Consider the following 57671-nt stretch of genomic DNA (forward strand, 5'->3'; position numbering starts at 1 on the left):
ATGATTGTTGTTTTTATATGTGTCATCTTATTCAAAATCAAGCTTTACTAATTCAAAGTTCTTTGTAAAATGAACAAAGAATACCTTTTTGTTGATGAAACCTCCCCAGTTGTTCACCCGTTGAAATTTAAATCCGGTTTGTATAGGGGTCAGATCCATTTTAGGTAGATTCTTTTCCAGTTCGGAGCCATATCTGGATAATCCTTTCAGGAAGAAGAATCCCGTATCAAATCCTAACATTCCGTATTGAGGATAATTGATGGCCATATCTTTGCTATACCATTTGTGATAAGAGTTAATGAAGTTGATAGCTGCCGGAAGCATGTTGTTTGTATAAAACGAAGAGTAAAAATATGTATCCAGCTCAAAGAAACTGTCCAGGTGATCTTTTGTATAAGTCTGCCATTCCGGGTAACCAAAAAGGTGTACGTTAGCGTCTGGATTTTCTCTTACCAGTACAGTTAGCTGCGGAATGATTTTAATGAGTGTCACGTCACTACCAGACGTAGGGATAAAAATATTTTCTTTATCACTGCGTAGAGCTTCCTTCATCGCTTGTGCTGTGGCTGATTCGGGGAGTGTCTTTACCGGAATTCTTTTGTTTGTCAGTTCCTGTTTCAGTCCTTTGATAAATTCTGTTTTATCTTTATCTACCGTCGTAGCTTCCAATATGATTATATTGGCATTGGAGAACTGACGTATAAAGTGTTCATATACCTCTGAATACAGATAGGATTGTGGAGTATTAATCTGATAAATAAACGGATTGCTAAATACCTCTTCTTCTTTTGAAGAGAAAGGAATAACCATACGAATATCATGTTTCTTAGCAAAAGTTGCCAGTGCTTTTGTGTGCTTTGACTGTGACGGACCAAAGATAATATTCATCTTTTTCATTTCGTCTTTAGCAAGAATGCTATTTAGAGAAGCATTGTCGTCTCCACAATTATAAGCATAAAGATCAATAGAAGTGCCTGTACGTTTCAGGCTGTCTACAGCAAGAAGAAATCCTTCGTAATATTCAACCATGCGCTTATCTTGAAGGAAAGGCAATAATATGGCTGCTTTTATGGTGCTTATCTTTTCCGGTGCTTCTTTGCTGGCCAGGAATAGTTCCTTATCAGTAGGAGGAGTTATGTCTTTATTTTCCTGAGGTGCCACAGGTTTTGCCGAAGGGTAGGGGATGCAAAGGAACTGTCCTTTTTTCATCCCTTGTTTTAGTTCCGGATTAGCATCAATCAGTGCCTGTTCGCTGATTCCGTATTCGCGGCTGACGCTGAAAATGGTTTCACGTCGTTTTACCTTATGCATATCTTTGCATCTGGATTGAACAGGACCCTGAACGGTGGTAGTCGATGGAGAAGTTGTTGCAACGTCCTGAGTCAAAGGAGTGGCAGTGGCTTGGGCAACTTCTTCGGCAGAAGGAATGCGGATCACTTGCCCGATACGGAAATTTTCGGCACTAAGTCCGGGGTTGGCTTCACAGATTGCTTTAGCCGATACATTATATATTGTAGTTAGTTTATATAAGGTTTCTCCAGCTTCAATGGTGTGGAACTTTTCATCTTGTTTTGATGCTTTTTGTTTCTGAGGAATCCGGATTGTTTGTCCTGCATAGATTTTCTCTTCACATCCCGGGTTTAACTGTATGATATCTGATTGACTGACTCCATACATACTGGATATGGAATATAAACTTTGTCCCTTTTCAATGGTGTGAAGGAAGTAAGATTGATTCTCCTGAGCATGAAGGCTCATACAAGAGATGCTTATAAAAAACAGAAGAAAGAGTATTCGGCTTATTAAGGGTCTCATCAATTTTTAAACTATTAGTTCTTAAAATCAGGCAACAAAGGTACAAATTCTGATATATATCTGCCTAATAATTGAGTTAAGAAAATAATATTGTGTTTCTTTAAGACCATAATTCAAGTGGAAACATTAATTTTGCAGATGTTATGTCACTACACAGATTATCTTATATAATATTGTTCTGTCTTGCCTTTCCTTTTTCAGAGGGTTGGGCACAGATTAAGTTAAATCCTGTGGCTATATTGCTACTGGAGAATGGTACTGATCCTACAGAGCCTAAGACGCTTGAGGCCGGTGGAGAACCATATGTGGGGTCGGCTCCACTTAAATTTCGTTTTGTGGCCAATATTGAGTCTCCTTCTCCAACATTACGTTATGAATGGAATTTTGCATCTGATGAGGCATTTAATGATCCTATAAGCGGGTCACCACGTTATGAAGAAGAAACCATTTTTGATTTTGTTACTTCGGGGACATTCTATGTCAGGTTACAGGTGAGCGATACGGAAACAGAAGACGGACCAACTTCGGTATCAGATGTGTTTATCATTCAGGTACCTGAGTCGGAATTGAAAATACCTAATGCTTTTTCACCTAATGGAGACGGCATTAATGATATTTTTAAAGTGAAGTATAAATCACTTGTTAGTTTCGATGCTGTTGTGTTCAATCGCTGGGGACAGAAGTTATATCAGTGGGGATTGACGGACATTGATAAGGGATGGGATGGAACATCCCGTGGGCATCAGGTGCCTGTAGGCGTGTATTTTATCGTAGTAGAAGCACGTGGTGCAGATGGAGTCGTGTATAAACATAAAGGAGATATAAATATACTGAGGTAAAAAGGATATGCAGGAAACAGAATATATAAATGTATACGGTGCGCGTGTACATAATTTGAAAGATATTGATGCTGAAATTCCCCGTAACAGTCTGACAGTTATTACCGGATTGAGCGGAAGTGGTAAATCTTCTTTGGCATTCGATACGATATTTGCTGAGGGACAACGACGTTATATTGAAACCTTTTCAGCTTATGCCCGTAATTTTTTGGGTAATCTGGAGCGTCCTGATGTAGATAAAATAACCGGATTGAGTCCGGTGATTTCCATCGAACAGAAAACAACAAACAAGAATCCCCGCTCTACAGTGGGTACAACAACGGAGATCTATGATTATCTCCGTTTGCTCTATGCCCGTGCCGGAATAGCTTACTCTTATCTCTCAGGAGAGAAAATGGTGAAATATACCGAAGAGCAGATACTTGACCTTATTTTAGGAGATTATAAAGGCAAGAAAATCTATATGTTGGCACCGTTGGTGCGTGCCCGTAAAGGACACTATAAAGAACTGTTCGAACAAGTACGTAAGAAGGGGTATCTTTATGTACGTGTAGATGGTGAGGTACGTGAAGTGACGCATGGTATGAAGTTGGATCGCTACAAGAATCATGATATTGAAGTAGTGATTGATAAAATGATAGTGGGCGATAAGGACGATAAACGTCTGAAACAAAGTGTTGCCACAGCAATGCGTCAGGGTGACGGATTACTAATGATATTGGACGTCACTACCGGAGAACTCCGTCACTATAGTAAGCGTTTAATGTGCCCCGTAACCGGACTGTCCTACAGGGAACCGGCTCCGCATAATTTCTCTTTTAACTCTCCGCAAGGAGCCTGCCCAAAGTGTAAGGGACTTGGAGTAGTGAATCAGATTGATATCGATAAGGTGATTCCTGACCGGAACATGTCTATCTATGAAGGTGCTATTGCTCCGTTGGGCAAATATAAGAATGCAATGATATTCTGGCAAATCGGTGCATTGCTTGAAAAGTATGAAGCCACATTGAAAACTCCGGTTAAAGATTTGCCGGAGGATGCTATGGATGAAGTGCTGTATGGATCGGATGAACGAATTAAGATAAAGAGTTCACTCATTGGCACCTCTTCTGATTATTTCGTAACGTATGAGGGTGTAGTGAAGTATATCCAGATGTTGCAGGAGAAAGATGCTTCGGCTACAGCTCAGAAGTGGGCAGAACAGTTTGCCCGTACTACCGTCTGTCCTGAATGCAAGGGAGCGAAACTTAATAAAGAGGCATTGCATTTCCGCATTCATGATAAGAATATCAATGAACTCTCCAATATGGATATCAGCGAGCTTTATGACTGGTTGCAGAAGGTGGATGAGTTTCTGTCTGATAAACAAAAGAAGATTGCAGCCGAGATATTGAAAGAAATTCGTACACGCCTGAAATTCCTGTTGGATGTAGGGTTGGATTATCTATCTCTCAATCGTAGTTCGGTGAGTTTATCGGGTGGTGAGAGTCAGCGTATTCGATTGGCAACACAGATTGGTTCACAGTTAGTGAATGTGCTTTATATTCTGGACGAGCCGAGTATCGGACTTCATCAGCGGGATAATCTGCGTCTGATTAACTCATTGAAGGAATTGCGCGATATGGGTAATTCTGTGATTGTGGTAGAGCATGACAAAGATATGATGTTGGCTTCTGATTATGTGATTGATATGGGACCTAAAGCGGGCCGTCTGGGTGGTGAAGTGGTATTTGCCGGTAAGCCACAGGAGATGTTACAGACGTCTACATTAACCTCGCAGTACCTGAATGGTCAGCAGAAGATAGAAGTTCCTGCCAAACGCCGTCCCGGTAATGGTAAGTCATTATGGCTTCGCGGTGCAAAAGGAAATAATCTGAAGAATGTGGATGTGGAATTCCCATTGGGTAAATTGATTTGTGTGACCGGTGTATCGGGTAGTGGCAAATCTACGTTGATAAACGAAACATTGCAGCCTATTCTTTCGCAGAAGTTTTATCGCTCTCTTCAGGATCCGTTGGAATATGGTTCGATTGAAGGATTAGAGAATATTGATAAAGTGGTCAATGTAGATCAATCTCCGTTGGGACGTACACCACGTTCCAACCCGGCTACCTATACAGGTGTTTTTTCTGATATTCGCAATTTGTTTGTAGGATTACCGGAAGCAAAGATACGTGGTTATAAGCCGGGACGTTTCTCGTTCAATGTGTCTGGCGGACGTTGTGAAGCGTGTTCCGGGAATGGTTATAAGACAATTGAAATGAACTTTCTGCCGGATGTATATGTACCCTGCGAAGTGTGTCATGGCAAACGTTACAACCGCGAAACTTTGGAAGTACGTTTTAAAGGAAAATCCATAGCCGATGTGTTGGATATGACTATCAATCGTGCAGTTGAATTCTTTGAAAATGTGCCACAAATTCTGAATAAGATAAAAGTGATACAAGACGTTGGTTTGGGATATATTAAGTTAGGGCAGTCGTCAACTACTCTTTCCGGTGGTGAAAGTCAGCGTGTGAAGTTGGCTACCGAACTCTCAAAGCGTGATACCGGTAAGACACTTTATATCCTTGATGAACCTACCACCGGACTGCATTTTGAAGATATCCGTGTGCTGATGAATGTACTGAATAAGCTTGTAGATAAGGGAAATACGGTTATTGTGATAGAGCATAATCTGGATGTAATAAAGATGGCAGACTATATCATTGATATGGGCCCGGATGGTGGAAAGGGAGGAGGAAAACTTCTCAGTTTCGGTACGCCTGAAGAGGTTGCGAAGAGCAAGAAAGGATATACGCCGAAGTTTCTTCGCGAGGAACTTTCCCTTTAGCGAGGAATACCGTTTCCGGTAGCGGATTTTACCGGACTTGTACGCCTGCTGGTGGTAAAGAAAACTGAAAATATATACCTTAAGATGAAGAATCAATTGTTTATTTTATCGTTGTTATTTGTTTCTCGGTATCTGCCAATAGTGGTGCCATACTGGATAGCCTGTGAAAATGGTCAGACAAGATGGTGTGAAAACCTTTAAGTTTATGAAAAAATAAAAAGATACTTCGTTACTATACGCAGGAGATATGCGTTTGAAGTATTATAAAGGTGTATTTCCCCCGGTAAAAACGAATCAACGTTTTTGCCGGGGGATAATTTTTTCCTATTTTTGTTCTCCGAAATCTATAAACAGAAAGAAATAAGTCATGAAAATAAATAAAACCAATGCTGCCCGCTTGTTAGATAAGGCTAAAATATCTTATGAACTAATTCCTTACGAGGTAGATGAAGATGATTTGAGTGCTGTACATGTGGCAGCAAACTTAGGCGAGAATATCGATCAGGTATTTAAGACTCTTGTTTTGCATGGAGATAAGACCGGGCATTTTGTTTGTATTGTTCCCGGCGACAAAGAGGTGAATCTGAAACTTGCTGCTAAAGTATCCGGCAACAAGAGTTGTGATATGATTCCGATGAAGGAACTTCTTCCTACTACCGGATACATTCGTGGTGCCTGTTCACCTATCGGGATGAAAAAGCATTTTCCTACCTACATTCATGAGACCTGTCTTGAGTTTCCGTATATTTATGTAAGTGCCGGCCAGCGGGGGTTACAGATAAAAGTGGCTCCTAACGATTTAATTAAGGAAGCACGCGCTGAAGTTTGTGTCTTGTTCACTGAATAATTCAAAAAAAAGTATATATTTGCAGAAATTATACTTGAAATGACAATTCAAATTATTAATTAAATATTTATATCTTATGTTTAGTAAACACCCTAAAGGGTTAATCCCAGCCGCTTTGGCCAATCTTGGCGAACGTTTCGGCTTTTATACTATGATGGCAATCCTTGTTCTTTTCCTGCAAGCTAAGTTTGGGCTGGATGGAAAGACCGCAGGGATTATTTATTCAACGTTTTATTTCTCTATTTACATCCTTGCCTTGGTAGGGGGTATTATTGCCGATAAAACACGAAACTACAAAGGAACGATTATGGTAGGTATTGTTTTGATGGCCTTAGGTTATCTGATGCTTGCTATTCCTTCCAAAACTCCGGTTGACAATCAAACTTTATTTTTAACTATCACCTGTATCGGATTGTTTGTTATTGCTTTTGGTAACGGACTTTTTAAAGGTAACCTGCAAGCATTGGTCGGACAAATGTACGACAATCCTCAGTACTCTTCTATGCGTGACTCCGGTTTCTCATTGTTCTATATGTTCATCAATATAGGTGCTATTTTTGCTCCGATGGCAGCAATCGGTGTACGTAACTGGTGGTTGTCTACTTTCGGTTATGCCTATAATGCCGATCTGCCTGCTCTGTGCCATGGGCAGTTGGCTCAGACTTTAACTCCGGAAGCTATCGAAACTTATACCAGATTGGCCTCAGAGTCTTCTTCTACTCCTGTAACCGATCTTACAACTTTTGCTGCTGATTATCTGAATGTATTTACTACCGGTTTCCATTATGCTTTTGCTGTTGCTATTGTAGCAATGGCTGTTTCACTTCTTATCTATATGTTGAATAAGAAGAACTTCCCGGATCCAAGTAAGAAAGCTGTTGCTGATAAGAGCAATACTGCTGCAACTGTAGTAGAGATGAGTGCACAAGAGGTAAAGCAGCGTATTTATGCTTTGTTTGCTGTATTTGGTGTTGTTATTTTCTTCTGGTTCTCTTTCCATCAGAATGGTTTGACGTTGACATTCTTTGCAAAAGAATACACCGATCTTAATCTCTTCGGAATGCCTATCTCGGCTGAATTGTTCCAATCGTTGAATCCTTTCTTTGTGGTGTTCCTTACTCCGGTGATAATGGCTGTATTTGCTCGTCAGCGTGCGCGTGGGTGTGAACCGTCTACTCCGAAAAAGATAGCAATCGGTATGGGAATAGCAGCTTTGGGATTTGTTGTAATGGCCATTGGCTCTTATGTTGCCGATTTGCCTCTGCATAAAGAAATCCTGGCTGTAGGAACTTCACCGGTGAAAGTCACTCCGTTGTTGTTGATGTTGACTTACCTTATCCTTACAGTTGCTGAATTGTATATTTCTCCGTTGGGAATCTCGTTTGTCTCCAAAGTGGCTCCTCCTAAATATCAGGGTATCATGCAAGGTGGATGGCTTGGTGCTACTGCTATAGGTAATCAGTTGCTTTTCATCGGTGCTGTGCTGTATGAGACAATTCCTATTTGGATGACATGGACAGTATTTGTGGTGGCTTGTAGTATTTCGATGATTACAATGCTCTTTATGCTGAAATGGCTGGAAAGAGTGGCTAAATAAGAAATAGTTTTATTACCATAGAATATGGCGAGGGTATCTAATCTTTTTAGATATCCTCGTTTTTTTTATTTTGCTCCTTGTTCATAATGTGAACCCAGTCTTCCTTTCTGTACGGTTTTGAGTGTATTTCACCACAGAGTAACACAGAGTTCCACAGAGTAGTCTTTATCTGATGAAACGCGGATTAACACAGATGAACACAGATTAAAAGACTGTAGTTCTTTATCATATATTTGTTTCCCTTTGTGAAAATTTGCGTTCATCTGCGTTTTAATAAAGATTTAAACTCTGTGTTACTCTGTGGTGAGTTCATTTCTGATCAGTTTAATAGTAAATATCATTGTGTCTTTCTTCAAAAAATCACAGATACAGCACTGCCTAATGTCATAATCTGTGTACATGTCTTATCAGACTTCACAGGAGTAGGTATCAGATTATAATCCAGAAAGAATCTTACTCCCAGATTTTGTTTTGCCAGGAAAGTAAACGAAGCACCTGTCCCCATACTGAATCCACCTCTGCTACCTATCACTGCTACAGGCAAGTTACAGGATGAATAGTAACTATAGCCTGCCAGAACCTTGCTTCCTACCAGTAGGCGTGGTGTGATGGGATATGAGAAATAGATTCCTACATGCCCAGCTAAAAGATCGGTTGACTCTTCCAGTGCCTCATTATTGAATATCACTGCCATGTTGATTGCCGAGAAGCGCCCACCTAATCCTATATATGGGTTGAGAAACCAGGCTCCTTCCAGTCCGGCAGTACTACCGGATGAAAAGTGGAATCGGTCTTTATCGGATAGAGTGTAAGTACCTGGGGCAACATTGAGTCCCAGATAAATGCCAAAGAAAGAGGGATTAATTTTCCATTCAAAATCACTCGAAGTAGAAAAGTTATGGATACCTTTATCTTTGAATATAAGATCAGCCAGAAAATACCCAAGTTCTGTTGATAAAATGCCAAACCCGGCTCCTGCCAATACGTCACTCAACCAATGCTTGTTATTTGCCATACGGGTAAGTCCCGTTGCTGTAGCCACTGAGTAGGCGCCGATACTATACCATGGACTACGTTCTCCATACTCCTTATGCATCATAGTAGCCGTCATAAAGGCCGTGGCTGTGTGTCCGGAGGGAAAAGAATGATTGTTGGAATTGTCGGGACGTGTTACTCTGGTCTGTGTCTTTAATCCGTTAACTATTGAAGTCATTATAATGGCAGAAAAAGCATCGGATACAAGCATGCGTCCCCATGAACTACGTCCTTTTACACCGCCAATCTTCATACTTAACATTGTTACAGCGGGGAGGTATTGAAGATAATCGTCATAATGTTGTTTGAAAGAGGGCAGACGGCTGTTGCGTAATCCACGAAAATGATCGTCTTCACTTTTCACAATAAGACCGCCTATTACAAGTGGTACACCTACATAAGTCATTTGGTAGACTCGTGAATTGGCTATTTTATGCATTGTATACTGGAAGCGGTTTGCCGGTACTGATGGAGTGAGTGATGGCAATGAATCAGTCAGATTTGGCTCATTTGCAGAGTGTAAGAACGGACAGATATAGCATAGCAATAATATAAGAATAAGCTTCATAATCTAGTAGTAGTTTTAATCGCTACAAAGATATAAGGCAATTCTGTAAGAAAACTGAATTTATACAGAAATAAATTCAATTTATCGTTTACTATGATAGTATACTAATCTGTGTTGTATTATTGTTTTTTCTTTTATCAGTTTTAAGTTGTTGTATTACAGTAAACTTTATAAGTATATAAACTGGTGTGTATATAAATAAAATGCTGGTATATGTGATGATTCGGTATATGTTTTGTTATGGACTATTACACATATTACTGTATAAAGAAGGTTTGATAAACTAAGAATCATAAAGTACTGCATTGTTTTATTTTTTTTCTGATTATTTAGGTGGGTTTCTCTCACTTTGTAGATAAAATTAGGCGATTTGTTTCTTTATTTTGTTTTTTATCTGTGTTTTCTTACATATTAAATTAAATTTCGTATAACTTTGTGGCACAAGATAAAATTGCAAGGTAAACAATTAAATGAATCCTTATCATATAGAAACCGAATTACTTATTCAATTAAGGAATGGAGAACACAATGCTTTTCGCCGTTTGTTCGATCTCTATTATGCATTGATGTGCGCTATAGCCTATGAATATATAGAGGATGAATATATATGCCAGGGTATAGCCGAAGATGTATTGCTATCGGTATGGGAAAAACGGAAGCAACTTGACATTAATATTTCGTTGAAAGGGTATTTAATCCGTTCGGTGCGTAACAGGAGTATTGATTATTTGCGTAGTAATGTGCAGGAAACCAAGGTTGTGCGCATGAGTACTATTGATGAATATGAAACTTGTTTTATTGCTGACGAAGAGTTGTTTGATAAAATAGCTTTATTGGAGCTGGAGGATAAAATAGAAGAGATAGTGTCAACATTGCCAATTGAATGCCGGACTGTATTCCAAATGAGCCGGTTTGAAGGGCTTTCTAATCAGGAAATAGCAGAACGTCTGAATATCTCTATCAATACAGTTAAATATCATATTAAAAAGGCCCTATCCGTACTAAAAGAAGGGCTTGGTGACTATCTTTTTGCTATAGTTGTTGCATTTGTCTTTTTGTTTAGACACTAATATCTGAAAATACAGCTCTTTGTGTGATTAAATTCGCCATAATTGTTTTTTCTTGAAATTTTTTTTAGAATTTCACTACCCCTACATCTTAAAAATCTCGTCTCCCTATTAAAAGGACTTAATATGGGTGAAAATAATAATATAATTGAAGAACTTATTGATAAGCAACTTTCAGGGCTTCTGTCTTCTGAAGAGTATACTTATTTGCGGCAATGGTATAATGCCAGTCCGGAAAATAAGAAACAGTATGAGGAGTATTGTATCTTAAAAAAATATCTGCATGTTCTGAATAGCAAAAAGCGTTTTAGACCTTCGGTTGAATCTGCCTATAAGCGCTTTGTGGTCAGAATAGGAACTGTAAGCAGGAAGCATCGTACACTCTCTCTGTATAGAACTTTGCGTTATGCGGCTATTTTATTACTTGTTTTTGGTTTGGGAGGTACTACCTTTTATTTCATTCAAAGTCACTATATTCAGACTCGGCTAACACAAACGATAGAAATTCCGTTTGGTTCTAAATCAAAAATTGTTTTGCCGGACGGTACAACCGTCTGGTTAAACTCAGGGAGTATTCTTTCGTATGAAAATAATTTTGGAAAAAATAACCGTGACGTAAAGTTAAGCGGCGAAGGTTACTTTGAAGTAACTAAGAACCGGAATTTGCCATTCAAAGTTTTTTCGGGTAAGGTACAGGTAGAAGTATTGGGTACCAAATTCAATTTTAAGTCTTATTCGGATGATGAAAGTGCTAAAGTGACTCTTGTTGAGGGAAGCCTGAATGTAGGAATTGAGGATAAGAAACAAGAAGTTCATCTGGTTCCTAATCAGCAGGCTATTTTTGATAAGGCAAAAAAGGATATGAAGGTGAAAAATGTGAAGGCCGATCTGTATGCCATGTGGACTTTACCTAAAGAAGAGCCTATTGATAAGAAACAAATAAACGTAGATAAGGTCCTGACAAAAACAGAAAATCCGAATATAACTCTACGGAATACTTTATTTTTTGATGAGGAATCTCTTATTCAGATTGTCCGCGATCTGGAAAGGGTTTTTAATGTACAGATTGAAATAAAAGATGAAAAGTTGAAGTATGAAAAATTCTATGGAGATTTTAGAAATGAAGAAACTTTGTATGATATTTTGAAAATGATGGCAGAAAGTAACAATTTACACTATGTTGTCGATAATAATAAAATAGTAATATCAAGAAAATAGGAGGGAATCTATGAGGAATAAGATATAAAAACAAAGAGTCGGGTTCTGTTGGCGCACTCCCGACTCCGGTCTCAGCATATAAAAACATATTGTTTAATATATAAAGATGTTACAAATGTATGAAAATAAGTTGAATAGCATCCTGAAAATTAGTACTATTTTAATAGTTTTATTATGTAGTAAGAATTTATTGGCTCAGGATGTTACATTATCTCTGAATCTTAAAAATGTTACAGTCAAAGAAGCACTGGAGCAGTTGAAAAATGATACAAAATTTTCATTGTGGTTCAATGTCAATGATGTAGAATTATCTAAAATTGTCACTGTACAGTTAGAGAATAAAAGCATTGAAGATGCTTTGAAGATTATTTTGGACGGTCAGAATCTGAATTTTGAAGTTAAAAATAAGCGTATACAGATTTTTAAGCATAAAACAAATGCAGAAAAGCCGAAACAGAAAGTCAAAAATATAACCGGGCAGGTTACCGATGAGAGCGGAGAGGTATTGCCAGGCGTGACAATACAGATAGAAGGAAGTACCTCTACGGGTACAATTACAGATTTTGATGGGAAATTCCAATTAGATGTTCCTGATAATGCCAGAAGGTTTATTGTTTCATACGTCGGAATGAAAACTCAGGAACTCAATATAGCTCCCGGTTTTACTAAAATAGTATTACTTTCGGATTCTCAGGAATTGGATGAAGTTGTTGTTACCGGATACCAGAAGATAGACCGCAGATTGTTTACTGGAGCTGCCGATCGTATTTCGGGTGATAAGGCAAAGGTTGACGGAGTAACCGACATTAGTAAAATGCTACAGGGGAAAACGGCAGGAGTGCAGGTACAGTCTGTATCCGGTACATTTGGTGCCGCTCCGAAGATACGCGTTCGTGGTGCATCTTCCATATATGGTAACCAAAGCCCTTTATGGGTAGTTGACGGGGTAGTCCTCGAAGATATGGTGGAAGTATCTCCGGATGATTTGTCTTCCGGAAATGCAGCTACTCTTATCAGTTCAGCTGTTGCCGGATTGAATGCTGACGATATTGAGAGTTTTCAAATATTGAAAGATGCTTCGGCTACTGCACTTTATGGAGCGCGTGCAATGAACGGAGTAATTGTTGTGACGACAAAGAGGGGTAAGAAAGGCACTGCATCCATTAGTTATACAGGAGAGTTTACCATGCGTACCCGTCCTTCGTACTCGCAATATAATATTATGAACTCAAAAGATCAGATGTCTGTCTATCTGGATATGGAGCAGAAAGGTTGGCTGGATCATGCTACAATTTCACGGGCTGAGAATGGAGGGGTATTTTTTCAGATGTATGATCTTATTAACCAGTTTGACAAGACTAACGGACAGTTTGGGTTGATGAATACACCTCAATCCCGTTCGCGTTTTTTGCAGTCAGCAGAGATGCGTAATACAGATTGGTTTAGTATTTTGTTTAAACCAACTCTTCAAAGTAATCATTCACTAAGTATTTCATCAGGAAATGAACGTTCCCGTTTCTATACTTCTCTTAGTTTTTATAATGATCCGGGTTGGACAGATGCAGATAAGGTAAACCGCTATACTGCCAACATGAATGCTTCATTTGATTTGAATAAATACCTGACTTTCGGAGTAAATACCAGCGGATCAATTCGTAACCAAAGGGTTCCGGGAACCATGGATCGTGACATGGATGCCGTGAATGGAGAATATACACGTGATTTTGATATCAATCCTTTCAGTTATGCATTGAATACGAGTAGGACAATGTCAGATCGTACAGTTAATGGGGATCCTGAGTATTACCGGATGAACTATGCTCCTTTTAGTATTCTGAATGAAATGAATTCCAACTTCATTGATATGGATATGATGGACCTGAAGTTGCAAATGGAATTGAATTATAAGCCTTTCAAGAGTTTGGAGCTGAATGCTTTGGGCGCAATAAGGTATGTTAAGTCTACACAGGAACATAAAATATACGGTAATTCTAATATGGCAATGGCCTATCGTGCAGCAGATGATGCTACCATTCGTGATAAAAATAAGTTCCTTTATAAAGACCCGGATAACCCGGATGCATTGCCTGAAGTGGTAATGCCCGAAGGCGGTTTTTATAATACGACTAATAATACGATGCTAAGTTACTACTTTCGGGCAACGGCCAATTATAATAAAATGTTGTTTGGGAAGCACCCTTTTAATTTGATGGTTGGCCAGGAAGTAAAGTCTGCCGACCGTAAAAACGGTTTTAATAATGGTTACGGATATCAATGGGATAAGGGGGGTGTTCCTTCTGTTGACTATCGCATCTTGCAGCAGATATTGGTAGGAGGTTTTGATTATTATGGAATGGAAGAAAATTATGATCGTTTTGTTGCCTTCTTTGGAACTGCCAGTTTTTCGTATAATGGGAAATATACTTTGAACTTAACCGGACGTTATGACGGTTCGAATCGTTTGGGACGTGCGCGTGATTCCCGTTGGTTGCCTACCTGGAATGTCAGTGGTTCATGGAATGCTTTGGAAGAAAGTTTCATGAAAACCCAGACTCTTTTTTCTGCATTGACATTGAGAGCTACCTATGGATTGACAGCCAGTATGGGACCAGCCAGCAATGCTTTGGCTATTTTCAGAAATCAGGTTACTTTTCGCGATACGCAAGGAAACAGAGAGAATCAGGTTTTAATAAGCTCATTGCAGAATTCGGAACTTACCTGGGAGAAACAATACGAAACGAATGTAGGTATTGATATGGGATTCCTGCGTAACCGGATAAGTTTGAGCGCAGACGTTTATTTCCGCAACGGATTCGACCTGATTGGTTATATGCGTACATCCGGAATCGGGGGAGAAGCGATGAAAGCTGCGAACTATGCAGATATGAAATCCCGTGGTGTAGAATTTACATTAAATACAAAGAACATCGTTACGAAGAATTTCAACTGGACTTCTAATCTGACTTTCTCATTCAACCATAATGAGATTACGAATCTAAAATCAATGCCCAGAGTCATCGACCTGGTGAAAGAAGAAGGAGGCCCTTTGCAAGGTTATCCTGTGAGAGGACTGTTTTCGTATCAGTTCAAAGGATTGGATAGCAACGGATTTCCCACCTTTATCAATGAAGACGGAGAATTGACTTCTACTGATATTAATTTTCAGGAAAATAATAATATCGGCCATCTGAAGTATGAAGGTTCTATTGATCCAAAAGTAACCGGTGGATTTGACAACGGTTTTACGTACAAAAACTGGAAGATGAACGTGTATTTCACTTATCAGTTTGGTAATGTGATTCGTCTGTATCCGGAGTTCTCTGCTGTATATTCGGATATGAGTGCTATGCCGAAAGAGATGAAAAACAGATGGATGCAGGCTGGAAATGAGAAATATACCGACGTACCGGGTATTCCTTCAAAAAGGCAAGTCTCTAATATAGAGAATCTCAATGTGGCTTATAACGCTTATAATTACTCGGATGCGCGGGTTGCCAACGGTGCCTTTATTCGTTTGAAAGAAATTTCTCTTTCTTATGATTTCAAAGGAAACTGGATGAAAGCGGTCGGGATGAATAATTTGCAGTTACGTTGCGTTGCTTCCAACCTGTGGCTGATTTATTCTGATAAAAAGTTAAACGGACAGGATCCTGAATTTTTCCGTTCGGGTGGTGTGGCAATGCCTACTCCGAGACAATTTACTTTGTCTGTGCGAACAAGTTTCTAACCATGATAAAATCAAGATATGAAAGTACGATATTATATATTTATCTCAGCTGCGGTTCTTTTGTCCGGATGCAATGATTTTCTGGATAAAGTGCCTGATAATAGAACAGAACTGGATAATGCCAAAACTATATCCGAACTATTGGTCTCGGCATATCCTAACCGAGCTTATGTTGAATTCTGTGAGGCCATGAGTGACAACGCCGAAGATAAAGGAGTGGCCATTCAGTCGGACAGGGCTGTTGAGGAGTCTTTTAAGTGGAAAGATGTTTCGTATACCTTACAGGATTCCCCTACAGGCTATTGGAGTTCATGTTATGAAGCAATTGCTGCTGCCAATCATGCTTTGGAAGCTTTGGATAAACTGGGTGGAATGGATACGCAGGCCCAGCGTGGTGAAGCTTTGGTGGCAAGGGCTTATTGCCATTTTATGCTGGTGAATATTTTTGCTCAACATTATGATCCGGCAACAGCCGATAAAGATTTGGGTGTTCCATACGTTACTGAACCCGAGACTGTAGTGTTGAAAGACTACAAGAGGGAGAGTGTAGCAAAAGTGTACGAATTGATAGAACAGGATTTGAAAGAAGGGCTTTCTCTGATCCAGGATCACACTTATACCGTTCCTAAATACCACTTTACGAAGGCTGCCGCACATGCTTTTGCCAGTCGTTTCTATCTATATAAAGGTAATTGGGACAAGGTGATCGAACATGCTAATGCCGTTTTTGGTACAGGAGATGTTGCTTCTCAGTTGCGTGACTGGATTACTCATGGACAACTGTCTACTTCCGTTCGTGAGAAAGAGTATACATCTGCCGAGCAGCCCTCTATTTTACTGTTGGCTTCATCTTTGACAAAGATTGCCCGTTACCAGGAGTTTTATAGATATGGCTTTAACAGTTCTTTGGAGTCGAAGCTGTTTCGTAGTGCCAAGGTAAATGCGATTGGCTTGCCCTGGGCGTATGTACTTGAGAAGTGGCAGGCAGATAAAGGTGATCCGATTACCATGCTCAAATGGAAGGAGTATTTCCAACAGATAGGCATCAATGCAACGACTGGTTATTTGTATGCCATGATTCCCATTCTTACTAAAGATGAAGTGCTGCTTAACCGTATAGAGGCTTATGCCATGAAGAAAAGGTATACGGAAGCTTTGGCAGACATCAATGCTTTTTATAGCAAACGGACTTTGTCTTATGATGTTTCTAAAAACGTAAAAGCCGAAGATATAACAAAGTTCTATGCGGATTATGCCCCACTGAATCCTTTCTATGAGATGGATACGGAGCAGGCAGCATTTGTGCAATGTGCCGTAGAACTTCGCCGGGTGGAGTTTGTGATGGAAGGCATGCGGTGGTTTGATGTGAAGCGGTTTGGTATAGAAATCGTTCATTATCCATATGGTATGCCCAGTCAAAAGGATGTGTTGGTCAAACGCGATCTTCGTAGAGCCGTTCAGGTACCGAGTGATGCTATTGCCTATGGTTTAACACCTAATCCCAGATAAATACATATGATTATGAAAAAAGTATTGATGCTATTGGTTTGTGCATTGAGTGTGGGACTGTTTCACTCATGCTCGGAAGATTTGGGAGAATCAGGTATTGAAATTCCTGAGTTCAATCTCAAAGATTTGACTCCTACGGATTTGTATATCTATAAAAATTATACGAAACCCTACAATGTCGAAGTGATTTATCGCTGGAAAGATAGTGAAACGGATGTTGCCAAGAATCTGGTTCCGCCGGAGGAAGAGAAGGTAGAACCTTTCCTTGAAATTTTAAAAACTGTCTGGGTCGATCCTTATGTGGAAGAAGCAGGTAGCAATTTTCTTAAAGGATTGATACCGAAACAAATATTATTGATAGGAAGTGCAAGTTACAATCCCGACGAAACGGTGACGCAAGGTACTGCAGAGGGAGGGCGTAAAATGGTATTGTATGAAATAAACAGCTTTAGTCCGCAGAATGTCACGAAGTTGAAGAGGTTTATTCATGTGATGCACCATGAATTTGCCCATATAATGCATCAGCAAGTAGCTTATAGCCGGGATTATCGTACTATAACGACCGGATATTCTTCCAGTTGGTATCTGCGTTCCAATGAATATGCTCAGGAAAGAGGATTTATAACAAATTACGCCATGTCTGCACCCGATGAAGACTTTGTGGAAATGATAGCTACTATGCTGACAAATAATAAAAGAGACTGGGATATAATGATCAATACGATCAAAAGTGAAGATGCCCGTTCTGCTTTACGCAAAAAAGAGGCAATTGTGGTGGGGTATCTAAAGGATGTATGGGACATTGATTTGTATCATTTCCAGGCGAAAATGGATGAAGTAATAAAGAATGTGGTATTAGGAGATTATTAGGAATTATGAGAAAATTGACTAAATATCTGAATAGAGGAATATGGATGCTATTTTTCATGGCTCTATTCTTCACTTCATGCAAAAATGAAGTGGATGATGTGTTTGCACAATCGGCGAGTGAAAGAATGAAGACTTTCTTAAAGCAATGCGATGATATACTGCAAACAGCTCCTAATGGCTGGCGACTGGATTACCAACCGGCTAATGCTGTTTCTTACGTTAGCTTCATCATGAAGTTTACGGGTAAGGACAGGGTTTATATGTGGTCCAACTATGAAGATGAATCTACTACTACCTACAATCTCAATTCGGGTGAAGGACCGATGCTGTCATTTGATACATACTCAGTGATTCATACTTATGCCGATCCTTCTACTACTCCTTTGGGTGAGGGGTATAAAGGTGACTTTGAGTTTATTATTATGGAATTGACGCAGGACTCTCTGGTTTGCAAAGGACGTAAAAATCAGGACCGGGTGGTATTTAAGAAAGTAGGTGCGGGAGAACAACATAAGATTCGCCTTATCCGTGAAATGGATATTGCCTCGATCTCTAATAATTCATTTTTTCATTGTCTGAAGTCTCCTACGGCAGCTACGGCAGATGTGACGCTATCAGATGATAAGAAAGAACTGGTATTTAAGGAAATGCAGGGAGAAACGGTAAAGACATCATCTGCTGCTTTCACCTTTACAGATACAGGATTTGATTTAACTGCTCCGGTGACGGTTAATAGTAAGAGTATTCAGCATTTCGTATGGAACAATGCCAAGGCCAGGTTTGTAGCCGAGAATACGGATACATTGATGACGTCCAAAACTCCATTAATTGTATATCCTACTTTACAACAGGCTGCCGGAAATACTTACAGGCTGATCGGAGGAAGTTATGATGTTCAGGGTTGGGTTGAATTATACAAATATAAATATCCGAACTATGCCGGTGCCCAGCTGACTATGGATGTAGACGGTAAAACAGGTTTCTCCGTATTGCTTAGTATTGATGGTAAAGATGCACCTCAAACTGTATTGGCCAAAGAGATAAAAAAGCAGAGAGATGACATTGCTGTCTTTGTGAGATATGGGAAGGATGAACCGGAAGGGTGGATCGGAGATGAGGTAATCAATATCTACGATAATATCATTGGTATTCAGATGTACTCTTACTTTTTTGATTCAACCGGACACTCTGTGGTATTGAAGGACAATAAACTCTATCTGGTAAACACTAAGAAGAACTGGGTTTGGATGGAGTTTGAGAAAGTGAACAAATAAATTACAGATATAAACTAAATGAGAATTTTATGAAAAAGGAATTTAAATGGGTAGGCGTAATGCTGTTACTGCTTGTCTCATTCGTTAGTTGTTCGAAGGAGGACGAACCTTCACTGTCTGTTTCGAAAGAAACAGTGAACTTTACAGCTTCGGCTGATGAAGAAATAATAACTGTAAGTACTAATCAGGCTACCTGGAAAGCGGTACGTCCCGAAAAAGACGATTGGTGTAGTTTAAGGTTTGAAGGTGCTTTGCTGATTATTGAGGTGGACGATAATTTGAAAGTGCAGCCACGTACGACAACGGTCACCGTATATGCAGGTAATATCACAAAAAGTATTGCGGTGGAGCAAGCAGCTGCCAATGAAGCATTATCATTTGTGCCGGATAAAGTGGAACTGGATGCCAGTGGAGAAGCTGTGAATGTAACCATAACGACGAATACAGATTCATGGACTTACAATGTTGATAAAACGTGGTGTAATGTATCTCGCAATGGAGATGTATTATCCGTTTCGGCAGATGAATATACGGATGGTGAACCCAGATCTGCTGTTATTACTGTCAAAGCCGGCTCTTTGAGCAAGGATATCACTGTAACCCAGAGCAATACGGGTATGGCATATGCTATTGATGTACCTGCTGATTTTTCGGCCAGCTACGTACAGAAAATAATGTATGGTGATGTACAGATTGCTGAGGTATGCAAAGAGTTTATTAAAACAAGTACTGTCTCCGAACAAATGGTTGTGGTATATCCGGTTGTTTCCGGAAAGGCTGACTTGACTAAAGGGCTTGCTGTGAAAGACGGTGGTAATGTAGTGTGGGATATTGCTAAAAACAGTTGTACTTATACAGCCGGAACAGCTGGAAGTCCTTTACAAAAAGTATATCTTGAAAAAGATAAGCTGGTAGCGACTTCTGCTTCTAAACTACAGAGAAACACGAGTGCTAAGGCAGATATATTGGTTGATTTAGACTATAACAAATACCGTGTTGTTAAAATTGGTACTCAATATTGGATTGCAGATAATTTTAAATGCGAAAGATATAGCAATGGATCTCCTATTAATAAAATAACCAGTGGCGCGGATTGGAAGAATGATACGGAGGGGGCTTTCTGTTATGTAAACAATGATCCGACGAATTACAAAGAGGTATTTGGAGCTTTGTATAATTGGAATGCAGTTGTGAACAGTAATAAACTTGCTCCGGAAGGATGGGATATACCTACTCAGCAGGATTTCTTATCTCTGAAAACTTATATTGTTCCGGGTGCCGATCCTACTAAAGCCATCAAATGTACTTCCTATCTAAAAGCAACCGATGGGTACTGGCAGGCTTCTACAAGTGTTACACCCAATAATCTGACCGGCTTTTCTATGCAACCGGCAGGCTGGAGAACATTGGATACTTCAGACTTTACCTATTCATTTGACAGATTTGGCTATGAAGCCTACTTCTGGAGTACTACTGAATATTCGGGAGAAGATCCGTTTAGTAGAAATAGCGTCTATGTAATGAGAGCAGCTTATAATACGGATAATAGTACCCAAGGACCTTTGGGTAAAGTGTTCGGCATGTCTGTTCGTTGCATTAAAAGATAAATATACAGGGGCTCCCTTCACATTGTATGAAGGGAGCATATTAATAACTAAACTAAAATATAATGATTATGAAACAAAAGATTACTTTTATTCTTTGCCTGTTATTAATAGGTGGTTTGAGATTGAATGCTGTTGAAGTTTCTACATTTGCCGATTTTAAAACTGCAGTAGAGGCTGGGGGTGATGTTGTGGTTGCTGCTGACCTGGAAAATGCTACATTGAGTAGTATTACGTTGACTAAAGATGTGAATATATCAGCAAAAAGCGGAAGAGTCAAAATGGATAATGTACTGTTTTCCATAGAAAGTGATATTAATTTCTCTATGAAGGGGATTATTGCATTTTGTTCATCGGAAGAAAAGACTCCTTCTAAGATATTAGTGAATATTCCGGCTAATGTTGCTAAAGTATCTTCTTTGACAGTTGAAGATTGTGAAGTTTATGATTATACAATCTGTTTCCTTAAAGCATTGGGAGAAACAGAAATTCCAACAATCTCGGTTAAGAATACTGTAGTACATGACTTGAATACCGGCAATCCTACCAATGCAGCTATAATGCTTCAGAAGGCTAAAGTTAGTAAAGCTACTTTCAATAATGTTACTTTTTACAAGTGCCAGGGTGGTGGTTATTATTCTAATGATGCAACCACTCCGATTGATTTTTCTATGGAGAAAGTTAGCTTTATAGATTGTGGTGATGCTGATGCCGGATTTGCTGGTAGTAAAGATATCATTAATTTTGCAGCAAATGCTTCTTCCAAATATACATTGAAAGATTGTCTGATTAGCGGATCATATACAAATAAAGCTTTCTCATTTAAGTCAGTCCGGTTGAGAGCTACAACCGGTAAGTTTACCATAACTAATAGTCTGAGCTATAAAGTAAATGTGTATGCTCTTGCAAATCCGGCTACCGAGCTTTATACCATGCCGTTGACTGCAACAGCGTTAACCGTTGATTATGATAAGAAAGCAATCACTACCACTCCTGCTACTATAAAAGGTATTGGCTCTTCTTATTTTAGTTTGAATGGTGTTATTACCGGAATTACCCGGGAAAATCTGACTTCTGATTTTTATATTACCGATTCTGAAGTTGTTTCTAAAGAAATATCCGACATAACAGTTTATGCCATTTCGGGCACTCCTGTGATGGAACAAAGAGACGTGAATAATCTGTCAATAGCTTCTCTTAATAAGGGAATTTATCTGGTTAAGGTTGCTACAAAAGATGGCAAGACAAGCATAAAGAAATTCATTAAAAAATAATCCTCTCTCAAGTTTTACTTTACGTTAGAGCAAATGCCCCTTTACATATATTGTTATCATGCATAATAAATAATGTAAAGGGGCATTTCATATCTTGTTATTGGGCGGTTAGTCTTGTTATATTTCCAATCCCATGATGTAATCATTCATATAATATCCGTTTCCAATCGGGAAATCTCCTTCACGCAGCTTTCTCATTCCCATCCGTTCATAAAATTGCAATGCTTTGTTGCTGCGGTTTACATTCAGTTCCATCAGGCAAGGGGCGGGATGTACTTCCTTAATGTATTTTATCGCTTCACGGAAAAGAAAGCTACCTAAATGCTGTCCTTGAAAAGAGGGGAGCACGTATATCTTTTGTAAATGAAATATATTTTCCTCCTGAGGCTGTACAGATACGTATCCACAAGGTTCTTCTCCCTTGTAGGCAATGAAGTAGACGTGTCCTTCTTCTTCCATTTGCTTGCGGATATTATCGTGAGAGTACATCCAGTCCATCATGAACTCCATTTGTTCTGCTGAAATGATCTCTTTATAAGTGGCGGGGAATACAATGGAAGCCATGTCGTGGATCAACCCGCAATCTGCTGTTGTAGCTTTTCTGATAGTAAACATATATGTATTGTATTTTGGTTTTATAAAACGCAAATATAAGAGATAAATAAGTATGATTGCAAAAGTACGTATTTAAATGTGAGTTAATATCTATTTTAAGACAGACTTAAATAGTATTTTAACAGAGACTTAAATACGTACTTTGGGATGAACGAATATATAATAAGGTGTACAACTGTTAATGGCTTAATTAATATTAATTTATAGTACTTTGCATTGCATAGTACTAAAGTAATGCATATATTTGTTTCGTCAAACTAAAAAAGAAGCTTATGAATGTAGATAATGTAAAGTCGCAGATGCGGAAAGGGATGTTGGAGTACTGCATCATGCTGTTATTGCATAAAGAGCCTGCTTATGCTTCAGACATTATCCAGAAGTTGAAAGAAGCCCGGCTGATTGTAGTGGAGGGTACATTGTATCCATTGCTTACCCGGTTGAAGAATGATGATTTACTAAGTTACGAATGGATAGAATCTACACAAGGACCTCCACGCAAATATTATAAACTGACAGAGAAAGGAGAGGGATTTCTCGGAGAGCTGGAAACTTCCTGGAAAGAACTTAATGAAACTGTGAATCATATAGCTAACAGATAATCCGATTAAAAAGAAATAACAATGAAAAAGACATTGACTGTAAATTTAGGTGGAACTGTCTTCCATATAGATGAGGATGCCTACCGATTGCTGGACAACTATTTGTGCAACCTCAAACTTCATTTTCGTAAGCAAGAGGGTGCCGAAGAAATAGTAGATGATATTGAGAACCGTATTTCGGAATTGTTTCTGGAAAAACTGAATGCAGGTTCGCAAGTGATTACACTTACTGATGTAGAAGAGGTAATTGCCCGTGTGGGAAAACCTGAGGATTTCGGAACTACCGATGAAGAAGAAAAGAAAACTTCAACAAGTAATTCTACTTCTTATACCTATACTACCCGGCGCCGGTTGTATCGTAATCCGGATGATAAGTTGTTGGGCGGAGTATTGAGTGGGCTGGCTGCCTATTTGGGATGGGATCCGACCTTGTTGCGCCTGTTGGCACTGGTCATTCTTATTTGTGGATATGGTACATTAATTCCTGTATATATCATTTGCTGGCTTGTTATTCCGGAGGCCCGTACTGCGGCAGAGAAGCTTAGTATGCGTGGCGAAGCGGTAACTGTTGAGAATATAGGAAAGACAGTGACCGATGGTTTTGAAAAAGTAGCCAATGGTGTGAATAGCTATATGCATTCAGATAAACCGCGTACCTTTCTTCAAAAACTGGGAGATGCGTTTGTTGCGGTTGCAGGATTCTTTTTGAAAGCCTGTCTGGTAGTGTTGGCCATTGTTTTCAGTCCGGTGTTGTTTGTACTTGCTATTATCTTTGTGGCATTGGTTATTGCTGCCATTGCGGCAGCCATTGGTGGGGGAGCCGTTCTGTATGAAATGCTTCCAGCAGTCGACTGGGCACCTTTGGCATCTATCTCTCCGTTTATGACGGTGGCAGGCAGTTTAGCCGGTGTGGTTTTGATGGGTATCCCGTTGGCGTGCATCGTTTATACGATCCTTCGGCAAATATTCCATTGGCCACCGATGGCAACTGGTCTGAAGTGGTCTTTACTGGTTCTCTGGATACTTGGACTGGTTATTTTCCTGGTAAATCTCTCTGCTTTGGGATGGCAATTTCCGCTTTATGGTATCCATTCAATCTAAGCATTTGTTAAATATTTAGTTAGTTTTATAAAATGTGCCCCGTTTAGTGTGTCCGGGGCACATTTTTTGTTTATTCTATTTGTAAGTCAATGATTTTTATTTAAGTTTGTGATATCTTATTTGGTTTAGAGAAATATGGGTGAGCATATATGTTTCAGACGTAACGAGCGTCTGGCCACTATAAACCCCTATTGGAGGGGAAATCCAATGGTAAAAGGGCGGTTCTTCAATCGGCAGCATCGTTTTCGGCCCGGAATGGGCAGTGTGTTGAAATGGCGTTTGTCTCCCAATCCGCAACGGAAAGAGAAACGTACCGTTAAGTGGGAACCGAGAGTAAACTATCTTCGTTCATTGGATGCAGTTACGGGAAACTCATTGATATGGCTTGGGCATAATTCTTTTTTTCTGCAACTGGCAGGGAAACGTATTATGTTTGACCCGGTATTCGGGAGTATTCCCTTTGTACGTCGAAGAAGTCAGTTTCCTGCCAATACGGACATTTTTACCGGAATTGATTATCTGTTGATTAGTCACGATCATTTTGATCATTTGGATAAACAGAGTGTCGGTTGTCTATTAAAGAGCAATCCTCAGATGAAACTTTTCTGCGGCTTGGGTACCGGAGAGTTGATAAAAAGCTGGTTTCCGGAGATTGAGATGGTAGAGGCCGGATGGTATCAGCAGATAATGGATGAAGGATTGAAAATCACTTTTCTGCCTGCCCAGCATTGGAGTAAACGTTCGGTGCGTGATGGCGGACAGCGCCTTTGGGGTGCATTTATGATTCAGGGAGATGGTATGTCTGTTTATTATAGTGGTGATACCGGATATTCACAACATTTTTCGGAGATACCGGAACTTTTCGGTGCTCCCGATTATGCCTTAGTAGGGATTGGTGCTTACAAGCCCCGCTGGTTTATGCGTCCCAATCATATTTCTCCTCATGAAGCATTGACGGCTTCACAAGAGATGCAGGCAGGATTGACTATCCCGATGCATTACGGAACATTCGATTTATCAGATGAGCCACTTCATGATCCTCCTCAGGTATTTGCTGCTGAGGCAAAAAAACGGAAGGTCAATGTGGTTATTCCTGCACTTGGAGAGGTTGTGAAGTTGAAAAGACAGAAGTAAAGATTGTATTATTATTTTTATAAAGAACATCGCTTGTCGCACCTCCCTGTGCGGGAAGCACAAATAGAAATAGCAATGAAAAAGGTAGAAATAAAAGAGCTTTCGGAGAATTTTTTTGAAGCCATTGGCAAAGAGTGGATGTTGGTGACAGCCGGTAACAAAGATGGTTTTAATACCATGACTGCTAGTTGGGGAGGTATTGGCTGGTTGTGGAACAAACCGGTAGCCTTTGTCTTTGTTCGCCCCGAACGATATACGTATGAGTTTATTGAGAAAGGCGATTATCTCACCCTCTCTTTTCTGGGAGAAGAAAATAAAAAGATTCATGCCGTTTGCGGATCAAAGTCAGGTAGAGAAGTAGATAAAGTGAAAGAAACCGGATTGAAGCCGTTGTTTACAGAGCAAGGAAATGTGTTTTTTGAACAGTCCCGTCTGAGTTTAGAATGTAAAAAGCTCTATGCGGATGCTATTGATCCTGAAAATTTCTTTGATAAGAAACTGATTGATAAATGGTATGGAGGTGCACATGGTGGTTTTCACAAAATGTATGTGGTTGAAATAGAGAGCGTGTGGATGCGTTGATACTGGTCTGTTATTTTTCTGAGAAGGATGCAGTTGGTATAACTTTTCAACCTCATCCTTCTCAGAAGAAATGAATAATCAAATCACCTAAAACCTATTTTTATTTTTCCTTGTTTCCTTTCCACTTTTAGCCATTTTTTTCATTTTGTTTTTTCTTTAGTTGTCACTTTAAAAGAACTTAGGAGTAGTCCACCCATAAGTGCCCCCCATAAAGCACTATTAACAGGTGAAGATGTGATAGGGCAACTCCCAGTGGCGCAACCTACAAATTTCCAGTACAGAAAACCACCCAATGCACCAACTGCTATTCCTGTCAAAGTAAGCCACTGGCTTTTAAAGAAATTTCTTATCATATTATTCTGTTATTAAAGCTTCGTTTTGAAGCATATAGTTATGTAATCAGCTTAACTATTTTTCTATTAAAACAAATTTCCTTCGGAAAATATTTGTATAGCAACATTTATTTGCTAATAATTCATGGATTTGATAAGAATTAAGAAAAAGGGATCAACTTTGTTGTGTATAAACTTGCTTGATTTCTATTTTGATAGTGTAATTCCGTTCATCAGTTATAAAATGGAGTTCTGACAGAAGAGAATAGCTTGTCTCCTGAGTATGTAAAGTCATTGTAAAAGACCATAGTAAGAATAAGTAATAATCTTTACCCTCAATAGGTCATTATTAAAAAGTATATCCTATAGCACCCGACCATGCATTGTAGAGTGGAAGGCCAAGACCTGCATGGTGAGCAGCTTCAAACTGTGCCCGCAATACAATATATTGATCTCTATGCTTTACCGGTTTGAATTGTAAGCCTGCATTGGCATAGTATCCTAAAGCTGTATCTTCTGCAACGTTTTCTGCTATAGAGCTATAATCTCCTTCCTGTTCCGGACCGAACTTTCTGCCAATCATACCTGCAAATGCTCCACCGGCTTCTATAAAAGGACGTATTCTGCCTTTTGGATATGTATAGCGGATACCTAATTTTGCAGAGAGTGATGTTAGTGAGCTACTTCTGGTATAATGATGAAGATAAGTTTCAGAAATACTGCCATCTACCATCTTATAGGTTTGATAAGATCTTTGCTCTACACTGTTGAAATGAGAAATGGAAATATCCATAGATGCGCTTAAAGAGCTCATCCAACGTCGGCTGTTCAATGCCAGGTTTACACCAAACAGATAGGATAAATCAGGTTTACTAAAATTATGCCAAGGGCCTCTTGAAGGGAAACTGTATTGTTGTATTCCGGCATAAGGAGTCACATACAGTCTTAGGGAGTGTTTGTCTTCTTTAGTCTCAAATTCAATGCAATCTTCATTGCTGGTACACATTGCATAATGATAATCTTTTGCAATATCAATCAGGCCTTTATGAGTAAATGATGTTCTTCTGATTTTATGTTCCAAAGCTGGGCAATCTCCAAAGGCATATTGTAATATTGGAATATAGCGTTTCACATTACCAGTATATTGGCTGCCATTTTCTCTTTTAGTAATGATCTTGGGTGCATCTACTTTTATCAATTTATCACCACTCTCTACAAAGTAGATAGACTCATAATTCTCTGTTTCATAATAATACAGACTCTTTATACCTTGAAGAAGGTATTCAAGAAAAACAGGCTGAGGTGCTTCACTGTGCTTTAGCTCTATCGTATATGAAATATAATATATTCCGTCATCCGTGAATCTATATCCCTGTATATCATTTGGATAATAGGTTATAATATCCGAACTCCTTTCTGGCTTAAACACACATCGTTTGGCATTCATCTTATCTGTCCGGAAGTCTATCTGTCCATATACAGTATCGTTTTGGATCGTAATAATCAGTCCGGGACGATAATTACTTTGTGCATAAGAAAGTAGAGGTAGGAAAGCAGGTGCCCAGATGAGAAGTAGTTTTAAAAGAATTGTTTTCATAGTTCTATTTTATGTAAAGTTAATCAGAGGGTTTCATTATATCTATTATAAATACACCTGACACGACGTTAGTGCTAAACACATTCCTCGTTCTTTTTCTTATAAAATGAAAAAAGTCCCTTTGATGAATCAAAGAGACTTTTACTATTTATCGGATTGGTTCTTTATTTCAACCATTTATCCAGCCATTCAAAGAATGTGCGTTGCCACAAGATACCATTCTGTGGCTTGAGTACCCAGTGATTTTCATCCGGATAGATAAGTAATTCTGCAGGAACACCTCGCATTACCGCAGCATCGAATGCAGCCATTGCCTGATTGGCAAGGATACGGTAGTCTTTCTCTCCATGGATGCAAAGGATAGGGGTATCCCATTTGTCTACGAACAGATGTGGAGAGTTGGCAAAGGTACGTTGCGCTGTTGCATTTTGTTTCTCCCAGTAGGCGCCACCCATATCCCAGTTGGCAAACCATTTTTCTTCTGTTTCCAGATACTGCATTTCCATGTTGAAGATACCGTCGTGTGCAATAAATGCTTTAAAACGTTTATCATGATGTCCGGCGAGCCAGTACACAGAGAAACCACCGAAGCTGGCACCTACGCAGCCCAAACGGTCTTTATCAACAAACGGCTCTTTTGTCATTTCATCGATTGCCGTGAAATAATCTTTCATGCATTGGCCGCCATAATCGCCGCTGATAGCTTCGTTCCATTCATTACCAAAGCCGGGAAGTCCGCGACGATTCGGGGCAACGATGATATAGTCATTAGCTGCCATAATCTGGAAGTTCCAGCGATAACTCCAAAACTGACTAACGGGGCTTTGTGGACCACCTTCACAGAAGAGTAAGGTTGGATATTTTTTGTTCGGATCAAACTTAGGGGGATAAATTACCCAAGTCAGCATCTGTTTTCCGTCTGTAGTCTTCATCCAACGTTCTTCTACTTTACCCATTTCAAGCTGATCGTAGATCTGTTGGTTCTCCTGTGTCAGTTGAGTGGTTTTTCCGTCCAGGGAGATGGCATAAATTTCGTCGCCCATACTCATTGAATGACGTTTGGCAATTAGTTTATCCCCGAAAAGGGCAGGAGCATCATAGTCATACATTCCTTCGGTGATCGGTTTGATAGAATCATCAGCAAGGTTGAGGGCATATATCTGTACTTCTCCATGCCATACGCCGGTGAAATAGATCGTTTGTGCATCTGCACTCCAGATGAAAGCATCTACGTTTGATTCAAATGTTTTACTGACAAACCGTTTTTCGCCTGTTTCGAGGTTCATTACGAAAAGGCGGTTCTGATCTGCTTCATAACCGTCGCGTTCCATACTCTGCCAGGCAATGTATTTACCATCCGGAGAATACTGCGGATTGGTATCATATCCTTTGTTCTCTTCGGTAATATTAGTCGTTTGCTTTGTTTTCAGGTCATACACATAAATATCCGAATTGGTAGAAACAGCGTATTCTAATCCCGTCTTTTTACGGCAGGTATAAGCTATCTTATCTGAAGTTGTATTCCATGCCAGTTGTTCCATACCACCCCAGGGTTTCATCGGACTTTCATAAGGTTCGCCATCCAGGATATCAACGATATTGGAGATTGAGTTTCCGTCAAAATCGGCTACAAACGGATGTGGGGCAGTTGTTACCCATTCATCCCAATGCTTATACATCAGGTCGGTAACGATGATACCCGATGCCTTGGGCAGATCCGGATATTTATCAGCTGTGCTTTTTACTGTTTTCACTTGTGAGACAAAAAGAATCTTTTTTCCATCCGGTGAAATAGAGAAGCCTTCAATATCCCCGTCATAGTTGGTGAGTTGTTTACGTCCGCTACCGTCCGGATTCATCTCATAAATCTGGCTGCTTCCGTTATCATTGCTTAGAAAAGCTATTTTAGTTCCATCCTTAATCCAGATGGCTCCATTCTCCTGATAGGGGGTGTGAGTGATCTGTTTGTTGTCACTTCCGTCCGCTTTCATGGTGAAAAGTTCGCGGTTACTTTTGTTTTCCGGTACACTGTAGTAAGCTACACTATACACAATTTTCTGATTGTCGGGTGATACGGATACCTCACCGATGCGCCCCATGGCCCATAGTGCTTCGGGTGTCATACGCATTTCTTCAATCTTGATATCCGATTTGCCGATGAGTGCTTCTGCGCTCTGTCCTGCATCTTTTGTTCCACCGCAGGCTGCTAACATCATTGTTGTTGACATAACTAACAGTTTGGCTTGTCTCATATTTTTTCAGTTAAATTAAGATGTGCGAAGATAACGATTAAATTTTATTCATGGATTGGGTGACAGATAAATTGAATTATATTTTCTTTTTCTGCCAGTTTCCTTTCTTTATATACCACCAGCATAGTATCAACGTGAGAGTGGCATACAGATGTTCTGTTGTCCAGCAGATAGCTACGTCTACTCGCAGATACAGGATGATGTATGTGATATATGCAATATAAATAGCTAACACACATATTTCCATGACTAATGCAGTTCGCGTGTTACCGGTTCCGGATACGGACTGGAAATATACATTACACGGAATCATTATCAGATAACCCGTGCATAGTACCCATAATGATGGTATGGAGGCTTCCCGCAGTTCCGGAATATCGGTGTAAATACTCAGTACAAGGTTGGGGAACAGAGCAAAGAATATCAACAGTGGTAATACAAAAGCATATGCGATGCGGATATGCTGACGAATGGTGCCTTGTACACATTGTATTTCTCCGGCTCCGATCAGGTTGCTGACTAATGAACCACAGGTAGAAGCAAATGCCATTGTCATCATAAATGGTATGCCTGAGACATTGCGGATGATGTTGGTAACGGCCAGTGCCCGTTCGCCCAGATGTTCTACAAAGAGGAAGAACATAAACCAGGTGGACATGGACAGCAGGTTTTGTATCATAGTCCAGAAAGACACTCCCAATATAGTTTTCAACGTTTTAGATTGAAAGGCCGGGAGCTTGTGTAGTGCATACTTCCGGCAATCAATCCGTTTCCAGGTATAGATGACGAAGAACAGTACCGATACCAATTCTGCCAGTGATGAGCCAATGGCTGCTCCGGCAATACCAAGTTTTGGAAAACCGAATTTACCAAAGATCAGGATATAGTTGAATACAACGTTTGACAGTACCATTACAATGGAGTTCAGGGTTAGGGTTTTTGTCTGCGTAGTACCTACAAAATAAGCGCGGAACATCACCATTATGAACGAGAAAAAGAAACCGAATACACGCCAGTTGATGTAACTGATGGCGGCTTCATAGATGTTTGGTGAAGAGATAATATTCTTCAGTATATGCGGTGAAAAGCATATCGATAAGGTAAACATGACGGCGGCTAATGCTAATAGGAAATAGATTCCCTGATAGAAGATAGGACCTATTTCGTTGTACCGTTGTTCTCCGTTGCGGCGGGCAATCATGATTTGTGCTCCGATACTGAAACCGAATGCCATCATAAAGATAGCCAGGTAATAGATTCCGGCAATGGCAGATGCACCCAATTCAATCTCTCCGACACGTCCTAAAAAGGCTGTGTCCGTCATTCCTATCATCTGCTCCATGATAAGGCTGATAAGGATAGGGTAGGAGATAATCCATATCTCCTTATAAGTATATTTAGTTTTCATCTCTTTGTTTGTTTATAGTCGTTTTATCGCTTGGCGTACTTCCCCGTGCGGGAAGCACAAGCATAAAGCCGGACAAATACCCTTTTGGATTTGCCCGGCTTTCTACATCATACAGAATTAATTTTTATTATTTCTTCTGTTGTTGTCTTGTTTTTGCCATTTGTTCCTGTTGCTTTTGCATAGCTTCCAGGCGAGCGGCAAAACCGGTCTTTTTCATTTGTTTCGGGTCTTTTTTCTTTGCTTCAAGGATAGCCAGCAACTTGTCTTCATCCGTTGTTTTGCGCAATACGATCATTGTACCCACACTGATCAATGTTGAAATGAAATAGTAATAGTTCAATCCCGAAGGATAATCGTTCAATACGAAAAGGAACATTATCGGCATCAGATACATCATCCATTTCATTGCTGCCATCTGAGGCTGTGCACCGGTATCCTGTTGTTGCATAGTATACTTAGTGTTCAAAACATTGGTTACTGTCATCAGCAAACAGAACAAACTGAGGTGATTACCCAGGAATGGGATATGGAACGGGAATGTAATGAAGGCATCATACGTAGAGAGGTCCGGTGCCCACAAAAAGCTCTGTTGACGAAGTTCAATAGCACTCGGTACAAACATAAACAATGCCATAAGAATCGGGAACTGTATTAACATTGGCAGACATCCTCCCATTGGGCTGACACCATACTGGCTATACAGGCTCATTACTTCCTGTTGCTTCTTCATTGCATCTTCCTGCTTCGGATACTTCTTATTGATTTCATCAATCTTCGGTTTCAATACACGCATCTTGGCAGATGACATATACGTTTTCCAGGTTGCCGGATATACTGCAATTTTCACCATGATGGTCAATAATAGTAACACAAGACCCATGCTCAGTCCCCAACCCGAAAGCCAGTCGAACACGTTGATTGTAATATACTTATTGATCCAGCGAATCAGAGGCCATCCTAAATAGACCAGATTGTCGAGTTCCCATTTGTCATCACGTCCCTTATCAAGTGCTTTAAGCGTTTTGTAATGATTCGGTCCGAAGTAGAAGTACATATCAGTAGCCTGTTTACCTGTCGGATCAAAGAAAGTATTCATTTCAGCAGAATAGTCTTTGATATAACCGGTTCCTTGTTTCTCCATCTTTGATTTTACTACTACCTTGTCGAAGTCCTGATTAGCAATAAATACGGAAGAGAAGAATTGATTTTTGAAGGCAACCCAGTCTACGCGGCCTTCAATCTGCTTTTCATCGTCCTTGGCAGCTGAGAGGTTATCGGTTCCATCATTTGCTACCTTATACATCAATTCAGCCAGACGGTTTTCGTAAGTGTATCCTTTTTCAAGCTGACGGGCGCGTTGCGACCATGAGATATCTACATAGTCTGTTGAAGCAAGTTTGCCAGTCATACCCGTTGCCTGGATGGTAAATCCAAGTAGATAACTGTCTGGTTTCAGAGTGTAAGCAAAATCAATATAACTGTCTTTATCAGCAGCCAGACGCATCGTAATGCTACTATCGGTCTTATTAACTACTTCAAAATAGTAATCCCTGGTTTGTACTGTTTCTTTCTTATTGTAGAAATTAAAGCTCATCTCAGCATCACTGCCATTGAACAATACGATTGGTTTGCCATCTTGCCCGTTATAATCTTTCAGCATGGCAGAGTAAACACGGCCTCCTTTATTGACAAATGTAATTTCTACCAGATTATTCTGAATGGTGGTGAAGGACTCTTTACCCTCCATGGCATCAAAAAAGAGTGAAGTAGAATCTACGCTTGTTGTTTCTTCTTTTTCATTAGCCAATGCAGCGGCAGTTTTAGCTTTTAGAGCTTCCTCCTGTTTTTGCACCACTGCAATGGAGTCGTAGTATCTCTTTTGTGCAGCAAGCTGTTCTTCACTCGGACGACTAAAGAAACTGAAACCCACTAATAATAGCGCTATTAAAACGAGACCCGTAATGGTGTTCTTATCCATTTTTTTAGAGTTATGAATTATGATTTATTTTTATTTTCCGATTGCCGCCTTGATGAATGATACGAACAATGGATGTGGATTCAATACCGTACTGCTATATTCCGGATGGAACTGAGTACCTACGAACCATTTCAAGGTAGGGATTTCTACAATCTCTACAAGACCTGATTCAGGATTGATACCAGTACATTTCATGCCGGCTGCTTCATATTCAGTTTTAAAGTCGTTATTGAATTCGTAGCGGTGACGGTGACGTTCCTGAATGTGTTCTGTTTTATAGGCTTCGTAAGCTTTACTACCTTTTTCCAATGTACATTCATATGCACCCAAACGCATGGTTCCTCCCATATTAGTGATTGCCTTCTGCTCTTCCATGATGTCGATAACATTGTGCGGTGTTTTCTCATCCATTTCACGTGAGTTGGCATCTTTGTATCCAAGTACGTTACGGGCAAATTCGATAGCAATGCACTGCATACCCAAACAAATACCGAATGTAGGAATGTTGTGGGTACGGGTATACTTGATAGCTACAAATTTACCATCAATACCACGTTGGCCAAATCCGGGACCTATCATTACGCCGGACATTCCCTTCAATGCTTCTTCTACATTGTCATCTGTAAGTGTTTCACTGTTTACGAAATCCACCTCAACTTTGCAGTCATTGTAAGTTCCGGCTTGTGAAAGCGCTTCACGGATAGATTTGTATGCGTCTTGCAAGTCGTATTTACCAACTAACGCAATATGTACGGGTTCTTTCTGTTCTGCTTTATGACGACGTTCGAGGAATGCACGCCACGGACCTAATCCCGGAGTTTCTCCAACAGGAAGTCCCATCTTTTTCAGGATTGTTTCATCTAATCCCTGAGCCTGCATCAGCAAAGGTACTTCGTAGATAGTAGGAGCATCAATACTTTGTACTACTGCATTCTCATCTACATTGCAGAACAATGCCACTTTTTTACGAAGTCCGGCGGTAAGTTCGTGCTCTGTACGTAATACCAGAATATCCGGTTGGATACCTGCACTTTGTAACTCTTTTACCGAATGCTGAGTCGGTTTGGTTTTCAGTTCACCGGCTGCAGCCAGATAAGGTACATAAGTAAGGTGTACACATAATGCATCTTTACCTAATTCCCATTTTAACTGGCGAATACTTTCCACATAAGGAAGTGATTCAATATCGCCTACTGTTCCGCCAATTTCGGTAATTACAAAGTCGAATTTGTATTTATTACCTAATAGTTTGACGTTGCGTTTAATTTCGTCTGTAATATGTGGGATTACCTGAATGGTTCTGCCCAAATAGTCACCACGACGTTCTTTGTCAATTACACTTTTGTAAATACGTCCGGTAGTAATGTTATTGGCTTTTGTTGTCTGAATTCCTAGGAAGCGTTCGTAATGTCCTAAATCGAGGTCAGCTTCGTGTCCATCTACAGTCACGTAACATTCTCCGTGTTCATAAGGGTTCAGTGTTCCCGGGTCGATGTTGATGTACGGGTCAAACTTCTGAATGGTTACATTGTAACCTCTTGCTTGCAGCAATTTACCGATGGATGATGAGATAATACCTTTTCCTAACGAGGAAGCTACACCACCGGTGACGAAAATATACTTTGTTTCTCCCACAGCTATAACTGTTTTAATTATTTGTTTACTAGTAGTATTCTAAAGAATCTAACGCATTAAAAACTGCAAAATTACAAAAAAATGAGGAAGTAGTAAGTATTCACAGAAACAAATTTATTAAAAAATGCAATTCCCTCCTTAGAGCCTTACAAAAAGGTTGGTGAAAACAACTTTTTACTTTTTCTATGTTTTCTGAAGATTTTGATGTATTTTTGCGCTCAAATAGCATGAATTATGAAAAATAGTTATATCTCATCATTCGCATTGGCGATTATTTTTTCTTCGTCTGTTGTGGCGCAAGATGTAGTCGGGACTGTGTCGAAAAACAGGACTAATGTAATAAAAGCTGATACACTGTTGACCATGAAACCTGATACGCTTTCGGAAGGACTTCAGTCTTATCTCTTTTTGAAATTGAATACTGAGACCAATAAACTGGATACAGTTTCTTATTTGTATCAAAAGTATATTGGAGAGTTAGATTATTTGAATGATCCTGCTGTGCCAGAACGTTATATTCCGGTTCATCCGAAATACTATCGTCTTTTTGTGCCGTTGGCATATTATTATTCTCCGATTGCATATTACTCTAAAATTGATTGGGAGATGCCTAAACTGGATTCTGTTTCTGTGGATTATTCTAATTGGTTACCTTATGATAAAGATCGTTTCACGACTTTGGAACGCGCCAACAAGATTGTTGACCAGTCATTGATGGGGGTTTACTTGAATGCTCCTCAGTTGGTTCGCACAACAGAAGATCGTATCAGAAGCCGAAAGGTGTTCCGTGAAGATGTGAAGCCTAAGGCAAAAACAGAGGTGCTTCGTTTGTTTGATAAAGAGCCGATGGATGTTGCAGTAGGAGAGGCTGAACTGAAAATCAGTAAACCTAACTGGTGGGTAACTGGTGGTAATGGTTCTTTGCAGATTACCCAAAACTATATTTCGGATAACTGGTATAAAGGAGGAGAAAGCAATAATGCATTGCTTGCCAATTTGAAACTGTTTGCTAATTACAATGACCGTGAGAAGGTGCAGTTTGAGAATATGCTGGAAGCTAAATTAGGATTCAACTCTACTCCGTCGGATAAGTACCATAAATATTTAGTGAATACAGACCAGCTTCGTTTGTATAGTAAACTGGGTATTCAGGCTGCTCATAACTGGTATTATACTGTTTCCGCTGAATTCAAAACTCAGTTTGCTAATGGTTATAAAGCCAATAGTGAAGAACTCGTTTCTGCTTTCTTTGCTCCGGCAGATTTGGCAGTCAGCATTGGTATGGATTATAAATTGAAGAAGAAGAAATTTAACTTCTCTCTGTTCTTGGCTCCTTTGACTTATAACCTCCGTTATATAGGTAACAGTGAAGTAAATGAAACAAAATTCGGTCTGGATGAAGGCAAATGTTCTAAAAATGATTTTGGTTCACAATTTCAGCCGACTCTGACCTGGACGATCATTCCTTCCGTGACTCTTGACTCTCGTTTAAATTACCTCACCAGTTACAAATGGGTGCGTATAGAGTGGGAAAATACAGTAAACTTTGTTCTGAACCGTTATCTGTCTACTAAACTTTATGTACATGCACGTTATGATGACAGTTCGAAACCAACTGAGGGAAGTAGCTATTTTCAAGTAAAGGAATTGCTCAGTTTTGGTATCAATTATCAATGGTAAGTTAACTTTTTGTAAGCATATTAACGAAGGGCGGCCATATAGGTCGCCCTTCGTTATTTATTGTGTGCGATAACAAAAAACGTAAAAATAACACTTTAACACATAGAAAAAACAGCCTAACGCTTCGTAGTTCACAAATAATGCTTAAATTTGCCGCAATTTGTAATGTTCAGTTTGCAAAATGGCTAATACAATAAAGCATCAAGGTATTGTGGAAAACATAAATGATTCTCATCTTTCAGTGAGAATTATCCAGACATCAGCATGCTCGGCATGCAGTGTCAAAGGGCATTGTTCCTCTGCAGACAGTAAAGAGAAGGTTATCGACATTGTTGATCCTTCGGCATCTTCTTATCAGATTGGAGAACAGGTAATGGTGACCGGCGAAACCTCTATGGGGATGATGGCTGTTGCTTTGGCTTTCGTATTTCCTTTTGTACTTTTAATACTTTCCCTTTTCTTATTTATGGCAGTGATGAACGACGAGCTCTATGCGTCACTTACATCGCTTGCTCTTCTTATTCCTTATTATTGTGTATTGTGGTTGAATAAGAACCGATTGAAACAGAAATTTTCATTTACTATAAAACCAATAAAATAACTAATTTATGAATTTGATTCTGATTGCAGTAATTTCATTGGGAGCCATTGCGCTGGTTTCAGCTGCCATTCTGTATGCCGCTTCCAAGAAATTTGCCGTGTATGAAGACCCGCGTATTGCCCAGGTGTCCGAAGTGTTGCCCCAAGCCAATTGCGGTGGATGTGGCTATCCGGGATGTAGTGGATTTGCTGACGCTTGTGTGAAAGCTGGTTCGCTCGAAGGTAAATTCTGTCCTGTAGGTGGACAGGATGTTATGACGCAAGTGGCCTCTATCCTCGGACTCGATGCCGGTGAAGCCGAACCAATGGTTGCGGTGGTGAGATGTAACGGAACCTGTGCTAATCGTCCTCGTACCAATCTGTACGACGGTGCAAAGAGCTGTGCGATAGCTGCTTCTCTTTATGGTGGAGAAACAGGTTGTAGTTTTGGATGTCTGGGATGTGGCGACTGTGTAGCTGTTTGCCAGTTCGATGCTATCCACATGAATCCGGAGACCGGGCTTCCGGAAGTAGATGAGGCAAAATGTACCGCTTGTGGTGCTTGTGTAAAAGCTTGTCCGAAAGCAATTATTGAAATCCGTCCGCAAGGTAAAAAGTCGCGTCGTGTGTATGTGTCTTGTGTTAATAAAGACAAGGGTGCAGTGGCACGCAAGGCTTGTACTGTTAGTTGTATCGGTTGTGGTAAATGTGTGAAGACTTGTCCGTTCGAAGCTATCACGCTCGAGAACAATCTGGCTTACATTGATCCCAATAAGTGTAAATCATGTCGTAAGTGTGTGGAAGTTTGTCCGCAAGGAACAATTATTGAGTTAAATTTCCCGCCGCGTAAACCAAAGGCTGAAGGGACTCTTGCAACAGAGGCTCCCAAAGCGGAGGCTCCTAAAGCAGCTCCCGCAGCCGAAGCGTAAATAATAGAATAATAACAGATAAAATACAGAATTGTATGTTGAAGACATTTTCAATTGGTGGTGTTCATCCACAGGAAAATAAACTCTCAGCACATCAGCCCATCATTACGGCAGAGGTTCCGTCAAAAGCGGTAATTCTGCTGGGCCAGCACATTGGTGCTCCGGCAAAGCCTGTTGTGGCTAAAGGTGACGTGGTGAAAGTGGGCACAAAGATTGCCGAGCCTGCTGGTTTTGTTTCGGCAGCTATTCATTCTTCTGTCAGCGGAAAGGTAACCAAAATTGACTCGATCGTTGATGCAAGCGGTTATGCCAAACCTGCCATTTTCATTGATGTAGAAGGAGACGAATGGGAAGAAAGTATCGATCGTAGTGAAACACTGGTGAGAGAGTGCGAACTGAGCTCTGAAGAGATTGTAAAAAAGATAGCCGATGCAGGTATTGTTGGTTTGGGTGGTGCCTGTTTTCCTACACAGGTAAAATTGTGTCCTCCTCCTTCATTCAAGGCTGAATGTGTTATCATTAATGCAGTGGAATGTGAACCTTATCTGACGGCCGATCATCAATTAATGCTGGAACATGCTGAAGAAATCATGGTAGGTGTTTCTATCCTGATGAAGGCTGTAAAGGTGAATAAGGCATTTATTGGTATCGAGAATAATAAACCTGATGCTATTGAACTGATGACTAAAATAGCTTCTGGTTATGCCGGCATTGAAGTCGTAGCTTTGAAAGTGCAATATCCGCAGGGAGGTGAAAAGCAACTGATTGATGCAGTAATCAAACGCCAGGTTGGGAGCGGAGCACTTCCTATCTCTACCGGTGCTGTAGTGCAGAATGTGGGTACTGCTTTTGCTGTTTATCAGGCTGTGCAGAAAAATAAACCTTTGTTTGAGCGTGTTATTACCGTTACCGGTAAGTCGCTTGCCAAACCTTCTAACTTTATGGCACGTGTAGGTACACCGATGCGTCAGTTGATTGATGCTTGTGGTGGTTTACCCGAAGATACAGGTAAGGTAATCGGTGGTGGTCCGATGATGGGGAAAGCATTGGTTAATATTGACGTTCCTACTGCTAAAGGTAGTTCCGGTATTCTCATTATGAATCAGAAAGAAGCGAAGCGTGGCGAGATACAAAATTGTATTCGTTGTGCGAAGTGTGTAGGTGCTTGCCCGATGGGACTGGAACCTTATCTGCTTTCTGCATTGGCCGAAAACGGAGAATTTGAAAGAATGGAAACTGAGAGAATCATGGACTGCATTGAATGTGGCTCCTGCCAGTTCACTTGTCCGGCTTACCGTCCGTTGCTCGACTATTGTCGTTTAGGCAAAGGTAAAGTAGGGGCTATGATTCGTGCACGTCAAGCTAAAAAATAATGAAGTATGGAAAATAAATTTATAGTATCACTATCACCTCACGTTCATGGCGGAGACAGCATACAGAAGAATATGTATGGTGTACTAATTGCATTATTCCCTGCCTTTATCGTGTCGCTACTCTTTTTCGGGTTGGGTGCCCTTATTGTTACAGCTACTTCTGTGGTAGCCTGCGTCTTTTTTGAATGGGCTATCGGCAAGTACCTGCTAAAGAAAGAAACTACTACTATTTGTGACGGTTCGGCTATCATCACCGGTGTGTTGCTTGCCTTCAATCTTCCGTCTAACCTTCCTGTCTGGATTATCATTTTGGGTGCACTGTTTGCTATTGGTGTAGGCAAGATGTCATTCGGAGGTTTAGGTAATAACCCTTTTAATCCGGCATTGGCAGGACGTGTATTCCTATTGCTCTCATTCCCGGTGCAGATGACTACATGGCCGGTTGTAGGTCAGCTTACAGCTTATGCTGACGCTACTACGGGAGCTACTCCACTGGCTATTATGAAGGGGATTATCAATGGTGCTCCCGGTGTTTCACTGGATCAGCTTCCTGATGCTCTGACTCTTCTTATTGGTCAGAATGGCGGATGTTTGGGCGAAGTAAGTGCTGCTGCATTGCTACTCGGACTTATTTATATGTTGTGGAAGAAGATTATTACCTGGCACATTCCGGTATCTATTCTGGTTACTGTATTTGTGTTCTCCGGTATTATGCATTTGGTGAATCCGGCATTGTATGTATCTCCGGTTCTTCAATTACTTACCGGTGGTTTGATGTTGGGAGCTATCTTTATGGCAACGGATTATGTTACTTCTCCGATGAGTAAGAAAGGTATGTTGATTTATGGTGTATGCATCGGTCTGCTGACTGTCATTATCCGTTTGTTTGGTGCTTATCCTGAGGGTATGTCGTTCGCTATTTTGATTATGAATGCATTTACTCCGCTGATAAATACATATTGCAAACCTAAACGCTTTGGGGAGGTAGCGAAGAAAAAATGAAAAAATTAGAATCATCATTAAAGAATATGTTGCTGGTACTTACCGGGGTTACTGCTATTTCGGTGGCGTTACTGGCTTATGTAAATGAACTTACAAAAGGACCGATAGCCGAAGCCAATGCTAAGATATTGAGCGATGCTATTAGTGTGGTTGTACCTGCATTTGATAATGACCCTACTACAGAAGCTACCAAGCAAACTATAGATGGGGTTGAATATACTATTTATCCTGCTAAAAAAGACGGTCAGTGGGTAGGTGCTGCTGTAGAATCTACGACTATGGGCTTTGGTGGCGAACTGAAAGTTCTGGTAGGTTTTGATGCCGATGGTAAAATCTATGATTACTCTTTGCTGTCTCATGCAGAAACTCCGGGATTGGGCTCTAAAGCTGCTGACTGGTTTAAGGAAGGTGGCAAAGGAAGCATTAAAGGTATGAATCCGGGTGAAGCTCCGTTGAAAGTGAGTAAAGACGGTGGTCAGATAGATGCTATTACCGCTTCGACTATTACTTCACGTGCATTTCTTAATGCAGTGAATGCTGCCTATGCCGCTTACAAGGGCAATGATGACACCAACGGAACTACTGGTGCTACACAAAAAGTTGTTGAACCTGCTGAATCCATCAGTGCTAATTAAGAAAGGAGTATTAAGAAATGAATAACTTTAAAGTATTGATGAACGGGATTATCAAAGAGAATCCTACATTTGTGCTCCTGCTGGGTATGTGTCCTACGTTGGGAACTACCTCTTCTGCCATTAATGGTATGGGTATGGGACTGGCCACGATGTTTGTACTTATTTGTTCCAATGTCGTTATCTCGCTGATCAAGAATCTGATTCCCGATATGGTGCGTATTCCGTCCTTTATCGTAGTTATTGCATCCTTTGTGACTCTGTTGCAGATGGTGATGCAGGCTTATGTTCCGGGATTGTATGCCACACTGGGGCTTTTCATTCCGTTGATTGTTGTGAACTGTATTGTGTTAGGACGTGCCGAAGCTTTTGCAGCTAAGAATAACCCGGTATCCTCTTTGTTCGATGGTATTGGTATGGGCCTTGGTTTTACGTTTGCTTTGACTCTGCTGGGTGCTATGCGTGAATTCTTGGGTACTGGTAAAGTATTTGACTTTGCTATCTTCCCGGAAGAGTACGGTATGTTGGTATTTGTATTGGCTCCAGGTGCTTTCATTGCATTGGGATACCTTATTGCATTGATTAACAGCTTGAAGAAAAACTAAGAAAATTAAATTTAGTAGTTGGTGGCTGGTAGTTAGAATCCATCCGGCATAGTAACTGACATACTGCATAGATTCTATCTACTAACTACTGAATTCTAATTTATAATTTTTAATTAATAGGTTTATGGAATATATATTGATATTTATATCGGCAATCTTTGTAAACAACATCGTATTGTCACAGTTTCTGGGAATTTGCCCCTTCTTGGGGGTTTCCAAGAAAGTAGAAACTGCGTTAGGTATGAGTGCCGCAGTAGCATTTGTGCTTACCATTGCTACTATCGTAACCTTTCTGATTCAGAAGTTTGTACTCGATGCTTTCGGACTCGGTTATTTGCAGACTATTACTTTCATCCTGGTAATCGCCGCTTTGGTACAGATGGTAGAAATTATTTTAAAGAAAGTATCTCCTGCATTGTATCAGGCGCTGGGAGTATTTCTTCCCTTGATTACGACCAACTGTTGTATCCTGGGTGTTGCTATTTTGGTTATCCAGAAAGACTTTGATCTGTTGACGGGTGTTGTATATGCATTTTCTACAGCTCTTGGTTTCGGACTTGCTCTTGTGCTGTTTGCCGGTTTACGCGAACAGATGAGTCTTGTGAAGATTCCTGAAGGGATGAAAGGGACACCGATTGCTTTGATTACAGCAGGTTTGCTGGCTATGGCATTTATGGGATTCTCCGGAGTAGTGTAGTAGTTATAAGCTACTCATTATAAGTTACGGGCTACAGTTACGAATAATTAAATGTCTGTGTTTTATACACAGCTATTTATAGTTCGTGGCTTGTAGCTCGTAACTTTTTTATTTTGTGGTGATTTTTTTTGTACCAATCCTGCTTTTCTAAATTAATTTTTCTAAATTTGCAAACAGAACAAAAGGACAAAACCGAAAGAACTAACCAAGTATAAATATATGAAAGAAAGAATTTTAGTAACCGGTGGAACTGGTTATATCGGTTCTCACACTGTAGTAGAACTTCAAAACAGTGGATACGAAGTAATCATCATTGATAACCTCTCAAACTCAAATGCTGACGTAGTTGATAATATCGAGAAAGTATCTGGTATACGTCCCGTTTTTGAAAAACTTGACTGCTTGGATTTTAATGGCCTTGATGCCGTGTTTACCAAATATCCGGGTATTAAAGCAATCATTCATTTTGCAGCCAGCAAGGCAGTAGGCGAATCTGTTCAGAAGCCATTGCTTTACTACCGCAATAATCTTGTTTCTTTGATCAATCTGCTTGAATTGATGCCTAAGCATAATGTAGGTGGTATTGTATTTTCATCTTCTTGTACTGTTTATGGTCAGCCAGATGAACTTCCTGTAACAGAACAGGCTCCTATCAAGAAAGCTGAATCTCCTTATGGTAACACCAAGCAGATAAACGAAGAAATCGTTCGTGATACAGTAGCTTCCGGTGCACCGATCAATGCTATCCTGTTGCGTTATTTCAATCCGATAGGTGCGCATCCTACTGCATTGTTGGGTGAACTTCCTAACGGAGTTCCTCAAAACCTGATTCCTTATCTGACTCAAACTGCTATCGGTATTCGTAAGGAACTGAGCGTATTTGGTGACGATTATGATACTCCTGACGGTTCTTGTATCCGCGACTTTATCAATGTTGTAGACCTTGCCAAGGCGCACGTAATTGCTATTAAGCGTATTCTTGAGCAAAAACAAAAAGAGAAAGTAGAAGTATTCAATATTGGTACAGGTCGTGGCTTGTCTGTATTGGAGTTAATAAATGCTTTTGAAAAAGCTACCGGTGTGAAGTTGAACTATAAGATTGTAGGACGCCGTGCCGGTGATATCGAAAAAGTATGGGCTAACCCGGATTATGCAAATAAAGAACTGGGTTGGAAAGCTGTAGAAAGTATTGAAGATACTTTACGTTCTGCATGGAACTGGCAGCTGAAACTCCGTGAGAGAGGCATACAATAAAAAGAGTTTATGTTACATTAACATACAAGAAATAAACAAATACATGAGTTATTTGTTTATATAGTGCAAATCGGCCTGAAGCCATTTATGTATATGTGAATATCCATACTCGGTACATATGCCTCCCCGGCATAGACAGGTAAGATTGCATAGTAGTTTTGTCGTGTTTTATTTTGTGTTTGTGTTGTGACGGTACTACGACGTGAGTCGTGGTACCGTTTTATGTTATATCCTATCTTATTTAGTTTTGATATTTCTTTTTTTCTTACCTTTGTAAGCATTACTTTTATGAATACGACATGTATCTGACACTTTTTCTCAATTTTGTAAAAATAGGGATGTTTACCATAGGAGGAGGATATGCAATGATCCCTCTTATCGAACGCGAGATAGTGAAGCGGCAATGGATGACTAAGGAAGATTTTATGCAGATGTTTGCTATTACACAATCTTTGCCGGGAGTCTTTGCTGTTAATATATCAATCTTTGTTGGTTATAGATTGAGAGGTTTTTGGGGGAGTTTAGTTTGTGCTTTGGGTACTATTTTGCCTTCATTTGTTATTATCCTGATTATTGCTTTGTTTTTTGATAAGTTTCAGGATAATCCATATGTTATCAGAATATTCAATGGTATTCGTCCGGCTGTTGTGGCATTGATACTGGTACCTTGTCTTTCGGCTATAAAGGCTATTCGCATGGGATATATGGAGTTGATTGCTCCGGCAATAGGTACGGTATTGATATGGAAAGCCGGTGTATCGCCGGTATATATTGTGTTGGCCGGCATCGTTGGGGGATTGGTATATACACTGTGGCTAAAAGATAAATTGAAAGGAAGAAGCGTATGATTTACTGGCAACTGATATGTGTTTATCTGAAAATTGGAGTATTTGGGTTTGGTGGTGGATATGCAATGCTCTCTCTTATTCAGTTTGAGATAGTAGAGCGTTATCATTGGTTGACGCTTCAACAGTTTACAGATGTAGTAGCAATCTCGCAAATGACTCCTGGTCCAATCGGCATAAACAGTGCAACTTACATAGGTTATACGGTAACAGGTAATATATGGGGTGCCGTTATTGCTACTGTAGCGGTCTGTCTGCCCTCTTTTCTGATGGTATTGTTTATCTCTTATTTCTTTGTGAAATTCAAAAACAACAAATATGTCAATGCCGCCATGTCGGGGTTGCTTCCTATGTCTGTAGCTTTGATTGGGGCGGCTGCTTTGTTATTGATGAATAAGGATAACTTCATTGATTACAAAAGTATCCTGATCTTTGTTGCAGCCTTTTTGCTGACCTGGAAATATAAGGTTCATCCGATTCTGATGATTCTATTGGCGGGAGTAATGGGATTTATTCTGTATTGAAGGATTCAGATTAAAAAAATAAGGAACGCAGACTGTACACCTGCGTTCCTTATTTTTTTTATTCAAAGTTTATAGTTTTCCTTTAAATACAAAACTTCGTTCGCCAAAGTTAATATCCGGTATTGCGATATCCGGAGCAAACAATCCAAAGACTGATGACCCCGAACCACTCATAGCGGCATATATCGCTCCATTTTTATACAATTCTTCTTTTATTTCTCCAATAACAGGATATTGCGGGAATACACTTGCTTCAAAATCATTCACCATTTGTTCTTTCCATTCACTGACGGGATGAGTTATAATTTCTTTTAATGAATATTCCGGTTCATGAGGCCTGACCAGTGAGAAGGCTTCCCGGGTGGAAACGAAGATATCCGGTTTGACCAACAGAATCTGATAACCCTTTAAAGAGAGTGAAAGAGGGGAGAAGATATTTCCTATTCCTTCTGCATAAGTTGGGGTATTTTTTATAAAAAAAGCACAGTCGGCTCCTAATGTAGCTGCATATTCCTCTAATTTTTCATCTGTTAGCTTCAATTCAAATCGTTCATTCAAGAGTTTCAACATGAAAGCTGCATCTGAGGATCCTCCCCCCAAGCCGGCACCCGGTGGAATATGTTTGTATAAATGAATATCTACCGGAGGGAGATCGAATTCTTTATCCAATAATAAATAGGCTTTTACCACAAGGTTGTCTTCTGCATTTCCTGCTATTTCCATACCAGCCTGATGCAAAGCAAACTTCTTATCTGTACTATTATTTAGCACATGGATTTCCAATGCATCTTCTATAGGTACAGGGTAGAAGACGGTTTCCAGATTATGATATCCGTCCGGACGCTTTGCTGTAATATTTAGTCCCAGGTTTATTTTGGCATTTGGAAATGTGATCATCTTTTTATTTACGATTTATTCCCTGCAGTTATGACTCTCATTGGAGGGTAATAACATAGGTACGTTTACGATGTTTATGAATGACGATGCAAAGTTAGCAAATTCTTCATTATTATATTCTATGTTTTAATCTGTTGAGGAATTAATTTCTTACAAGTAAAGGATAAGATACTTTTGTGTTGTACACTATGTATTCTTTTAATTGAAAGAGTACGTATTTAATGTTGACTTAAAATGCATATTAACAGTGTGTTAAGTACGTACTTTTACACCTCAAAAGTACGTACTTCTTTATTGCTTGATTTTCACTCTGATAAGATATTATAAAGGGTGTGTAAACCAGAAAGAAGAACCTGTATCTTCTGTTGATTCTACTCCTATTTCTCCTCCCATTTGTGAACGATTACTTTATTATTTTTATAGACAATTTGCATCGGGAGGTAACCCATGGGCATATGGCGGTATAAGTTGTTGAGATCTTGCCGCTCCTCTCTTGCTTTTTGCTCGGATTTACGCAGTTCAATACAGATGCTGATAATGTTTGCCAAAGAGGTAAACCATTGGTAATCTGCATTGCTCCAGTTACGATATCGTTTAACGATATCTATACCCATATATCCCCATACTCCTTTTTTTGATAAGAGTGGGACTACCATGAGTGATTTTATATTTTGTGGTTCTAAAATATTCCTGTCATATTCAGCTTCCGGAGGCATATCATCGAGTGTGTTCAGAATGATTGCCTTTTTGCTTAATATTTGTTGACTCCACCACGAAATCTGGTTAATGGGGAGGTCTTGAAGAAATTCTTGTTCCTTTGAAACATTTTCCGCTGTCACTTCATAAATGCAACTTTGTATGTTTTTCTCCGGAAGTATTTCGAAAATATAAGTCCGGTCTCCATTAAATTGCATTAGTATATCTTTCAGTATTTTCTGCACTGTTTCGGAGATATCATCTGTTTGCAAAAATGAAAATAGAGAATGGGATATACTGATTTGACGATAGAGTAATTTATTAAGCTCATCTCTTGTGGATAGTTTCTTTTCATTGACTTCAATATCATCAAGGCATCTTATGTAACCAAAAGATTTTAGATTATCTTGCTCAATATTCTTGTTGAATTCCATTTTAGATAATACCCAGGTTATTCCATATTTAGTATAAAGAGGGAAGATCAGTTCATAGGTACGCTGATTTTTAAGAGTCATAGATGCCTCTTTCAATTTGTCCCGGTAGTCTTCGTGAACAAGATTATGAAGATCTTTGAATTCAATAGTATCACTTTCGAGATCCAAAAGGTCTACTATAAATTCTGATAAAGTGTATCTTTGGTTTTTAAAGTCTGCTTCCCACCATCCAATTTGTGCCATGGAGGTTAATCTGAGAAGTTTATCGGAATTCAGATTTGACATATCTTCCTGTTGTCTGTAGATTTAAACACAAATATAGATAATACTTTCGGATCTTATTAAGATTCATATGTGATAAAACACTATAAATCGTAAAGTTATCTTCATCAGAAGATGCTGTTTGTGACTTTTCTTAGAAGAATGCTACGAATATCTTCGCGGATAGCGAAAAAGGATAGCCAATAATGCAAATGTCCCCATAGTAAACGGGTAATACAAATTGCCTACAATGCTGATTGGAGAAATTTTAGCCAGCCCTGCCGCCATGAGTAATTGTGCTCCGTAAGGGATGATGCCTTGTATGAAACATGAAAATGTATCGAGGATACTGGCTGTTTTTCTACGATCTAAGTTGAACTTGCCGGCGATATCTTTGGCAATAGGTCCGGTAGTGATGATAGCAATTGTATTGTTGGCTGTACAGAGGTTGGCTATACTGACCAGGGCGGCGATACTAAGTTCTGCTCCACGCTTGCCATTGACATGGCGGGTTAACTTTCCAATGATAAAATCAATTCCTCCGTTATAACGGATTGTTTCGAGCATACCACCTGCAAGCAGGGTGATGATGATAAGTTCGCCCATCCCGGTTATGCCGTTTCCCATTGCTCCAAACCAGTCGAATATACTGAAACTTCCTGTAGCAAGTCCTATGATAGCTGTGGAGATGATGCCCAGCAGGAGAACAATCATTACGTTGATACCTGCTATGGCTGTACCCAATACAACAAGATAAGGGATGACTTTGAGCCATTCGATTTCTTGTACCTGGGGAGGAGCGGTGATTGATAGCCCCTGAACAATATAGATAATCAGAACAATAAGTGCAGCAGGTACAACGATCATTGAGTTCACGCGAAATTTGTCACGCATTACACAGCCTTGTGTTTTGGTAGAGGCAATGGTGGTGTCGGAAATAAAGGACAGGTTATCACCAAAAAAGGAACCACCTACAACGATAGCTACCATAAACGGAATATCTATGCCGGTTTTCAGTGCCAGGCCAGTGGCAACAGGGGTAAGAGCTACAATCGTTCCCACACTGGTTCCGATAGAAAGGGAGATGAAACAGGAAGCTATAAAGATGCCTGCCAATAACAAATTGTCGGGAAGAATGTGTAAAGTGAGGTTTACTGTTGCATCAATGGCTCCCATCTCTTTCGCGCTTTGTGCGAAAGCCCCGGCCAGGATAAAGATCCAGATCATCAGCATAATATTCTTATTGGAGGCTCCTACAGAGAACTGATAGACCCGTTGATCCAGCTTTAAACCACGTGTGATGGCGATAGCGTAACAGGAAGATACCAGAAAAGCTACTGTAATAGGGACTTTATAGAAATCATTGACTATAATGGAGGTTACCAGATAGAGGCACAGGAAAACAAATAGCGGGCTGAGTGCCCACCAGCCGGAGATATGCTTACTATTCTTTTCTTCGTTCATTTATATAGGGTTGTACTTGTTTTGGGATCGCAAAGATAATAATTAGTAGTTAAGAATGGGAGTAATAGGGGTTAGAATATAGTAGTTGGAATATAGTAGCCGGTAGTCAGAATCTATACAGCGTGTTTATGATTTACATACTAATATAGATTTAACTACCGGCTCTTTTATTCTAACTCCTAACTTCTATCTTCTAACTACTATCTTCTAACTTCTGATTTAAAGCGTTACTCCTGTCTTGAATATAGCGATTTCGCGATATCCTTTCTTCTCGTTGTTTACAAATTCACCACTTGCAACTTTGATAATATAGTCAATGAAACGTTCGCAAGTCTTTTCCATTGGTTCATTTTCAATGATAACGCCTGCATTAAAATCAATCCATCCCGGCTTGTTTTTAGCTAAAGTTGAGTTGGTAGAGATTTTCATAGTAGGTACGTAGGTACCAAATGGAGTGCCGCGACCGGTAGTAAATAACACCATATGGCAACCACAGGAAGCAAGGGCAGTGGCTGCCACCAGATCATTGCCTGGTGCAGAAAGCAAGTTGAGACCTTTCACCTGTAAGCGTTCTCCGTATGGTAATACACCTTCTACATAACTCTTACCACATTTCTGTGTACATCCCAGTGCTTTATCTTCCAGTGTAGAAATACCTCCGGCTTTATTTCCCGGTGAGGGGTTTTCTCCTACAGGTTCACCATGTGAGAGGAAGTATTCTTTAAAATCATTAATTAGTTTAACGGTTTCCTGAAATAACTCTTTGTTGTGACAACGGTTCATCAGAATTGTTTCGGCACCGAACATTTCAGGGACTTCAGTTAATACACTTGTACCACCTTGTGCTATAAGGAAGTCTGAGAACATGCCTAACAATGGATTGGCTGTAATGCCGGAGAAACCATCAGAACCACCACATTTTAAGCCTACACGCAGTTCTGACAAAGGAACTTCGGTACGCTCGTCTTTAGAAGCCTTAGCGTAAAGTTCGCGCAGGATTGCCATACCTTCTTCGTATTCGTCACCCACTTTCTGAGTAACCATAAACTTCACACGATCCTGGTCATAGTCACCTAAAAATTCGCGGAATACATCCGGTTGATTGTTTTCACATCCCAATCCCACAATAAGCACTGCACCTGCATTGGGATGAAGTACCATATCGCGAAGGATTTTCTTTGTATTTTCGTGGTCATCACCCAATTGCGAACAACCGTAGTTGTGTGGAAAAGCTACGATGGCATCCACGCCTTCACCTTCCGTTTCACGGCGTAAACCTTCGGCCAACTGATTGATAATACCATTGACGCAGCCTACAGTAGGAATAATCCATATCTCATTACGTACACCTACATCGCCATTTTTACGACGATATCCTTTGAAGGTCAGATCTTTCTTTGGAATATCGAGTGATACCTCTACCGGATTATAAGTATATTCCAGAAGTCCGGCCAGGTTGGTCTTTATATTATTTTCATTCATCCAATCACCCTGCTTCTTTACCATTTTGGCATGCCCGATAGGATAACCGTATTTGATGACGTCCTCTCCTTCAGCAAAGTTTTTCAAGGCAAATTTATGCCCGGCCGGAACATCTTCGTTCAGGATTATCTCAATGCCATCCACTGAAAGTTTCTCTCCTGCGGGTAGGTTAACGATAGCTACGGCTACGTTGTCAGCTGGGTTGATTTTTAGATACTTTGTTTCCATGATGCTTATTTATATTTACTGTTTTTACGATTGAAGAACCTTCTTTATTTATTGCTGTAATAGTCAATTGTTTCTACTGTCAACAGATCAATAGGCATATAGTTAATGCAATTTACCTCTTTTTTGAAAATAAGATGATCGCATAATGCCTTGATACCGTTGTATCCTTGTAGTTCCGGTTGCTGTGCTATAAGGAAATACACGCTTCCTTGTTTCAGGCAGGCTACATTTCGCTCCAGAAGGTCATAACCGATCAGGTTGAAGTTATTCTTTTCCCGGGTTTGCAGATATTCTCCTACAATGTACACTTTCGAATTAAATGTGATTCCGTTGCGCACAGTAGGATGCTCCCGGAAGAAGTTGTCCAACATAAGAGCATCTTCATCATTACGTTCGGCATGAAGGTCCAGTTCTAATATATTACATGCAGGGTGATGTTCCTTCATATATTGTCTGAATCCTTTTTCTCTGTTCTCCTGCTGATTGGACCCTACGATACCTTCATGTATTTTGCGGAAGATGACGATCTCTTTTTCAGCTCCAGCCAGTAACATCAGCATGCGTGCAGCAAAGTATCCGCTTTGGCGTGAGTTTTGTCCGAAGAAAGCCAGTGGGGGTATATCCTTAATATTTGAATCTATATATATATAAGGTATATCCAGTTCTGTTAATTGCCCGGTGAAAATCCGGGTATATTCGCGTACGGTAGGTGCCACCATCACTCCATCCGGATGCTGTGCTATAATAGCATCACTTGCGTTAACGAATGACTGGTAATCATAAGGATCATAATAGGTGGTTTTTACTGTAGTATTGAAATCGGAATAGGTACTAAGTGCCTTACTGATACCTTTTTCTACATCTGTCCAGTATTCCCCTTCTAAATGTTGAGGGAGGAGACATGCAAAAGAATACTTTTTATTGGAAGCTAATGCACTTGCATACATATTGGGCTGATAGTCCAACTGTTTTAGGATCTCTTCAACGCGTTTCCGGCTTGATTCGGAAACTCCGCTACGTCCATGAATGACGCGGTCTACTGTTCCTACTGATACGTCGGCCAGACGGGCGATATCTTTGATTCTGATTCTATCAGGCAACTTATTCATATTTACGATTTGACTGTTTGCGATTTACGATTGAAAAGACATCAGACTTATGGTTGAATGAACGAAGTTTTATCAATCGTAAATCGTAAATGATCAAATCGTAAATCAATATTGTGCTCGTACACAATAATAATATTAATATTTTCGACACAAATATATAACAATTTTTGTAATTACGAAAATTGTTGTATCTTTGTGCCCGCACACGAAAGCTATGTGGTGTACGTTTGTTGTTTGTATATATTGCATAGTATCAGTGTGTTAAGCTGCAAAATGGGCTTATGATGATAAATTGAAACTTAATAATATTAATTACTTATTTCATTAAAACATAGAATTATGGGAAAGAAAGTCGTTACGTTAGGCGAAATCATGCTTAGATTATCAACTCCAGGTAACACTCGTTTTGTTCAATCTGACTCTTTTGATGTAGTATACGGTGGTGGAGAAGCCAACGTTGCAGTGAGCTGTGCAAACTATGGCCACGATGCATACTTCGTATCAAAATTGCCTAAACACGAAATCGGTCAGTCTGCTGTAAATGCATTGCGTAAATATGGTGTAAAGACAGACTTTATTGCCCGTGGTGGTGATCGCGTAGGTATCTATTATCTTGAAACAGGGGCTTCTATGCGTCCAAGTAAAGTAATCTATGACCGTGCTCATTCTTCTATCGCTGAAGCTGATGCTGCTGATTTTGATTTTGATGCTATTATGGAAGGTGCTGACTGGTTCCACTGGTCTGGTATCACTCCGGCTATCTCTGATAAAGCTGCTGAACTGACTCGTTTGGCTTGTGAGGCTGCAAAACGTCATGGCGTAACAGTTTCTGTAGACTTGAATTTCCGTAAGAAACTATGGACTAAAGAAAAAGCACAGTCTATCATGAAGCCGTTAATGAAATATGTAGATGTATGTATTGGTAATGAAGAAGATGCAGAACTCTGTCTGGGTTTCAAGCCGGATGCTGATGTTGAAGCAGGACATACGGATGCTGAAGGTTACAAAGGTATCTTCCAGCAGATGATGAAAGAGTTTGGATTCAAATATGTAATTTCTACATTGCGTGAGTCTTTCTCTGCTACACATAACGGTTGGAAAGCTATGATTTACAATGGTCAGGAGTTCTATACTTCAAAGCGTTATGATATTGATCCTATCATCGACCGTGTAGGTGGTGGTGACTCATTCTCCGGAGGTATCATCCATGGTTTGATGACGAAACCGAACCAGGGTGAGGCTCTTGAATTTGCTGTTGCTGCTTCTGCATTGAAACACACTATCAATGGTGACTTCAACCTTGTATCAGTAGAAGAGGTAGAAGCGCTGGCAGGAGGTGATGCAAGCGGACGCGTGCAAAGATAAAGAGATTTACGATTAGACGATTTACTATTTACGATTGAAATTACTTTTGGATAATGGACTCTGATGAATTGAAAAAACGATTCAAAATGTTCTCACTGAGAATAATTAAAATGGTAGATAGTATGCCTAATATGATTTCAGGTAATGCTATTGCTAAACAGATTGTTCGTTCGGGAACTTCACCTGCTGCTAATTATAGAGCAGCTTGTTTAGGAAAATCCGATAAAGATTTTCTGAATAAGTTGAAAATGGTGGAGGAGGAATTGGATGAAACGATGCATTGGCTGGAAATCATAGGAGATAGTGGTATGATAAAGTCTGAAAAATTATTGGATTTATCACAAGAAGCGGATGAACTCTATCGGATAATAAGTAAGTTCAATCGTTACATCAAAAGCCCGTCAATTAAAGCAAGTCTAATCGTAAATATATAATAAAAGTAATTTCAATTGTAAATAGTAAATCGTCTAATCGTAAATATTATAGTCGTGGCAAAATTTGATAAAATAGCGGTTCTGAACAAGATTGGTTCAACCGGCATGGTTCCTGTATTCTACCATAAAGATGCAGAAATTGCAAAAAAAGTAGTAAAAGCTTGTTATGAAGGTGGTGTTCGTGCTTTCGAATTCACGAATCGTGGTGACTTTGCTCATGAAGTATTTGCTGAAATAGTGAAATTTGCAGCAAAGGAATGTCCGGAAATGGCTATGGGTATTGGCTCTATTGTTGATCCGGCTACAGCTGCACTGTATATTCAGTTAGGTGCTAACTTCGTAGTAGGTCCGTTGTTCAACCCTGAAATCGCTAAGATCTGTAACCGTCGTCTGGTAGCTTATACTCCGGGATGTGGTTCGGTATCAGAAGTAGGTTTCGCACAGGAGGTAGGTTGTGATCTTTGCAAAGTATTCCCGGGTGATGTATATGGTCCTAATTTTGTAAAAGGTCTGATGGCTCCGATGTCATGGTCTAAATTAATGGTGACCGGCGGAGTTGAGCCGACTAAAGAAAATCTGACTGCCTGGATTAAGGCTGGCGTATTCTGCGTAGGTATGGGTTCTAAACTCTTCCCGAAAGATAAAGTAGCTGCCGAAGATTGGGCTTATGTTACAGCTAAATGTGCTGAAGCATTGGGTTACATTGCTGAGGCTCGTAAATAAAGAAAAAATTTACGATTAGACAATTTACAGTTTATAATTGGGGTTACTTCAATCATAGAATCGTAAATCGTTCAATCGTAAATCTAAAATATGCCTCTAAGGGTTAGTTAGTTTAGTTAGTTGAGGCATATTTTTTTCATTTTGTTTAAAGGTGTTTAAAGGGGACAGCCATCGGAATGACATTGTTAGTGAATCATTCCGGTGGCTTGTTTTTATTATGTTTATTTCTTCACCAGTTTCTTCAGCAAGCGGGTTGCTGTGAATGATTGGCGATGGAAGATAAATACTGGTATGGCTGCACCTACTACCAGGGCAAAAAGCACGAAGATAGTGGTAGCTCCGTTGTGGCAAAACTCCACCAGGTATTTTAATGAAGCGGTGTCATCTTTTGTTTGCATGAATTGAGTTAATGCAAGAATACTCTTATAAGCAAACATTCCCGGAATCATAGGGAGTAAAGATGGGAACGAAAAAACTTCTGCCGGGCAATGAATGGCTTTTGCAAACGGGATAGCCAGCAGACCGATAGAGAAGGCGGCGAAGAACGAAGCCGTTGCAATCTCCAAAGGCATAGCAGTGTGCATAAGGAAATAACGCAATCCGTGACCTATGGCGGCCAGTAAAGCGGATATTAATATGGCTTTACGGGGTGGATTGGATATAATGGCAAACCCGATAGCAGCAATAGCGGCAAAGGCCCCATCTTGTATGATCTCTGTGATAAACTGTGCTGTCATAAGGCGCTGATTCCGGTTAATAAAAGAGTCATTGACAGACCTATCGCTATACAAATGATAAGCAGACAAGCGTTGATAAATCTCGAAGTCCCTGCCAATACATGCCCGTCGATAATGTCCATGATGGAGTTAATCAATGGCACCCCCGGAATAAGGTAGAGAACACTTGTACCCAGTGCCATATCGGGAGTATTGCCCCAATGCATCAGATAGCCTGTACTGCCAATCATTGAAGCCACGAAAGCGGAGATTATAAATACCGCCAGATGGTTCCAGTGATGTTCCATCAGTAGGGTACGGACAAAGAAACCTACCAGAGTGGCTGCAAATACAATTCCCATCGAAGTAAAGTCTCCCTGAAACAAGCGGCAAAAGGATGCATTGGCAAATGCAACAAGGATTAGTACCAGCCATTTGCTCTCGCGTGGCTTGCTGACAATGTCCAGATAACGGCGTTGCAATTCCGGCAATGAGAGTCGTTCATCATAAGCTTGCCAGCTAAGGGTACTAAGCTTTGAATTGATGGCAAAGTTCAATCCCATAGGCTTTATTTTGTTCACAGTACTGTATGAATGTGAATTGTCGGCGTCACGCAATGTCATAATGATCGTTTTCTGAAAGATCGTCATATCGCAGAGGAACCCGAATGATTCGGCTATACGCGCGGTGTTGCGTACAATACGTGAAGTTTGTACTCCTACAGCCATAAGGCTGGTAGAGTACTCCGACAGGAATTTAGAAAGCTCTTTTAATTCTTGATGGATATCCATGGGGGTGTTTTAACGTGCTAATTGATTCTTTACAATCCGGGTTATGATAAGTGTAATAATGTACAATACCGCGAAACCTACAATTCCGAAGATGAATGGTTTTTGTTCTTCAAATGTTCTGCGTACAGGTGTTGTAGCTACTGTGCCGGTGGTATAGGTGGTAACAGTTTGTATTGCCTCTTGAGATGTTGCGGTTGCCTGGCAACTGTCTGTGTTGGAAGTTTCTTCCACTTGTTCTCCTGATAACATAAATCTTTTCTCCTTATTAAATCTTTAAATCTAAAATAACACAATTGTTTCTCTGCAAAGAGAGTTAGGTCCCTGATGTCTATAACACAGTTCTTAGATTTTAGTTTAATTCCGGCTAAATATCGATTGTTTCAAGATGAAAAAGCGCTATTTCGGCGGCAAAGGTAATCAAAAAAACAGTAGACAAAAGAGAGAAGAGAATTTCTTTTGGATAAGTTTTCGGTTCATTTCTGTATCAACCGGAAGCTTATTTTTTTCTGTGTCTGAAAAAGTAGATCGGAAGGAATATCAGTAATATCCAGAGAAGGCTGATAAGAGGTAGGTAGCGATTATAAAGGTATTCACCATCTTCAGGGATATGATTCATAAGGCATTGTAAACAGTGACAATGGATGTTGGAATCATTGTGTGAAATAAGGCATAGGCAAAATGTAACAATACCGATTATGAGAAATAACAAAAGGATTGTCAAGTTTCTGCGATAATGTGTTCGTTTGGAAGTTGGTTTTGAGATAAGAACCATTGTTTTGTTATTATTTATCGTTGCAAAGTTACGTGTGAAACAAAGAAAGGACAATACCTAAATATGATGAATCCTCTTAGAACAATACTTATTTATGGGTATAAGCTTATCAGGTGAATTCTTATTTACTTGTTTTCCTGAACCAATTCAGGATATGAAATGTTTCCTTTTTAAATAGAGATCTGTTTTTCATAACAGGCTAAAATAGAATATAATAATGGTACACAATCACGAACATCATTCGCATGAGCACGTACATCAGTTATCGTCGCTTAATAAATCGTTCATTATAGGAATTACGCTCAATATACTTTTTGTCCTTGTTGAGTTCGGCATCGGTTTTTATTATGATTCTTTGGGTTTGCTTTCCGATGCCGGACACAACTTGGGAGATGTAGCGAGCCTTGTGCTCGCTATGCTTGCTTTTCGTTTGGCAAAAGTACATCCTAATAGTCGCTATACGTATGGTTATAAAAAGAGTACGGTATTGGTTTCTCTGCTCAATGCTGTAATTCTATTGGTTGCTGTAGGTATCATTATTACCGAAAGTATAGGCAAGCTACTTCATCCTACTCCTGTAGAGGGTGCTGCTATTGCCTGGACAGCCGGGGCAGGCGTTGTAATAAACGCTGTCACTGCCTGGCTTTTCATGAAAGATAAAGAGAAAGATCTGAATGTAAAGGGAGCATATCTGCATATGGCTGCTGATACGCTGGTCTCTGTAGGAGTAGTGATTTCGGGTATTATCATCATGTATACCGGCTGGACCATTGTCGATCCGGTTATCGGGCTGGTTATCGCAGTTATTATCGTTATATCTACCTGGGGGTTGTTGCATGACAGTCTTCGGCTTTCATTGGATGGAGTAC

49 protein-coding genes (2 of these 49 cut by a window edge) are annotated in these 57671 nt (G+C 39.9%); 31 read left to right on the forward strand and 18 right to left on the reverse strand.

From position 1 onward, the window contains the following. Nucleotides 1-26, reverse strand: partial view of a porin family protein gene (locus HCG69_RS09935; RefSeq protein ID WP_221649921.1) — the start only. The gene continues 679 nt to the left of window position 1, outside the view; 26 of the gene's 705 nt are visible here — the first part of the coding sequence; it begins with the start codon at nt 24-26; the stop codon falls past the left edge of the window. Nucleotide 27: 1 nt separating this feature from the next. Further along, on the reverse strand, nt 28-1815 hold the full coding sequence (locus HCG69_RS09940) for a LysM peptidoglycan-binding domain-containing protein (RefSeq protein WP_221649922.1): 1788 nt from the start codon (nt 1813-1815) through the stop codon (nt 28-30). A gap of 143 nt (nt 1816-1958) precedes the next feature. On the opposite strand from HCG69_RS09940, the gene HCG69_RS09945 reads away from it, so the two are divergent. The 4 genes from HCG69_RS09945 to HCG69_RS09960 all read left to right on the forward strand — a co-directional run bounded on the left by HCG69_RS09945 (nt 1959) and on the right by HCG69_RS09960 (nt 7931). Then, nucleotides 1959-2654 carry a gliding motility-associated C-terminal domain-containing protein gene (locus HCG69_RS09945; protein WP_221649923.1) on the forward strand — a complete coding sequence of 232 codons (696 nt, stop codon included), beginning with the start codon at nt 1959-1961 and terminating at the stop codon, nt 2652-2654. Between the two features lie 7 nt (nt 2655-2661). Next, the gene (gene uvrA, locus HCG69_RS09950) at nt 2662-5487 is read left to right on the forward strand and encodes an excinuclease ABC subunit UvrA (protein WP_221649924.1); all 2826 of its coding nucleotides are present in this window, start codon (nt 2662-2664) and stop codon (nt 5485-5487) included. A 367-nt stretch (nt 5488-5854) separates the two neighbouring features. Next, nucleotides 5855-6334: a Cys-tRNA(Pro) deacylase gene (gene ybaK, locus HCG69_RS09955; RefSeq protein WP_002562639.1), complete on the forward strand. Its 480-nt coding sequence runs from the start codon at nt 5855-5857 to the stop codon at nt 6332-6334. Nucleotides 6335-6410: 76 nt separating this feature from the next. Further along, nucleotides 6411-7931 (forward strand): peptide MFS transporter, encoded by a 1521-nt coding sequence (locus HCG69_RS09960; protein WP_221649925.1) that lies wholly within the window; start codon nt 6411-6413, stop codon nt 7929-7931. Between the two features lie 352 nt (nt 7932-8283). Here the strand turns inward: HCG69_RS09960 and HCG69_RS09965 are convergent, their stop codons facing one another. Continuing rightward, nucleotides 8284-9534: a phosphatase PAP2 family protein gene (locus HCG69_RS09965; protein WP_255585686.1), complete on the reverse strand. Its 1251-nt coding sequence runs from the start codon at nt 9532-9534 to the stop codon at nt 8284-8286. Between the two features lie 470 nt (nt 9535-10004). On the opposite strand from HCG69_RS09965, the gene HCG69_RS09970 reads away from it, so the two are divergent. From HCG69_RS09970 to HCG69_RS10005, 8 genes are all read left to right on the forward strand, one after another. After that, on the forward strand, nt 10005-10604 hold the full coding sequence (locus tag HCG69_RS09970; protein WP_221649926.1) for an RNA polymerase sigma-70 factor: 600 nt from the start codon (nt 10005-10007) through the stop codon (nt 10602-10604). A 123-nt stretch (nt 10605-10727) separates the two neighbouring features. Further along, nucleotides 10728-11819: a FecR family protein gene (locus tag HCG69_RS09975; RefSeq protein WP_221649927.1), complete on the forward strand. Its 1092-nt coding sequence runs from the start codon at nt 10728-10730 to the stop codon at nt 11817-11819. 115 nt (nt 11820-11934) lie between these two features. Then, the gene (locus HCG69_RS09980) at nt 11935-15546 is read left to right on the forward strand and encodes a SusC/RagA family TonB-linked outer membrane protein (RefSeq protein WP_221649928.1); all 3612 of its coding nucleotides are present in this window, start codon (nt 11935-11937) and stop codon (nt 15544-15546) included. Nucleotides 15547-15564: 18 nt separating this feature from the next. Then, complete coding sequence (locus HCG69_RS09985; RefSeq protein WP_025867756.1) at nt 15565-17055, forward strand: RagB/SusD family nutrient uptake outer membrane protein; 1491 nt, start codon at nt 15565-15567, stop codon at nt 17053-17055. Between the two features lie 12 nt (nt 17056-17067). Next, on the forward strand, nt 17068-17925 hold the full coding sequence (locus tag HCG69_RS09990; protein ID WP_122201603.1) for a putative zinc-binding metallopeptidase: 858 nt from the start codon (nt 17068-17070) through the stop codon (nt 17923-17925). 5 nt (nt 17926-17930) lie between these two features. Next, nucleotides 17931-19199 (forward strand): DUF4302 domain-containing protein, encoded by a 1269-nt coding sequence (locus HCG69_RS09995; protein WP_002562632.1) that lies wholly within the window; start codon nt 17931-17933, stop codon nt 19197-19199. A 29-nt stretch (nt 19200-19228) separates the two neighbouring features. Then, nucleotides 19229-20806 carry an FISUMP domain-containing protein gene (locus HCG69_RS10000; RefSeq protein ID WP_221649929.1) on the forward strand — a complete coding sequence of 526 codons (1578 nt, stop codon included), beginning with the start codon at nt 19229-19231 and terminating at the stop codon, nt 20804-20806. Between the two features lie 68 nt (nt 20807-20874). After that, nucleotides 20875-22077 carry a DUF4957 domain-containing protein gene (locus HCG69_RS10005; RefSeq protein ID WP_195570344.1) on the forward strand — a complete coding sequence of 401 codons (1203 nt, stop codon included), beginning with the start codon at nt 20875-20877 and terminating at the stop codon, nt 22075-22077. Nucleotides 22078-22194: 117 nt separating this feature from the next. Here HCG69_RS10005 and HCG69_RS10010 read toward each other — a convergent pair whose 3' ends face one another. Then, nucleotides 22195-22692, reverse strand: coding sequence for a GNAT family N-acetyltransferase (locus HCG69_RS10010; RefSeq protein ID WP_007485975.1), 498 nt, complete (start codon nt 22690-22692; stop codon nt 22195-22197). A 272-nt stretch (nt 22693-22964) separates the two neighbouring features. On the opposite strand from HCG69_RS10010, the gene HCG69_RS10015 reads away from it, so the two are divergent. The 4 genes from HCG69_RS10015 (at nt 22965) to HCG69_RS10030 (ending at nt 26108) form a co-directional block, all read left to right on the forward strand. Further along, nucleotides 22965-23291: a PadR family transcriptional regulator gene (locus HCG69_RS10015; RefSeq protein ID WP_002562628.1), complete on the forward strand. Its 327-nt coding sequence runs from the start codon at nt 22965-22967 to the stop codon at nt 23289-23291. A 21-nt stretch (nt 23292-23312) separates the two neighbouring features. Further along, a complete protein-coding gene (locus tag HCG69_RS10020) occupies nt 23313-24392 on the forward strand; it encodes a PspC domain-containing protein (RefSeq protein WP_221649930.1) in 1080 nt (359 codons plus the stop codon). 135 nt (nt 24393-24527) lie between these two features. Beyond that, nucleotides 24528-25526 (forward strand): MBL fold metallo-hydrolase, encoded by a 999-nt coding sequence (locus tag HCG69_RS10025; RefSeq protein ID WP_007485969.1) that lies wholly within the window; start codon nt 24528-24530, stop codon nt 25524-25526. Between the two features lie 75 nt (nt 25527-25601). Further along, nucleotides 25602-26108, forward strand: coding sequence for a flavin reductase family protein (locus HCG69_RS10030; protein ID WP_044095616.1), 507 nt, complete (start codon nt 25602-25604; stop codon nt 26106-26108). 140 nt (nt 26109-26248) lie between these two features. Here HCG69_RS10030 and HCG69_RS10035 read toward each other — a convergent pair whose 3' ends face one another. From HCG69_RS10035 to HCG69_RS10060, 6 genes are all read right to left on the reverse strand, one after another. Next, nucleotides 26249-26461: a DUF6132 family protein gene (locus tag HCG69_RS10035; protein WP_221649931.1), complete on the reverse strand. Its 213-nt coding sequence runs from the start codon at nt 26459-26461 to the stop codon at nt 26249-26251. 328 nt (nt 26462-26789) lie between these two features. Continuing rightward, nucleotides 26790-28037, reverse strand: coding sequence for a hypothetical protein (locus tag HCG69_RS10040; RefSeq protein WP_221649932.1), 1248 nt, complete (start codon nt 28035-28037; stop codon nt 26790-26792). A gap of 164 nt (nt 28038-28201) precedes the next feature. Further along, nucleotides 28202-30289, reverse strand: a complete 2088-nt coding sequence (locus HCG69_RS10045) for a S9 family peptidase (RefSeq protein ID WP_221649933.1) — start codon at nt 30287-30289, stop codon at nt 28202-28204. A gap of 76 nt (nt 30290-30365) precedes the next feature. After that, nucleotides 30366-31697 (reverse strand): MATE family efflux transporter, encoded by a 1332-nt coding sequence (locus HCG69_RS10050; protein ID WP_221649934.1) that lies wholly within the window; start codon nt 31695-31697, stop codon nt 30366-30368. A gap of 127 nt (nt 31698-31824) precedes the next feature. Next, nucleotides 31825-33675, reverse strand: coding sequence for a membrane protein insertase YidC (gene yidC / locus HCG69_RS10055; protein ID WP_221649935.1), 1851 nt, complete (start codon nt 33673-33675; stop codon nt 31825-31827). Between the two features lie 30 nt (nt 33676-33705). After that, nucleotides 33706-35310: a CTP synthase gene (locus tag HCG69_RS10060; RefSeq protein ID WP_221649936.1), complete on the reverse strand. Its 1605-nt coding sequence runs from the start codon at nt 35308-35310 to the stop codon at nt 33706-33708. 234 nt (nt 35311-35544) lie between these two features. Between HCG69_RS10060 and HCG69_RS10065 the strand changes: the two genes are divergently transcribed. From HCG69_RS10065 to HCG69_RS10115, 11 genes are all read left to right on the forward strand, one after another. Next, nucleotides 35545-36990 (forward strand): DUF3078 domain-containing protein, encoded by a 1446-nt coding sequence (locus HCG69_RS10065; protein WP_221649937.1) that lies wholly within the window; start codon nt 35545-35547, stop codon nt 36988-36990. A 181-nt stretch (nt 36991-37171) separates the two neighbouring features. Further along, nucleotides 37172-37591 (forward strand): SoxR reducing system RseC family protein, encoded by a 420-nt coding sequence (locus tag HCG69_RS10070; RefSeq protein WP_221649938.1) that lies wholly within the window; start codon nt 37172-37174, stop codon nt 37589-37591. 7 nt (nt 37592-37598) lie between these two features. Continuing rightward, a complete protein-coding gene (locus HCG69_RS10075; protein ID WP_007485945.1) occupies nt 37599-38498 on the forward strand; it encodes a Fe-S cluster domain-containing protein in 900 nt (299 codons plus the stop codon). 35 nt (nt 38499-38533) lie between these two features. Next, nucleotides 38534-39871: an electron transport complex subunit RsxC gene (rsxC, locus tag HCG69_RS10080; RefSeq protein WP_221649939.1), complete on the forward strand. Its 1338-nt coding sequence runs from the start codon at nt 38534-38536 to the stop codon at nt 39869-39871. 6 nt (nt 39872-39877) lie between these two features. Next, entirely contained in the window at nt 39878-40873 is a 996-nt protein-coding gene (locus tag HCG69_RS10085; protein WP_221649940.1) for an RnfABCDGE type electron transport complex subunit D, read from the forward strand. Next, nucleotides 40870-41508, forward strand: a complete 639-nt coding sequence (locus HCG69_RS10090; protein WP_221649941.1) for an RnfABCDGE type electron transport complex subunit G — start codon at nt 40870-40872, stop codon at nt 41506-41508. Before HCG69_RS10085 ends, HCG69_RS10090 begins: the two co-directional genes overlap by 4 nt. A gap of 17 nt (nt 41509-41525) precedes the next feature. Then, nucleotides 41526-42110, forward strand: a complete 585-nt coding sequence (gene rsxE / locus HCG69_RS10095) for an electron transport complex subunit RsxE (protein ID WP_221649942.1) — start codon at nt 41526-41528, stop codon at nt 42108-42110. A gap of 124 nt (nt 42111-42234) precedes the next feature. Then, nucleotides 42235-42807 (forward strand): electron transport complex subunit RsxA, encoded by a 573-nt coding sequence (gene rsxA / locus HCG69_RS10100; protein ID WP_002562594.1) that lies wholly within the window; start codon nt 42235-42237, stop codon nt 42805-42807. 219 nt (nt 42808-43026) lie between these two features. After that, on the forward strand, nt 43027-44061 hold the full coding sequence (gene galE / locus HCG69_RS10105) for a UDP-glucose 4-epimerase GalE (protein WP_221649943.1): 1035 nt from the start codon (nt 43027-43029) through the stop codon (nt 44059-44061). A gap of 299 nt (nt 44062-44360) precedes the next feature. Then, nucleotides 44361-44909 carry a chromate transporter gene (locus HCG69_RS10110; protein WP_221649944.1) on the forward strand — a complete coding sequence of 183 codons (549 nt, stop codon included), beginning with the start codon at nt 44361-44363 and terminating at the stop codon, nt 44907-44909. Further along, nucleotides 44906-45430 (forward strand): chromate transporter, encoded by a 525-nt coding sequence (locus HCG69_RS10115; RefSeq protein WP_221649945.1) that lies wholly within the window; start codon nt 44906-44908, stop codon nt 45428-45430. The genes HCG69_RS10110 and HCG69_RS10115 overlap by 4 nt, the downstream gene beginning before the upstream one ends. Nucleotides 45431-45499: 69 nt before the next feature. On the opposite strand, the gene ispE is transcribed toward HCG69_RS10115, so the two are convergent. The 5 genes from ispE to HCG69_RS10140 form a co-directional block, all read right to left on the reverse strand. Further along, entirely contained in the window at nt 45500-46327 is an 828-nt protein-coding gene (ispE, locus tag HCG69_RS10120) for a 4-(cytidine 5'-diphospho)-2-C-methyl-D-erythritol kinase (RefSeq protein ID WP_221649946.1), read from the reverse strand. Between the two features lie 377 nt (nt 46328-46704). Continuing rightward, nucleotides 46705-47700, reverse strand: coding sequence for a GAF domain-containing protein (locus tag HCG69_RS10125; protein WP_255585699.1), 996 nt, complete (start codon nt 47698-47700; stop codon nt 46705-46707). 183 nt (nt 47701-47883) lie between these two features. Then, complete coding sequence (locus tag HCG69_RS10130; protein WP_221649947.1) at nt 47884-49182, reverse strand: Na+/H+ antiporter NhaC family protein; 1299 nt, start codon at nt 49180-49182, stop codon at nt 47884-47886. 219 nt (nt 49183-49401) lie between these two features. Beyond that, nucleotides 49402-50892 (reverse strand): UxaA family hydrolase, encoded by a 1491-nt coding sequence (locus tag HCG69_RS10135; RefSeq protein ID WP_221649948.1) that lies wholly within the window; start codon nt 50890-50892, stop codon nt 49402-49404. 44 nt (nt 50893-50936) lie between these two features. Next, nucleotides 50937-52001: a LacI family DNA-binding transcriptional regulator gene (locus tag HCG69_RS10140; protein WP_221649949.1), complete on the reverse strand. Its 1065-nt coding sequence runs from the start codon at nt 51999-52001 to the stop codon at nt 50937-50939. Nucleotides 52002-52340: 339 nt separating this feature from the next. On the opposite strand from HCG69_RS10140, the gene HCG69_RS10145 reads away from it, so the two are divergent. From HCG69_RS10145 to HCG69_RS10155, 3 genes are all read left to right on the forward strand, one after another. After that, nucleotides 52341-53366, forward strand: coding sequence for a sugar kinase (locus HCG69_RS10145; protein WP_002559795.1), 1026 nt, complete (start codon nt 52341-52343; stop codon nt 53364-53366). A 122-nt stretch (nt 53367-53488) separates the two neighbouring features. Next, the gene (locus HCG69_RS10150; RefSeq protein ID WP_370634144.1) at nt 53489-53800 is read left to right on the forward strand and encodes a four helix bundle protein; all 312 of its coding nucleotides are present in this window, start codon (nt 53489-53491) and stop codon (nt 53798-53800) included. A gap of 54 nt (nt 53801-53854) precedes the next feature. Beyond that, complete coding sequence (locus HCG69_RS10155; protein ID WP_002559797.1) at nt 53855-54523, forward strand: bifunctional 4-hydroxy-2-oxoglutarate aldolase/2-dehydro-3-deoxy-phosphogluconate aldolase; 669 nt, start codon at nt 53855-53857, stop codon at nt 54521-54523. A gap of 221 nt (nt 54524-54744) precedes the next feature. Here HCG69_RS10155 and HCG69_RS10160 read toward each other — a convergent pair whose 3' ends face one another. Genes HCG69_RS10160 through HCG69_RS10170 form a run of 3 tightly spaced genes read right to left on the reverse strand, consistent with a single transcriptional unit; the run spans nt 54745 to nt 56279 of the window. Then, a complete protein-coding gene (locus HCG69_RS10160; RefSeq protein WP_025867131.1) occupies nt 54745-55260 on the reverse strand; it encodes a threonine/serine exporter family protein in 516 nt (171 codons plus the stop codon). Continuing rightward, on the reverse strand, nt 55257-56030 hold the full coding sequence (locus HCG69_RS10165; RefSeq protein ID WP_195348755.1) for a threonine/serine exporter family protein: 774 nt from the start codon (nt 56028-56030) through the stop codon (nt 55257-55259). Before HCG69_RS10165 ends, HCG69_RS10160 begins: the two co-directional genes overlap by 4 nt. A 9-nt stretch (nt 56031-56039) precedes the next feature. Then, entirely contained in the window at nt 56040-56279 is a 240-nt protein-coding gene (locus HCG69_RS10170; protein ID WP_025867132.1) for a hypothetical protein, read from the reverse strand. A 740-nt stretch (nt 56280-57019) separates the two neighbouring features. Here HCG69_RS10170 and HCG69_RS10175 point away from each other — a divergent pair. Next, nucleotides 57020-57671, forward strand: the 5' portion of a protein-coding gene (locus HCG69_RS10175) for a cation diffusion facilitator family transporter (RefSeq protein ID WP_221649951.1). The gene runs 254 nt beyond the window's last position; the window shows 652 of its 906 coding nt (coding positions 1-652); its start codon is at nt 57020-57022; its stop codon lies off the right edge, out of view.

The organism is Bacteroides sp. K03, assembly GCF_019734355.1.
Classification (GTDB): domain Bacteria; phylum Bacteroidota; class Bacteroidia; order Bacteroidales; family Bacteroidaceae; genus Bacteroides; species Bacteroides nordii.

What these genes read in the sequence shown, in the direction of transcription:
- HCG69_RS10015 (WP_002562628.1), top strand. Translation starts at nt 22,965, where the DNA reads ATGAATGTAGATAATGTAAAGTCGCAGATGCGGAAAGGGATGTTGGAG.
- HCG69_RS09945 (WP_221649923.1), top strand. Translation starts at nt 1,959, where the DNA reads ATGTCACTACACAGATTATCTTATATAATATTGTTCTGTCTTGCCTTT.
- galE (WP_221649943.1), top strand. Translation starts at nt 43,027, where the DNA reads ATGAAAGAAAGAATTTTAGTAACCGGTGGAACTGGTTATATCGGTTCT.
- HCG69_RS09940 (WP_221649922.1), bottom strand. Translation starts at nt 1,815, where the DNA reads ATGAGACCCTTAATAAGCCGAATACTCTTTCTTCTGTTTTTTATAAGC.
- HCG69_RS09980 (WP_221649928.1), top strand. Translation starts at nt 11,935, where the DNA reads ATGTATGAAAATAAGTTGAATAGCATCCTGAAAATTAGTACTATTTTA.
- HCG69_RS10075 (WP_007485945.1), top strand. Translation starts at nt 37,599, where the DNA reads ATGAATTTGATTCTGATTGCAGTAATTTCATTGGGAGCCATTGCGCTG.
- HCG69_RS10010 (WP_007485975.1), bottom strand. Translation starts at nt 22,692, where the DNA reads ATGTTTACTATCAGAAAAGCTACAACAGCAGATTGCGGGTTGATCCAC.
- HCG69_RS09965 (WP_255585686.1), bottom strand. Translation starts at nt 9,534, where the DNA reads ATGAAGCTTATTCTTATATTATTGCTATGCTATATCTGTCCGTTCTTA.
- HCG69_RS09970 (WP_221649926.1), top strand. Translation starts at nt 10,005, where the DNA reads ATGAATCCTTATCATATAGAAACCGAATTACTTATTCAATTAAGGAAT.
- HCG69_RS10085 (WP_221649940.1), top strand. Translation starts at nt 39,878, where the DNA reads ATGGAAAATAAATTTATAGTATCACTATCACCTCACGTTCATGGCGGA.
- rsxA (WP_002562594.1), top strand. Translation starts at nt 42,235, where the DNA reads ATGGAATATATATTGATATTTATATCGGCAATCTTTGTAAACAACATC.
- HCG69_RS09995 (WP_002562632.1), top strand. Translation starts at nt 17,931, where the DNA reads ATGAGAAAATTGACTAAATATCTGAATAGAGGAATATGGATGCTATTT.
- HCG69_RS10170 (WP_025867132.1), bottom strand. Translation starts at nt 56,279, where the DNA reads ATGTTATCAGGAGAACAAGTGGAAGAAACTTCCAACACAGACAGTTGC.
- HCG69_RS09990 (WP_122201603.1), top strand. Translation starts at nt 17,068, where the DNA reads ATGAAAAAAGTATTGATGCTATTGGTTTGTGCATTGAGTGTGGGACTG.
- HCG69_RS10150 (WP_370634144.1), top strand. Translation starts at nt 53,489, where the DNA reads ATGCCTAATATGATTTCAGGTAATGCTATTGCTAAACAGATTGTTCGT.
- HCG69_RS10110 (WP_221649944.1), top strand. Translation starts at nt 44,361, where the DNA reads ATGTATCTGACACTTTTTCTCAATTTTGTAAAAATAGGGATGTTTACC.
- yidC (WP_221649935.1), bottom strand. Translation starts at nt 33,675, where the DNA reads ATGGATAAGAACACCATTACGGGTCTCGTTTTAATAGCGCTATTATTA.
- HCG69_RS10115 (WP_221649945.1), top strand. Translation starts at nt 44,906, where the DNA reads ATGATTTACTGGCAACTGATATGTGTTTATCTGAAAATTGGAGTATTT.
- HCG69_RS10030 (WP_044095616.1), top strand. Translation starts at nt 25,602, where the DNA reads ATGAAAAAGGTAGAAATAAAAGAGCTTTCGGAGAATTTTTTTGAAGCC.
- HCG69_RS10130 (WP_221649947.1), bottom strand. Translation starts at nt 49,182, where the DNA reads ATGAACGAAGAAAAGAATAGTAAGCATATCTCCGGCTGGTGGGCACTC.
- HCG69_RS10035 (WP_221649931.1), bottom strand. Translation starts at nt 26,461, where the DNA reads ATGATAAGAAATTTCTTTAAAAGCCAGTGGCTTACTTTGACAGGAATA.
- HCG69_RS10165 (WP_195348755.1), bottom strand. Translation starts at nt 56,030, where the DNA reads ATGGATATCCATCAAGAATTAAAAGAGCTTTCTAAATTCCTGTCGGAG.
- HCG69_RS10070 (WP_221649938.1), top strand. Translation starts at nt 37,172, where the DNA reads ATGGCTAATACAATAAAGCATCAAGGTATTGTGGAAAACATAAATGAT.
- HCG69_RS10160 (WP_025867131.1), bottom strand. Translation starts at nt 55,260, where the DNA reads ATGACAGCACAGTTTATCACAGAGATCATACAAGATGGGGCCTTTGCC.
- HCG69_RS10065 (WP_221649937.1), top strand. Translation starts at nt 35,545, where the DNA reads ATGAAAAATAGTTATATCTCATCATTCGCATTGGCGATTATTTTTTCT.
- HCG69_RS10140 (WP_221649949.1), bottom strand. Translation starts at nt 52,001, where the DNA reads ATGAATAAGTTGCCTGATAGAATCAGAATCAAAGATATCGCCCGTCTG.
- HCG69_RS10025 (WP_007485969.1), top strand. Translation starts at nt 24,528, where the DNA reads ATGGGTGAGCATATATGTTTCAGACGTAACGAGCGTCTGGCCACTATA.
- HCG69_RS10020 (WP_221649930.1), top strand. Translation starts at nt 23,313, where the DNA reads ATGAAAAAGACATTGACTGTAAATTTAGGTGGAACTGTCTTCCATATA.
- HCG69_RS09975 (WP_221649927.1), top strand. Translation starts at nt 10,728, where the DNA reads ATGGGTGAAAATAATAATATAATTGAAGAACTTATTGATAAGCAACTT.
- HCG69_RS10090 (WP_221649941.1), top strand. Translation starts at nt 40,870, where the DNA reads ATGAAAAAATTAGAATCATCATTAAAGAATATGTTGCTGGTACTTACC.
- HCG69_RS10005 (WP_195570344.1), top strand. Translation starts at nt 20,875, where the DNA reads ATGAAACAAAAGATTACTTTTATTCTTTGCCTGTTATTAATAGGTGGT.
- HCG69_RS10050 (WP_221649934.1), bottom strand. Translation starts at nt 31,697, where the DNA reads ATGAAAACTAAATATACTTATAAGGAGATATGGATTATCTCCTACCCT.
- HCG69_RS10045 (WP_221649933.1), bottom strand. Translation starts at nt 30,289, where the DNA reads ATGAGACAAGCCAAACTGTTAGTTATGTCAACAACAATGATGTTAGCA.
- HCG69_RS10000 (WP_221649929.1), top strand. Translation starts at nt 19,229, where the DNA reads ATGAAAAAGGAATTTAAATGGGTAGGCGTAATGCTGTTACTGCTTGTC.
- rsxE (WP_221649942.1), top strand. Translation starts at nt 41,526, where the DNA reads ATGAATAACTTTAAAGTATTGATGAACGGGATTATCAAAGAGAATCCT.
- HCG69_RS09960 (WP_221649925.1), top strand. Translation starts at nt 6,411, where the DNA reads ATGTTTAGTAAACACCCTAAAGGGTTAATCCCAGCCGCTTTGGCCAAT.
- HCG69_RS09985 (WP_025867756.1), top strand. Translation starts at nt 15,565, where the DNA reads ATGAAAGTACGATATTATATATTTATCTCAGCTGCGGTTCTTTTGTCC.
- HCG69_RS10040 (WP_221649932.1), bottom strand. Translation starts at nt 28,037, where the DNA reads ATGAAAACAATTCTTTTAAAACTACTTCTCATCTGGGCACCTGCTTTC.
- ybaK (WP_002562639.1), top strand. Translation starts at nt 5,855, where the DNA reads ATGAAAATAAATAAAACCAATGCTGCCCGCTTGTTAGATAAGGCTAAA.
- HCG69_RS10145 (WP_002559795.1), top strand. Translation starts at nt 52,341, where the DNA reads ATGGGAAAGAAAGTCGTTACGTTAGGCGAAATCATGCTTAGATTATCA.
- ispE (WP_221649946.1), bottom strand. Translation starts at nt 46,327, where the DNA reads ATGATCACATTTCCAAATGCCAAAATAAACCTGGGACTAAATATTACA.
- HCG69_RS10135 (WP_221649948.1), bottom strand. Translation starts at nt 50,892, where the DNA reads ATGGAAACAAAGTATCTAAAAATCAACCCAGCTGACAACGTAGCCGTA.
- rsxC (WP_221649939.1), top strand. Translation starts at nt 38,534, where the DNA reads ATGTTGAAGACATTTTCAATTGGTGGTGTTCATCCACAGGAAAATAAA.
- uvrA (WP_221649924.1), top strand. Translation starts at nt 2,662, where the DNA reads ATGCAGGAAACAGAATATATAAATGTATACGGTGCGCGTGTACATAAT.
- HCG69_RS10125 (WP_255585699.1), bottom strand. Translation starts at nt 47,700, where the DNA reads ATGGCACAAATTGGATGGTGGGAAGCAGACTTTAAAAACCAAAGATAC.